The organism is Pseudidiomarina sp. PP-1MA, assembly GCF_041200125.1.
Lineage (GTDB): Bacteria > Pseudomonadota > Gammaproteobacteria > Enterobacterales > Alteromonadaceae > Pseudidiomarina > Pseudidiomarina fusca.
In genome coordinates this window covers 517,167-574,837 of the sequence record NZ_CP165718.1, presented here as the reverse complement: position 1 = coordinate 574,837, position 57,671 = coordinate 517,167, and the positions used below count along the sequence as shown (strand labels likewise).

Sequence of the window (57,671 nt, the reverse complement as noted above, 5' to 3'; positions counted from 1 at the left end):
CCGTTAATGGCCACATCAAGATAAACCACAGCTTTTTGCGCAGCGACATCTTAATGAAGAAAGTTTGAAGCTTGTTCAACACCGCCATGAATGATCTCTTTTCATTGTTTAACCTAAATGAATTTGGTTATCGGCAAGCTCATTAATCGATGCTTGATGTGATATAACAATTACCGTTAATTTGCCACGCAAACTCTGAATCGTCTCTTTTACCAAAGCTTCATTAGCCTGATCTAAAGCATTCGTCGCCTCGTCCAAAATAAGCAATTGGGGGTTACGCAAAAGTGCTCTTGCTATGGCTAATCGCTGGCGTTGACCACCACTTAACTGCCGCCCATGATCGCCCACCCGAGTATGCAAGCCTTTAGGTAGACTTTGTACAAAATCCCAAGCTGCCGCATCCCGCAACGCTCGTTCTATGTCAATGTCCGAGATATCATCGCGAACCCAAATTAAATTGTTGTAAATTGTGTCGTCAAATAGTAAGGGCTCTTGCACCACATAGGCGACGGAATGACGCCAAGCTAACGTTTGCATCGCATTTAACACAATATTGTCCACCACGAGTTCACCGGCGGTAGCTTGCTGCAGACCCGCAATTAGATCAGCAACCGTGCTCTTGCCTGAACCCGATGGCCCTGTTAATGCTGTTATTTTATTAGCTGGAATGACACACGAAAACTGTTGTAAAACTGGTTCATTAGCACCATTGTATTGGAACGTGACATGACGTAACTCACATTGCTGAGTGATTTGCACAACATATTTAGTGGCATCAACCGCTGCTAGTTCCGGCTCCTGCGCTTGCTGCAATTGTTTTACTACAGCGCGGCCATTAGCACTTGCCGGAATAGCATGCAACGCTTGCTGCACCGTTTTCTGCACACTCGATAACAGCGGTAGCATACGCGCAAGAATAACCACCAACACGATTAACTCAGCGATTTCACTACCGATAACCGTTAATGAAATATAGAAAAACGCGGCCACTAATAGCGCTGCGATAATCGTTAACAGCCACGTTGTCACGGCATTAATAAGGGTCAATCGAATCTGCTGCTGTTCCAGACGTTCACTGGTATGAGACAGGGCCTGCGCAAAGCGATCTTCAGCACCAAATAGCTTAATCATTCGTAAACTATGTAAGTGCTCACTTACCGCCTTAAATAAGCGCTGATTCTCACGCAACTGCGTACGACCGCTTCCCAGTGTTCGTTTATACAAGGGTAACAACAACACCGATGACAACACCGCAAACAGCAGCGCCATGAAGCTCATTTGCCACGACACCACTAGCGCCACTACAAAAAAGCCAATCGTAAGCAAAAACTGCGACAAAAACTGAAAAGTAAGTTGGCTTAAACGCCCTATTTGGCTCACTTGTCCATTTAAAAGGTAACCCAAGTCAGCCAGAGAATAACGGTTCAAAACGCTCCACTGAGTACGCATAACCAAACGATACATCGTTTGTCGTAACACATGCGTGTAGCGTTGCTGTACCGATGCACTTAACGTCATATTATACGCACGAAGCGTTGCCACTAAGGTAATCAGAGCGACATAAACCACGAGCATCGACACTAAATTTAAAGGGATATGTAACGTCTCAAAAATCGCTGCAACAACTTGGGTGATTTCATGATTTGAAGCGGTCTCACCAGCAAAACCGAGCACGCTTAATAACGGCAAAATAAAAAGAACGCCTACGCCAGCAGAAAGCGTTTGTGCCACCATGAGTAGGACAATTAACGAAATACGCTTTGGAAATGCACGAAAGAAGTCTAGAAAATAGTTTTTCGCTTCGGTTACTGTTTGTCGTGCCGACAGTACTGGTAATTGATGATATCCTGACATGCCCTGTCTTTATTTTTTGATAAACAAGGATTCCACTATACGATACCTTGCGTTTACACTCCATCTACAATCATGTCTTTTATGTACCACCACAAGGCACTTATGTATAATTAGGTACACAAATTATGACACAAGAAAGGAACGACGTGTTTTCTTCACAGGTATACGGACAATATATTGAAAGCGATTTCATACTACCTGGGCTGGCTCCTGCATATAGTCAGAACAACACGACGTTAAAACGGCAAGTAATAAGCCTAGCCCACACCTCTTTTCAACAGCCAGCGCAGAATAAACGAATTTACGTCAGGCTTAATCATGGTATTTATCGCTCACCTGAGTATCCAAATCACTTATTCGGCACAGTAGACCAACTAGGTAGCTTTAAACTCACGCCGTCCAGTGTAACACTTGCACCTATCGATAACCTTCCGCACCAACACCTTATATCGTTCGCACTGGGTAGTGGGCTAGGGGTGCAGCTTTACTTACGGCAAATGATTCCAATGCACGGTATGGCATTTTTAAATTCTGATAACACCGCAAGTTTAGTTTTTGGTATGAGTGGCGCAGGAAAGAGTACCTTAACGGCGGCCTGCATAAGCGCAGGAATTCCTGTTTTTAGTGATGATATTTTACCTATCGAGCGACGAGACCATGAGTTATTTATTCATCCGGCGCATCGTCGATTAAAGCTATCACAACAATTAGTCACTGAGTTAACGATACCAAGCGAAAACCATCAACCTGTGAATCATTCAATAGAAACGGCCTATCCAAACACCGATAAAATAGGATGGGTGGCACCACAAGAAAGCTTTGCACACGAACCGGCTCGCGTATCACGCCTGTATTTATTACGTAAAGTTCGCCATCAAGAAGCAGGCTCTGTGAGCTCTCCAATGAGCCCTTTTCAAACAATCAACCTGTTACGATGCTTTGTATATCGCCCTAGGCTCATTCCCTTTTTGGGCTTAAACAAACTCTTTTTTGAACAAGCTTCTCTATTTAGCCAAACAGCTCAGTTACGCGACTTACACCTACCAGACATCAAATACTATTCGACTTTTAATGACTATGCTCGCGAGATTAAAGAGTTGCTTCAAGTTTAAACTTCAATCTTGTTGAGATTATGCCATTAAGGCAAATAGCCAAGCTCAGCCATCACCTCATTATGATTCTCAACAATGCGTTGAACTTGCTCTGGCGATAACGTAGTACGCCAATCACCAACAATGCCCTTACGAAAGAAACTCTCTACTCCAGGTGGTTTTTCACGGAAACCTGAATGTCGCTCCTTTTCCTGTAAGCGTTCAAAACGGGTCAGTTCAAGTGCAGCTTCTATCGCCTCTTGGTGGTGCGGTAGCTCCAAAAATCTCGCTATTTCCGTAAACGTATCCAGCGGATTAAGCCTCATATCCTCGTAACGCACAAGTTTCAAAGGAAGACCGGACTGTTGCCAGCTACGCACATGATCACTCCAGCGCCATAGCCATTGGCGTAGCTGATTCGCTTGCCCAATGCTAGTTTTGCAAAAGCCACCATCTTCATAATTCATTCGTGCAATCGCTTCATCAATCGAGCACTTTGAATGATTTGCAAATGAAATACATACATCCAATGGATTACGTACAATATACAAAGCCCCGCGTGTTACCTCATTTGGAAACATGGGCTGTTGAGCGCTTCCCTGACCAACCCAACTGTATGCATCGTGCGCCTTGTGATAGCTCAATTCTTCAGCCATTGTATTGACATAGCGATACGCATCAGGTCGCAAGGCATCAATTTCATCAGGATTAAAACCATCAAGCGAAAACCCTAACGCTTGTTCAACCCACTCACGGCCACTTGCTATTGGACCAGTGCGTAACTCGTTCAAATCAATGTCGATGGAATCATCTGCGCTTTTCTTAGCTTCGTCAGTATCGCCTGCCACTTTCTTTAAAGCGGCAATAAAACTGCGAGTCCAAGTATTACCAGATTTTGGGTACGAGGCTAACCAAAACAATTGCGCCGTCGAGCTACTCATTCACGGCCTCCGCATGGTTACCCAGCAGGTAGTTAAAAAGCCTCTCTGACATTTCATGTAAATTTTTAGAGATTTCTTTACTACGTGGACGTGCCAGTTGTAGGACAGGGACATTTCCACAGTGTTTGGCAACGAGCATAAACTGCAAACGCTCTAACCCTGCAAGGTTTGCAAATTTCTTTCTGAATATTTGGCGCTGCAAAGGCAGTAATTTATTAGCACCGTTTATGCTGTTAACTTTTAAATCCCCGTCACTATCTGAGTTTAGTATGACAATCAGATCGATTGGCTGCGGCTCTGCACTGAACGCACCCGTGAGTTGCCAATCATATTTTTCAACTTGAGGGCGAATTGCAGATAATTCGGATTGATCAAGCTCTAATGCAAGGGCCACATCTTTCCATACTTTCAACCGTGGTGAACCTGGTAACACATTGCCGTGCTCATCAAAAACTGCTAAATCGTCAGCTACTAATCGTGCTTTATGGTGCTTGATTAAATGGGCGGCGAATGAGGATTTACCTGCGGCGGAGTAACCACAAATTAAAGTTCGGAACCTTTGATCATCTATATGAAGGTGCACCACGTTGCCATGCATCACTAGGTGTTTACGCATGTTCAGCAATGGTCCAAGCACGGAACCCAGCAAAAAAAGCTCAATACTTTCGGCATCAGAGTTAGCATACGGTTGCACATCAATGGTGGCTAAATCGGTAGCGAAAAAACGCGCAACATGAGGCACATCAAGCCAAAACTGAGTTCTACCAATAGCCGCAAAAGCTGCACCGATCTCAAGTTCTTTTGGTGGATCTTCTGGCACATCAGCCAAACGAACATAAATATCAGCAACTTTTTCTGATACTGTTAACGGACCACTCAGCTTCAGCTCACTTGCAAGAACAACGCCGTAGATCTGGTATAAATAAGACATGGAACGTCCTTTTCTTAAATTAATCGAGCACTCGAATCAAGCCCCTTTGCTTCATGTCATCTAAAAAAATTACCACGTCTTGTTCGCATTGTTCTCTGCCTACATCAAATTCAGTTTGCAACCTCTCACATAATTCTTGAACGGTTAGCGGATTTTCCAACATCGTCCAGATCTTACTCGCCACGCCATTCAAACCGAGATAATCACTTTGATCGTCACTCATCATCACGACCTCGTCACCCATATGAGCAAACACCAAATCAGGATGACGTTGAACTTTATCTTGTAAATTTACAGCCACTGAAAAACTCCTTTAATTCTTATCGTCTTGCATGTGTTTTCATCGATTTCTTAACCAAATACTATCGATATTTTCACCTGAGTTACACTGAATTATTTGTGTTACGCTTCTCGAACTGAATATGCCCGAGTTGTTCCGACGTGGACAGCTGTAATAACGTGTCAAGTGCACGTAAATTCCCGACAAAAGTTATTTTCGTCAGCTCTTCAAGGCGCTCGCTCTCAATATATTCGCGAAGCAATGGTTCGTGCTTGCGCTGCAGAACTTCATCAATGGTCTTCTTGAAACGTGCCGATAAGTCAAGACGATCGTATTTAGGAAGGTCTACATCGCTTTTCATACGCATACGGATACGCTCAGTCACTAAATCTTTAATGATCTCTCGAAACATCCAACGCTCAATACCAAACTTACACTTCAGATGGTTCGGTACAGAGTAGGCGAACTCTATCAACTCCTTGTCAAACATCGGATAACGATATTCAAAATTGAATGCACGTGCGTGCACTTCAGAGCCAGTCACACGAGACTCTGTCCCCACATAAAAAAGTTCTCGATAATCGCGTTCACGAACCCCTCGGCAGGTATAGCTATCTGCATAATCTCGAGATTTCTTCAAACGCTCTGGTGAGACCAACCCATTGCGTAACGGTGCATTCTCGGCCGCAAAAGTTAACAACCGAACGAGCGCATTTCGACGGCGCTCAATAACGCGAAACAGGGGGGGGCAGAGATACTTTACTGATAGCTTCAAAAATGAAGCTAACGGCCGTGTACCGCGACCACGACTTCGCATGTCATGAAGCTGCTTGTAGAGCTTAACCCAACGCCCACGTTTAAATAGTTCATCTTCATAGAATGAACCATAGGACGTCACACAATGATCCCCTCCCCAACCGCTTAACAAGGTTCGCACGCCTTTTTCTTGCATTAAGTAATAGCGCGTCACCTGCTGGCCCGGGTTAGGTGGTAAGATCCCATAAAATCCAGTCGCAATTTCTTGGTAATTTTCGGGAGGGGGGTGAGTTGACCACTGGGCTTCTAAGTTTGTATGTAACGCTAAAAAATCAAAAATATCTTTGTAGGTTGCAGCATAAATATGACGGTTATCATCGGTTAATTGCTGCGAATCATAGGAATACGTATAAATGGTCTGTTCTGGTAACAACTTTGCCGTTAACCCAGTGATTGCAGTGGAATCGAGTCCTTCACTTAGCTCACACCCAATCGGGTGTTGAGTAACCAGCCGGCGTTGAACAGCACGTTCAAATTGCGCCCGCAATTCACGTAAATAATCTTCATCGGTTGTCAGCCCAGCATAGTGTTTTACTTCAAGCTGCCAATAGCGCTGCTGACGCACGCCCTCAGCATCAATAACCACATAATGTGCGGGCTCAACGCGCTTTATAGCCTCAATAGGTGAGTAATAACCCGATTGAGAGCGAGGCAAAAACTGGTCAACCACAAAATCATGACTGAGTGCTCGAGGCACCAACCCCGAGCTCAGAAGTGCATTGTGTTCGTTGCTGACCAACACGACCGAATCGGTTACGCTATAAAATACCGTTTTGATACCAATGTGGTCACGACCAATATAAATCAACTGGTTCGGCCCATCCCAAATAGTAAACACAAAATCACCCAGCAACTTTGCCGAACAACCTTCGCCCCAGTGTTGGTAGGCCGTAAGAATGAGAGCACCATCGGCTAAGTCATCGGCTGACGAAATAGCTAGCTCGTGCAATAATTCATCCCGGTTGTCTAGCCGAGCATTCGCAACACAAAAATAGTTACCACATGGCGATTTATGCACAGTTTCAAATAGAGATTGCGGTGTATTATTGAACAGCAAATGACTTACCAATAAGTCACTTTGAGAACGTTCTGCTTTTTCCATGGCACATTGCTCAGGGTTCCAATAATCGCTCGCGGCGATCATTTTCTGCATAACCAGCTCAAAGTCAGCCATGGTTGATGGTGCTGAAGCAGCCTTTCTAGGGGCAAATAATACGTTGAATACGCTCATATACATCCACAATTTATAGGGAATTTTTCATTCAACAGAATCATATACTAAATACAATGAGCTTGGGGAAAGAAATAACGATAAAACCAGAGTTCGGCATTACTGGGGAGTGCTTCATCTTTTCGGTTCTCATAAACATACCTTGATTAAAAACTCCCAGAAAATAATAAGAAAAGCATTACAATTTTCGTAATTCTAGTTTACTATCTTGTTGTTTTATCAACCACACTTGAGTAAAAAGGAAATTCCTATGGCACATAAAGTGTTCCCAATCACGCAGCTAGACGCAATTGATGCTGCTTCAAGCAAGGCCTCATGGGAAAAGCCAACCGTAACATCGTTAACGGCCGAAAATACGGAAGGGTCAAAGTCTGTTCCTGCCCCACTAGAAAGCTCAGTCGGTGGCATAAGTTATGGTTCCTAACCCTTTCCCCGGTTAGCTGTTTGGAAATAAAACGAGGGTAGAGGTGTTTCGGAACAACTATACCCCGTTTTATCTTTACGGCTAAAGAGCACATTAATTGAGCTTAATGCATGGAAGCTCCCTGCCGTTATTCCTCTTAGTTACGTCCGCAGCGCCAACGATTCGCCGCCATCCTGATCAATTAGCTATCCAGCTTACGCGCAAAGTATTGCACAACGTCTTTATAAGACGACGGTTTTGCAAAAAAGTAACCTTGAATACGGTCGCATCCTAAAGCCTTAAGTTGATCAAGAGTTGCTTGATCCTCAACACCTTCTGCCGTCACTTGCATGCCAAGATTATGAGCTAACTCAATGGTTGACTTTATAATGATCAGGCTGCGTTCATCGCTAGTAAGAGAGCCTACGAACAATCTATCTAGTTTCACTTCAGCAATCGGAAACAAACTTAAATAACTGAGTGAGGAGTAACCGGTTCCGAAGTCGTCCACGCTGCAACAAATGCCTCTTTGGGATAAAATTCGCAGCACATCTTGCGCAACTCCAGAATCAGTAATCAAACCCGTCTCAGTAATTTCAAAACATAGCCGAACACCCTTTAAACCAATAACCGCTGCCAGGACAAAATCAACAAAGCTCGGCTCCATGAGATCATCCGCCGTAATATTTACACTGATACGATTCACTTTGTAATTCTTAGCTAAGTCCTGAGCATACTCACAGGCTTTAGTGATTACCCAACGCGTCACGATAGGCATCATGCCCGCTTGTTCAATGAGGGGAATAAATGTAGCTGGCGATAAGATACCACGAGTAGGATGATGCCAGCGTATTAACGCTTCAGCACTGTCCATGCTGCCCTCATGCACGTTATATTGGGGTTGAAGCAATAACTCGAAGTCACGCATTCTAGCCGTTGTGAAATCTTTTAAGAGCATTAAATCAACGGGATCCGGCTCAAAACTCTCATGATACTTTAGCCATTGCATATGATGACGTTGAACATACGATAATGCGGTTAGAGCACGGCGTAAAAGTTCTTCTGTAACGTTGGCTAACCTTTCATTAAGTTCGATTTCGACAACCCCCATGGCGATGACAGGGTCAATATCAATATTAGACATTTCAAGGGGCGTGGAAATAAACTCGTAGATTTGTTCAGCAGTTAAGTCTGAGTGACACGTAAAAGCGAATAAACCAGCACCCAAATGAGCCTTAGAATGAAAAGAAGGATGCTCTAGTCTGCGAGCAAACTGTTGCACTAGTTCAATCGAGGTTTGATGTGAGAACGCCGTTGTCACCGCTTCAAGGTTAACAATCCGAGCTACCACAAACCAGCGCAATGCTCCATCAGTAGAGTTGTTATCCAATTGCTGATTTAAATAGTTAACAAATGCATCTCGGTTTAGCAGTTGAGTTAACGAGTCATGCGTTGCTGTGTATTTAAACTGTGTCGCAAAATTAACTGTTTTTATTCGAAACAACACCAGTACCGCAATAATGCCAATTAATAAGGTAATAAAGACCAACAACAATCCGGTGTAATGCTGTAATTGCTCATACCAAGACAAATTCTTCCACTCTAAGGTGGGCAGCCAACGATCATAAACCTGCTGGTAGCCACCGCTGACGATAATGCTTGATAACGCATCATTAATCTTCGCTAAGGTCTCGGTATTGCCTTTACGAACTCCAAAAGCATAAGGCACTGCCCAAAATGGCGGGCTCGTCTGCACCACATCTAAGTTATATTGCTGGATGAGATGCCGCGACGATTGGACGACTTCAATACATAGCTCAGCTTGGCGTTGGGCCACTAATACCAAACAATCAAGCTCATCTGTTGCCCAAACAATTTGGGCCCTGAGTGCGGGCGGTAACTCAAGCTCTGCGTAGGCCCCTTTCACCACAGCAATTCGTTCATCGGTTACTGCGGCTAATGCCCCTACTGAAGCTACGTCATCGCGCATAAATAGTGCATGGGCCACAAAATAAAAGGGAGTTGAAAAATCAAAGCGCTCAGCGCGCTTTTCGGTAGTGATTAACGCAACAGCATCGGCTTGCTCCGTCAGCACAGCAGCCAAAGCATCTGACCAAACCGCTAAATTTTGCTCAACAGCAAAATGTCCCTCTAACTCAAACTGACGTTCAAGATCAACGAGAAAGCCATGAATTTCATTGTTCTGAGACCACTGAAATGGAGGGTAAAATGTTGACCCAGTAAATCGCACCGAGTATGTCGAACCTAATTCCCTTGGTTCTGTCTGAGCTGGTGTTACAACAACGAACGCAATAATACATAATGTCGCGAAGATAAATGTAACAACCAGTAATTGAATCGATGTCTTCGTGGTTGTTACCATTTAGGTCCCCGAAACTGAGGCTAGCAAAACCATTTAAGGCATCGCTAGCCCATTATTCATCATGACAGCACGGTGCTAATTAGCTACCTACGCTTGTGTAAGTATCAGATTCAAAAGAGTTATTATCTTTAGCAGCACTTTCGGTGGTTGCTGAAGCTAAAACTTTCAATGTAGGCTTTTGCCAAACTTCACGCTGTTCGTTCGCATCGACGATGACTTTATTATGTTTGTTGTCCATGGTTTTTCCCCTATGATTACCAATTAATGACCTATCGTTCAAATAATAGCCGTGTTGTTTTATAACACAAAATTTAATCAACATGCCAATAAAGTTAAAACGAAATACACTACGGGCGCATTGGATATTCACCACCATCAACACAAATATAAAACCCCATTGCCAATACCGGCTGTCTGTTCTCATGCGCTTGCCCAGCACCGGTAATACCGATGGTCGCGGGATGCAGCGGAACAAGATTAGTGCCAGCGGCGGTAAAGGTTTTAAACTCTATAGTATCTTGAATGTTCGCTAAATAGCCAGATGTCGGAATAGCCGAATCTGCAGCTTTGCGAACAGCCCGCCATTCATGAGTATGTGGTGGAAGTTGTGGTGGCAGTAGGTTAACGGAGTTAGCTCCCAAAGACTGACCAAAAGAATAACCAGATAACCCTGCCCCCTGTCCCCACTGAGCTATCACTTTATGACGGAGGTCAGGGAGATTATAAGTGGTAGAGCTTCCACCGAATTTAGTACCAATAATAGAATAAAGTGCCGGATATTGCGACACTTGTAAAGTTTGCCCCATGCATTCCAACCAATACCTTGGTGCAAAGTTATACGGAAAGGCTCTAATTTCTCCAAGATAAGCATCCATAATAGTTGCTCCTAGTATTGCGATGGATAAATGCCGGTGTGGGCAATAATGTAATTTAACGCCATCATGGGCATTCTATTTTCATGTGCCATTGCATGGCCCTCAGGCTTAATACATTCAGCATTCAACACATTAATATCCGCCGGATTAGTTGATGTACTGTAACTTTTATTATCGCCTAAATTGAGCGCATTATTGGCCGGAATATTGGTATCACCGGTTGCGATACTAACCATAACACTATGTTGGTGTGAGGGCATTTCTGCAGCGGTTAAGGTCTCCGTCTCTGTGCCTAACGTTTGGCCTCGAGTCACATTACTACCGGTTGCAGGATTAGTACCAACTCCAATAGGAATTCTGCTACGCATATCAGGCAACTTAAAATGAGTTTGGCCATCACCGCCATAGGTTGTTCCCAGTAATGAGAATAGCGCTTCGTTTTCTACAATTTTAAGCGACTGCCCAGCACAGATATACCAGCCTTGCGGAGCGTAATCTCCCGCAAAAATTCTAATTTCACCAAGATAGAAATCACTCATATCAATGTCCTCTATGGTCTTCTACGGCCGGCTAGGAAAGATGCCAGTTGTCGCAATACAATAGACCAAGCCAATACTGGGCTGCATGTTGTTATGGGCTTGGCTCCCTCCGACGCTACTCAAGCTATTACTGGTAAGCATTTGATCAGGGACCACTGAACCATAAATATCAGCTGCATCGCCAGATACTTCTCCCAACATGGTATTAGGTCTTGGTTGAGGAACGTCGGCAGCAAGGCTTGTTGCCATTACTTGGTGACGATGCGCAGGCATTGCTTCAACAGTTAAGGCGACTCGCTCACTCCCTACTTTAGTCCCCACAGTCAGCCCAATGTTGTAATCTTGCCCCACCACAGCCCGGTATCGCAAATCAGGAAGCTGAAACGTAGTTCCCGCATTACCTCCGAATCTGTTAGCAAGTAATGCATACAATGCTTGATATTGATTTATCGGTAGCGTTTGTCCGTCGCAAATCATCCAACCATTAGGGATAAATCCATAAGTAAATAATCTTATTTCACCAAGAAAATTATCCATGGCGAACTCCTCTTGCGTTTCTTGTTCATTCGATTGGAATTGGTTAAGAATTTAACATCTAGAACATTGATATAGAACAAACTTTGAACAAACGCAAGTGTTTATAACAACTTTTTCAAATACCAATGCAGATCGGTTTCGCCGCAAATACAAAAACCTAAGCGCTGGTAAAGTCGTAATGCAGGATTATCTTTTTGCACGTGAAGGTCAGCATCTAAAGATTTAGCCCTCGCAAGATCAATGAAGTGTTCAAGCACTTGAGTACCAACACCTCGGCATCGATAGCGTTGATCGATAATGATATCAACTAATCTTAAACATCCAGTAATCTGAGCTTGCCCAATACGAAGTATTCCAATCGGTTGACTATTCAAGGTGGCGGTGAGCTTTTGATAATCATGGTAAGAAACAGAGTAAGACTGCTCACGAATATCATATTGTGAACGTAGTAATTGCTCTAAAATGGCGGGAGGTAAAAGTAAGCGTGAAAACTCCTGCTGTTTTTGGTCAGCAAAGAGTGTGTAGGCCAAGTCGCCATCTCGGGCATCTGAAAACGGTTCTAACCTGGTTGTTATCACACACTCTCCTCAGGGCTAACTATAGGCTAAAGTTACTGCATTAATAAACAAATCTAATTGCTCCATCGGCAACGCGTTCACACCAGCAGCTCCAGCTCGACCTCCGCCGGTAGCGAAGCCTGAACAAATATCGCCCGCACCTTGCAAATTCGATTTAGGTGCCCGCAAACTGATAGTTAATGTGCAGCCATCGGCATTAGGAGTAGCAATTACAATCGCTTTATCAGGATTTGCATGAGCTAAATCATTACCTAACGTACCACTGATTCGACGCGCCCAAGCCGCATCATCAAGTAACAAGGCTTTCACTGATTTATTCTCAGCCACAACAACAGCATTACGAGCTTTCTGCATATCTTCGGCATAACCGTCACGAAGCGCTGCAAACGGAGAGGTGCTATCAGCAACAATATCAAAGGGCGAATCATAGGCAAGTAACGCTTGGTATAAGTCTTGCGGCTTAAAATGCAAGTCCGTCAGATTAGCACCATAACCGTTGTAATTAACCAACACACCGAATTCGCGCAGCTGCTCTGATTGCTCGTTAGAAAGACCCAGTTTGCTGCATTCGGCATAAGCTACACTATTTAAACTATCACCAAAAGCTGCGGCGATAGCCCAAACATGATACTGCTGATTTAAGTACTCACTGACTAGCAATCCCGTACAAACTGACGGAGAGAAATCTATGACTGTAGTTAGCCGCGGATGCTCAAATAGAGTCTTGGCCTGATGGTGATCACAATAGAACACCGACTCCACACTTGGTAAGATGCTCCGTAGTGCCTCCGTATTTTTATCAAAAGAAAGATCTAACGAAGTCACCCTAGCACCAGACGCTTGCTCAGGATTGATGTGCTGAATAAGCGCATTATCTCGTTTCACTCCGCTAATCACTTGGCTTTTATTGACAGGAAAGGCTTTACGCCACTGAATCAGCGAAAAAATACCATCGGCGTCGCCGTTAAAAACGTCAATGTGTTTCACGAGATGATGTCCTTTTCTATCAGCGCTTGAATCACCTGTTCAGCCGCTTCTTCGACGTTTAACGAAGCTGTGCGCAAATGCACCTCTGGCATAACCGGCGGTTCATATGGTGAGCTAATACCGGTAAAATGCGGAATATCACCCGCTCGGGCTTTTTTATACAAGCCTTTGGGGTCACGCTGTTCGCAAATTCCCAAAGGCGTATCCACAAACACTTCTACAAATTTAGCAACGGCAAGCTGACGGGCTTGCTCACGGTCAACCAAAAACGGCGATATAAAAGCAGTACCAACAATTAACCCGGCATCGGTCATCAAATTCGCGACTTCGGTAATGCGACGGATATTTTCCACTCGCGAAACATCGTCGAAACCTAAATCTTTGTTCAAGCCGTGGCGCACATTATCACCGTCCAGCACGTAACTGTGACAACCACGCTCATATAGTTTTCTATCTACTGCGTTGGCAATCGTGCTTTTACCTGAGCCAGACAAGCCGGTATACCAAAGTACACAAGATGCGTGACCTTTTTGCGCTGTGCGTTCAGCAGTCGAAACCGAAGCTTGGTGCCAGACAATATTTGTACTCATTCAATAATCCCTATCAATAAACCTTCGCGCAGTGTAGCCATCAAACAAAAGCCAGTAAAGAAAGCTTTATTGTAAGACGATATTGCGCGATTTCGTATAAAATATGCATTTTGCTTTGTTGCGAGTTTAGGATTAAACTCTCAGGTGAACGTAATGCTAAGGAGAAAGCACAATGTCAAAAAAAATGTATCGCAAAGTCATTATAAATAAGGATGGATCCTTAGCGCTTGACCTGTCTGACGATCAAACTCGTAAAAGCATCACTGAGTCAATGTCAGAAACAAATGACGACCGCATTGCTTCATTAGAAGCGAAATTGCAGCGCCTCCGAAACGAGAAGGCAAGTAGAGACACTTTCGTTTATTAGACGCTCAACTAATCTCTCGGATTGCACCCTTTCTCTCACTTCCACCAGCCCTAAAACTAAGCTACAATGCAACAACTTTTCAACGCCAAGTTGAACCCCAGATCTTTTTAAACAGATTAGCAGTCAAGGACGTCCCAAACCATGGCCTCAAAGCTTACTCATTTAAAGCAATTAGAAGCGGAATCCATTCATATATTTCGTGAAGTAGCTGCTGAATTTCAAAATCCTGTGATGCTTTACTCGGTAGGTAAAGATAGCTCAGTTCTTTTGCATTTAGCTCGTAAGGCTTTTGCTCCGGGCAAAATACCTTTTCCACTGATGCATGTAGATACGACTTGGAAATTCAAAGAAATGATTGAGTTTCGTGACCGTATGGCGAAACAACATGGTTTTGAATTAATAACTCACAGCAATCCCGAAGGGCTTGCTCAAGGAATTGGGCCGTTTACTCATGGTAGCGCAGTTCACACTGATGTAATGAAAACCCAAGCACTCAAACAGGCGCTGGATAAACACCAGTTTGACGCAGCATTTGGTGGCGCGCGTCGCGATGAAGAAAAATCTCGCGCCAAAGAACGTGTCTACAGTTTCCGCGATAAAAAACATCGTTGGGACCCCAAAAACCAACGTCCTGAGTTGTGGAGTATCTACAACGGTAAAGTTCACAAAGGCGAAAGTATTCGTGTCTTCCCATTGAGTAACTGGACTGAGCTTGATATTTGGCAATACATTTATCTTGAAGGCATAGAAATTCCGGAATTGTATTTCGCCAAAGAACGCCCGGTAGTTGAAAGAGATGGCACTTTAATCATGGTCGATGATGACCGTATGCCACTAGAAGAAAACGAAACTCCAGAAATGCGCATGGTGCGTTTCCGTACCCTCGGCTGCTACCCTCTTACTGGCGCCGTTGAATCAAGCGCAGCAACACTGCCAGAGATCATTCAAGAAATGTTGCTGACCACTACATCGGAACGCCAAGGCCGCGTGATTGATCACGACAGTGCTGGGTCTATGGAAAAGAAAAAAATGGAAGGGTATTTCTAATGAGTCACGCATCGCCACTAATTGAACAAGACATTCTGAAGTATCTTGAGCAGCACGAAAATAAAGAACTGCTGCGATTCATTACTTGCGGAAGCGTTGATGACGGTAAAAGTACATTAATCGGTCGTTTGCTACACGACAGCAAAATGATTTTTGAAGACCAACTTGCAGCCATTACCAAAGACTCAAAAACAGTAGGCACTACCGGTGACCGCATCGACTTGGCTCTGCTCGTTGACGGTTTGCAATCTGAACGTGAACAAGGCATCACCATCGACGTTGCCTATCGGTATTTCAGTACCGACAAGCGCAAGTTCATTATTGCCGACACCCCTGGTCATGAACAATACACTCGAAACATGGCCACTGGCGCCAGCACCAGCGACCTTGCCATCATCTTGATTGATGCGCGACATGGTGTACAAACGCAAACTCGCCGCCACAGTTTTATCGTGAGCTTGCTAGGCATTAAGCACGTGATTGTTGCGGTAAACAAAATGGATTTAGTTGAGTTCAGCCAAGAGCGCTACAAAGAAATTCAAGATGAATACCTCAAACTTGCTGGCCAGCTGGACATTCCAGATATTCACTTTGTGCCTATTTCAGCATTAGAAGGTGACAACGTCGTCAACCGCAGCGAACATACGCCTTGGTTTCGTGGCCGCACGCTCATGGAATACCTTGAAACGTTAGAAATCAGCCGCGCTGGCGATCACACAGATTTCCGCTTTCCGGTTCAGTACGTTAATCGGCCGAACCTAAATTTCCGTGGTTTTGCTGGTACCATTGCCTCGGGAGCGGTTAAAGTTGGTGATACTATTCGTGCCCTACCGTCCGGTAAAGTATCCACTATTAAAAGCATCTACACCTTTGATGGCGAGCTCCAAGAAGCAAGTGCTCCTTTAGCTGTTACCCTAACCTTAAATGATGAGATTGATATTAGCCGCGGCGATATGATCGTCGAAAAGGACGCATTACCCCATACCTCAAATCGCCTGCGTGCCAAAGTAGTATGGATGCACGAAGATGCTCTAGTTCCTCACCGGGATTATTACATCAAGTTTGGTACTAAGTTTACCAGCGGTAGTGCGGAAAAAATCCATCATCGAATTGATGTTAATAGCTTTGAAGAAAAAGATGCTGAAACCCTAGCGCTAAATGAAATTGGTTTACTTGATTTTAGTCTGCAAGAACCGGTAGTGTTTGATAAATACCGCATTAATAAGAAGACCGGTGCCTTTATTATTATCGATCGCATTACTAATGTGACGGTCGGTGCGGGTATGATCGAACAACCGCTAGCAGAAAAAGAAGAGCAGCAAAATGAAGTCAGTGACTTTGAAAAAGACCTAAACGCGTTTGTGCGTAAACACTTCCCACATTGGGGAGCCAAAGAGATTATATGATGCAGGCCTATGTTGGGCTTGTCATTATTGGACTGTTTGCGGGGCTCATTTCGAACCAAATGCGCCCCGCAACGCTCTTTGTCATCGCTGCCCTTGCACTCTACCTTCCCGGGTTGCTGTCAGCTCAAGATCTACTGAATCATTACGTTAACCAAAGCCTAGTAACACTGATGTTATTGTTAATTGGCTCGATGGCATTAGAACGCACTCGTGCTTTGCAGTGGGTGAGTCGAAACTTATTTCATAAAAGCCAGTTTGTAACTTTGCTACGCATGATGGGCTTGGTAAGCTTTACCTCCGCATTTTTAAATAATACCGCTGTGGTTGCGGCACTGATGTCTACAGTGCGGAAAAATCGCGACCATCCTGCCCAACGTTTACTTATTCCCCTGAGTTACTTTGCTATTCTAGGCGGTGTATTAACCCTTATCGGTACGTCAACCAATTTAGTCGTCAACAGCTTTTTAGTTGAAACGGGACACCCCGGCTTCAACTTCTTCGACTTTTTGCCTGTTGGCCTAGGAGTGCTCGCAATTGCAGGATTAACTACCTGCTTAGCTGCCTACCTACTGCCTAACAATCAAGTAGCAAGTGATATCAGTCAAGATTACTTTCTTGATGCGAAGGTAACTAATGATTCACCACTCATTGGTAAAACAGTTCAACAAGCTGGATTACGAGCCTTAGATGGCTTGTTCTTAGCTGAAATAATTAGATCCGGTAACTTAATTAGCCCGGTGAAACCAGAAACAACCGTACAAGCTAACGACCGGTTAGTTTTTTGTGGCGACGTGAAAGCAGCTCAGCAGGTATCAAGCCTGCCGGGGGTCAACATGTTTGCCCATGAAGCCTTTTCTGAAACAAATGGCTTACTACAGGATAACTTAATTGAAGTTATCGTTAGCCCAACCTCAACATTAGTCGGTAGAACACTTAAAGAAGCGAATTTCCGAGCTCTTTTTGATGCTGCGGTTGTGGCCATCGGTCGCGGAGGTCAGCGAATTTCAGGAAAGTTAGGGTTAGTTGAAATTAAGGCGGGAGATAGATTAGTACTAGCAGCTAGCGAAGATTTTTATAGGCATCGTAATCTAGAGCGTAACTTCTTCGTATTAGAGGGTAAACGCCTAAGCCCTACGCTTAATCAGAAGCAAGAAGTTATTACTATGCTCGGTTTTATAGCAGTTGTAACAGGGGCCGCGACACAAACTATCAGTTTATTTAACGGATTATTAGGCTACCTAGGGATTATATTGGCAACACAGGTAATATCAGCGGCAGACATTCGTCGCCGCTTACCGCTAGACATTTGGTTGGTAATTGGTTCGGCACTTTGTATCGCTGACGTGTTTATTCATTCAGGTCTTGCAACGAGCGTATCACAAGCATTATTTTCAATGCTCGGAGAGGGCGAACAAAGTGTGTGGTTAGCATTTATTGCAGTCTATCTTTTGACTTGGATAATTACTGAAATTGTAACCAACAACGCTGCCGCCGCTATTGTATTCCCTATCGCGGTGGGAATTGCAACAAGCCTAAATGTGAACATCATGCCCTTTGTTATGGCTGTTGCTTTTGGTGCCTCAGCTAGTTTTATTAGCCCGTTTGGCTATCAAACTAACTTGATGGTAATGAACGCAGGAAACTATAAGTTTGCGGATTTTACAAAAATAGGGATATTGGTGTGGGGGGCGTACAGCGCTTCTGCGCTGTACTTAATTCCGAAGGTTTTTGGCTGGTAAAAATTTTTGTTCATACCCTATAGAAATTTTTATACCAAGCCACCGTCCGCTTCATCCCCTCGACAACCGGTGTAGACGGACGATAGTCCATATCCCCAGCCAGGTCGCTTACGTCAGCATAAGTCGCTACAACGTCGCCTGGTTGTATTGGTAGAAACCTCTTTAGCAATTTCAACACCAGCCGCGGACTCAACAGCCTTGATAAAATCAAGTAATTGGACTGTTTCGCTGTTACCAATGTAACCGTAACAAATAGCACTGTTGGGGCAGGAATGATAAATCAGCCACTATCGGAGCCCGATGAAAAAAACAAGGGGCAAGTGACTTTGAAAAGCGCCTGAATAGCTACTTACGCAAGCACTTTCTGCATTGGAGGGCTAAGGCGGTTGATTAATCGTATATGACTTTTAAGTCGTTGATAGAAGTAATGCAAACTAGTAAATATCTTCCACGTTAATAATCCAATCATATTCGCAACGAACAGCTAAAAACTTCACTTCTACTTGGTGCATTAACTTATTCAAATCGCTATATGTACAACTCTGAAGTTTAATGCCCCATAGCCGCAACCATAATCTTCTAATTATGAATCGGAATGACCAATTATCTTTAACTGGGAGTGAGAAAATCAACTTCCCAGAAAATTCTTGGACTAACAAGTCGTTCAAATCATTAATCCAGTTTTGAGAGTAATCTAGCACGCCAATCATCAGAACTAAACTTGGATTTTTCCACTTATAATGAAAACCATTCGTACAAATGTAAGTAGGATTTAAAACCTGTAGGCTCTCGTTTTCTCTTGCTATTTGTAAAAATCTCTCAGAGCTATCAATTAAAGTAACGGTTGATGGAGTTCCTTGAATTATATCAACTAAAAGAGAACCATCTCCGCATCCGATATCAATGACATGCTTTCCTGACATATTCCCGGTTATCTTCTTTATCAATTGCGCTCTACTATTGTATCCCTTCCGAATACCTAATAACCTACTTAAATTTCCATTCTTAGGGTAAAAACAATTAAAATATTTCATGCCGAGAACTTACACCGATTAGCTTTCTGTATAAATCAATCGTGCTAGAGCCAACGTTTTCGATATCAAACTGTTTACTCATCAATAAAGATTGTGCGCCCATAAGTTTTCGTATACTTTCATCATTAACAAGTCGACTGAGCGCAAAGGATAAAGATTTGACATCTTTAGGTTTGCATAAAAGTCCATTTACACCGTCAATTATTACCTCTCGAATCCCGGGGATATCGCATCCAACAAGGGGTAAACCAGCAGAAGCAGCTTCTACCAAACATTGGGGTAAACCTTCAGTGTAACTTGGCAAACAAACAATATCGACCGTAGATAGAAGCCCTCTTACATCTCGCACTGCGCCTAACCAAGTTACACTACGAGGCGCCAAGTGATGCTGAAGTTCATGGGGTTCAATTCTATCCAGACTGCTTGAATCAAGCTCACCGGCTAGCAGAAATTCAACATTACTATTATTACTGCTTATGTCAGATGCAGCTTTCAAGTATTCGACAATACCCTTAGATTTTATTATTCTTCCTAGATAGAGTATTCTGACAATAGAATCATGCTTATTTTTTTGGGGAGGGTTACTCAAAAAACCACAAGTATTAACACCAGCCCCTCGAATCAATGATACTTTATGCCTATTCCGCTTTGAAATAAGTCTAGTTAACTCGTATCTATTTTGAAGAATCGAATGAAAATTATCACCAGCTAATAGATAATTAAAAACAGAGTAAATAAAGATTCTAATAATTCTATATCTAATACCTTCCATTCTAAATGGAGTAGCCAAGCCACCTGGTGCTAATACACATGGGATTCGTAGAAACCTTGCAGCTAAGCCACCGAAAATACAACCTTTATGGGATGAGCAATGAATGATATCCGGCTTTATTTTTTTAACCAGGTTCTTAAGCCTAAGAATAACTGAAATTTCTTTTAGGATTGCCTGTGGGTTTCTAGTTAAATCAACGTCAAAAGTTTTTAATGGAAAACATAAATTAGAAAATAATGCCCTCTCATTGCCTGCCATCTTGGAAAGCAAAATAACCTCAAACCCGTGCCTATGTACATAGTTTGCCAGCTCAATCCTGTGCGACAAAAAATATTTGGCTGGCGTTACGATATAAAGAACTTTCATTGAGTATTAAAAAGCACCACGCGACAACAATACAGCCTTTATAGTTTTCAATATTATAAAGAAATCTAAAGTGACCGTTCTATTCTTTACATAAAAACTATCTAAACGACCCATTTGCTTTAACGTTAAATTACTACGCCCACAAACCTGCCACAATCCTGTTATGCCTGGAGTAACTTTATGCCGAAGCTCTACGTCTGAATTGGCCAAGTTAATTAATTGAGCAGCCGGTAAAGGCCTTGGCCCAACCAATAGCATATTACCGATTATCACATTAACCAACTGAGGAAGCTCATCAATACTATACTTTCTTAAAATTGCTCCCCAGGGTCTAATTACTCTTGGGTCATTTTTTAAGCACCCATAACGCGCATAATGCTCTGCTAAATCACAATCTTTTTCTAGTTGAATTCTAAATTGATCTTGAAGAGATGAATTCATTGTCTTGAATTTAAGCATGAGAAAAGGCTTTTCTTTATGCCCAACTCTCTCTGATAGAAATATTGGACTTCCTTTTATGAAAAAGGATATCAAAGCAAACAAAAGGATTAAGGCTGGAGAAATAATAATTAAGATAACTAACGCCACAAACCTCTGTAAAAAAGACCAAACATTCACGAAATAACGGCCTGTAAAATATCAAAGCGCTCAGCTTTATCAAGATTACTCTCTAATCCTCGACACTCAGCTAACCTCCTCATAGCTTCAATCGAGGTTGGATGCGGGTATGCACGAATCTGGCTTTTATAGCAGTTTAAAGCAGCTATCTTAGCATCGAATTCGTTACTAATATCAATGTATAGTTTACCGGTCGATAATTCTGGGAATGCCAATAGATCTTTTGAAGTGCCTTCGTATGCAAGCACTAATTTTAAGTTTAACTGACGACTTGGTCTCAAAGCCGCTAACATAGCAAAATGAGTTTCTCGATGGTCCTGATTGTGGCTCTCTCGTGGGACCATTACGCAATCATAAGTGCCTTTTTCAAGAATAGTGTCGAGGTCGGAAACCAATCTAGTTTTATCTAGTTGCTCTAACTTCATATCAAAGTTCTGATAAAGTATTCTAAATGAACGAATACCTAATGTTTTGCAACTATCAGTAAGTTCTTGCTGTCTTTGTTGGTATACAACTGGGGTTGCTAAATGATGATGCTTAATTCCACCAGCGGCCATTACCACTAGATCAACATTTATCCCCGCATCTGTTAGTTTCTTAATCGTGCCACCGCAGCCTAATACTTCATCATCCGCATGCGGTGTAACAATCAATACATTCCGAATCAGCTCTAGAAACAATCTCATCTCCTTGAAATAGCCAACAAATTACTGATTTCCTCTAAAGGCAACTTGCACAGGAACTATTAATCGATCAAATTAGTGACTTTGTGCCATCCCCAATACTTCCCTCAACACATCACAGGTCTTCGCAATTTCAGCTTCTGTGAGTGTCGGATGCACTAAGAACATCAAAGATGTTTCGCCGAGTTCTTTAGCAACTGGCAATGATGTTGTAGGGCGCCAGCCAGTATTATCAAATGCTTTTTCTAGGTAAACTTCAGAGCATGAGCCTTGGTAACAAGGCACGCCGCGAGCCACGATTTCTTCAATGATGCGATCACGAGTCCAATCATTGGCTAACTTGTCAGGGTTTACGAACATGTAACATTTGTAGGCCGCATGAGCGCAACCTTGTGTGGTCGGTTCCTTCTCTTGCGTAACTGCCGAAGCTTGACAAGATGAACATGTTTTAGGACAGGTTCCTAGTTTCGAATCAGGTACGCGTACCACATCAAACTCTCGAGCTGTTTGCCAAATAGCTTCAGCGTTAGCTTGTCTGATAGCTGTCCACTCAGTCATGCGTTTAAGCTGTATACGGCCAATCACAGCCTGCATTTCCATCATGCGCCAGTTGGTACCAAAGCTTTCATGCAACCAGCGGAAGCCTGGTGGATGTTCGCGTTCATACACTGCTTCGTAGCTCTTGCCGTGATCTTTAAACGACCACATTTTGCGCCATAAAGCTTCATCATTGGTGGTGACCATACCGCCTTCGCCGCCGGTTGTCATGATCTTATCCTGACAAAACGACCATGCACCAATGTGGCCGATACTACCCACGGACCGCCCCTTATAGCGAGCACCATGAGCTTGGGCACAGTCTTCGATAACGTACAAACCATGCTTATCGGCTAGCTCCATGATGGGGTCCATATCAGCGGCACACCCAGCAAGATGCACAACAATAATTGCCTTCGTGCGTGGGGTGATAACCGGAGCGATAGTATGGGCTTCAATATTTTGTGAGTTGCGATCCACATCAGCAAATACAGGCGTTGCGCCAGCATTGACTACTGTTGAAATAGAAGCAATAAAGGTACGCGGGGTAACAATCACTTCATCCCCTTCGCCAACTCCTAAGGCTTTCAAAGCAACATCTAACGCTAACGTACCATTACTTAATGCGACAGCATGAGACGCATCCGTCCAAGTCGCGAATTCTATTTCAAATTCACGACACTCGGTACCTGTCCAGTAATTCACTTTATTTGATAGAACAACATCATGAACGGCCTTGGCTTCTTCTTCTGTGAACGACGGCCAAGGTGAGAATTTTGTATTAAGCATTATCGTACTCGTAAAAACCTTTGTTTGTTTTTTGCCCCAGAAGGCCTGCTCTCACCATTTTTCTTAATAATGGATGAGCCCTGTATTTACTATCGCCTGTTTCTTTATAAATAACGTCCATTATCGATAACACAACATCATTACCGATCAAATCAGATAATTTCAACGGTCCCATTGGGTGGTGCGCACCAAACATCATTGCTGTATCAATATCCTCTTTAGTGGCAACGCCTTCGGCAAGAATGGTAACAGCTTCATTAAGCATGGGAATCAGCATTCGATTAACAATAAACCCAGGAGCTTCGTCGACTAATACAGGTTTCTTGCCTAAATCTTCAACAAATTTAAAAACGTTAGCTCGCGTTTCCTCGGATGTAACAGCTCCGGCAATAATCTCAACCAACTCCATTACAGGTGCTGGATTAAAAAAGTGAAGACCAATTACATTTTCGGGCCACCTAACATGACCTGCTAATGCCGTAATGGATAGGGAAGAGGTGTTAGAAGCTATGATGGTTTTTTCTGAGATATGTTTGCAAATATCCCCTAAAACCATCTTTTTGATCTCATAATCTTCAGCGACGGCTTCGATCACAAGTGAACAGTTTGATACCTCATGATAATCATCTACGACTGTTACCTTGTCGACCGCAACCTTTAGTCCTTCGGAAGACATCTTTTCTTTTTGAACTAATCGTTCAAGTTTTACGATACAGCGTTGAATTAGAGATTTTGCTTTTTCTCTCGAACGAGACATTACATAGACTTGGTCTACTACCGAGCTACTCATCAGAACTTGCGCAATGCCGGTTCCCATTGTACCAGCACCAATCAGAAATACTTTCATCGAGAGTTCTCTTTAACTTTTCTTTTCAAGAGGTTTAGCCGGATTACCAATTACTACAGCCCCAGGTGGAACATCTTTGGTCACAACGGCCCCCATACCTACAATGGCTCCGCGACCAATTTTTAGTGGTTTTTCTGGAGTACCCTGCTTGATGATCGCACCAGTCCCGATATAGGCGTAGTCATCAATATGGATATTACCATTACAATGCACTCTTGGTGCAAAAGTCACATAGTCACCAATCACGCAGTCATGCGCTACGTAGCTATAGATATTGGAGTGGAAGGATTTCCCTATTTGCACATTTGAAGTTATCGTCGAGAAAGGACACAAAATAGCGCCCTCGCCGATATTAACTGCGTCCATTGTTATAACGTTCGAGCTTCGTAATGAGATTAATTCAATATTCTCATTTATACACTTTTCCGTAAGTACCTTACGAATTTTTGAATCGGCAATTGCTATGCTAATTAACTTCTCTGAGGCATTTGAGCTAACAAACTCTTCAAATGTCATTACCTGATAACCGTTCAGCATGCTTGATGGGGGATTATCGTCGACAAAAACTAGTTGCTCACGTGGGTAAGACTCCTTAACCAATGGCATAACTTCCCGCCCAAAACCACTAGCTCCGAATACACCAATAATTCTATTCATTTTTTGTTCCTTCAAATTTACTCATTGTCGCTTCACCTGCTGCAGAAATTCCCTCACGTACAAGAACTTTCTTTACGGTAAGCCACATAATTTTTATATCAAGCCATAGCGAACGATTATCGACATACCATACATCAAGCTTAAACTTATCCTCCCAGCTAATGGCATTGCGTCCATTCACTTGAGCCCAACCTGTGATGCCAGGGCGTACGTTGTGACGACGTGCTTGCTCTTGTGTGTATAAGTCGACATATTCCATCAATAAAGGGCGAGGGCCAACAAGACTCATGTCGCCTTTTAGTACATTCCACAATTCAGGGAGTTCATCGAGGCTAGAGGCTCTTAAAAATGAACCAAATTTTGTAAGTCGCTCTGCATCGGGGAGTAGATTCCCATTTGCATCTTTTGCGTCTCGCATGGTTCTAAATTTAATCATTTTAAATGGATTGCCATTAATGCCAGGTCGAACTTGCTTAAACAAAATTGGACTTCCCAACTTAAATCGCACGACCAGCATTAAACCAATCAAGAACGGCGTCAAAAGACTAATGGCCAAAAGTGATACCAAAACGTCAAACAGCCTTTTTATAAACACGATACTCTCACTTCAAATTGTGCTAAATTTTTGGTGGCTATAAGTTGTTGGACTATTAACAACGATTAGCTTTTCCATGCAGACAAGTCTGCATTAAGTAGTTGTTCTAATTGCTCAATATCGCTTCTTAGAAAGGGGATTAACTGCTCCCTATCCTCCTTACTGACTCGCTCTTTACGTTCGTTCTTTTTATAATTCCAGCTTAACAACCATCTCCGTAATCGCTTTCGTGATGTTAACGATAATCGATGGACAACCCCTTCTCTAATAACTTTGTTTCGATATACAATATTGAGCATTTTTCTCAACCAAGGGTACTTAAGGGTTGTTGCTTCATTATGCCGCTCACTATTGTCCACTTCTATTTCATTCACACCTAAAAAGTCAAAAATTCGCTTCATTTGGCCAGTCAAATCATGTTCTAGATCATGAGTGAACAGCACCAAAACATTATCGTGACCAAATTTGCTTATATATTCAGAAATCGTTCTAAAATACATACTTGGCCACAAGTACATACGGTTTCTGTAGATGGCTAAATGTTCGCTATTAGAGTGATAGCTTCCTCGGGTAATCTCATCAAGTACAGCCTCATCCACTTCGCCAGCAGCAGCTATAGCGCTTTCAATAGCCTCTTTAAAAGAGAGTGTTTCGAATTGACCTTTGTTTTTCGCCATTAGATACTGAGAGAAAGCCCTCTCCACGGGGTCTCTCAATGTGAAAAGAAATTTCGTTCCCTTTCCTAACGAAGAATAAATGCGTTCCGCTGTTAAATTCGAAAGCCCTGTACCATAGCCTATAGAGTTATCAGCAACAATTGGCTGTTCATTTACAGTTGCGTAATAAGTATCTATAAACCACTTCTCACCATTCTGAAATTTAGATTCAGAATTAAAAAAATTAATTTCTTTCTGACGAGTAGTGAATATCTCGGGATGTCGTTTAAATATTTCAGTTATAGTTGCACTTCCTGTTTTGGGGAATCCAGCATATACGAAATTTGGAAGTTTGCTAATCTTTGAATCTACCATGCTTTTAATCTCTATTTTCTTGGTGCACACCCATTGCTTTAAACATAGCTTCATTTACCTTGTGTACATCATATTTTTCAACAGCTATTTCTCGTGAGCGCTTACCCATTGCTGTAATCAATTCTGGGTTATCAATAAATGCTTGCATAGCAGTTGCCAATGCTTCTACCGATTGAACAGGTACCAAATAGCCATTTTCACCTTCGATCACAGTTTCTCTGCACCCTGGGGCGTCAGTAGTAATAATTGCACGGCCCATTGCCATAGCTTCTAATACTGAGCGCGGGGTTCCTTCTCTATAACTCGGCAATACATAGACGTGACAGGCTTTAATGAACGAACGTACATCTGTTTGGTGACCATGCCAGTGCACGATTCCCTCATTACACCACGCCTCAATTTCACTCTGTTTCAATGCATCAGGGTTGCTATCTAATCCACCAACAATATGGAATGTTACCTCTGGGCATTGTTGTTTAATAAGCCGCGCAGCGTTTACGTACTCTCGTATTCCTTTATCGCCAAGTAGTCTTGCAATAAGTAAAAATGACGCCGGTTGACTGGGTAATGGTGAATCAGGGAACTCATCAATGTTTATGCCACTACCGTTCACAATATATACAGGCACATGGGCGGGTAATAAACCTAAGCGCTTAAAATCTTTTTTATCGTCTTTGTTTTGAAAAAATATCAATTTCGTACGTCGCAATGCAGCAGCATAGAGCTTACGTGCGATATATTGAATGACTCGGCGCTTTCCAGAAGGCTCCCCGGTAAAGGCATACCCTAGGCCCGTAATAAGTGCCACCCGCATTGGCACTTTGGCCTTTGCTGCCGCAAAAGTTCCCCAAATTACTGGTTTGATGGTATATGCAATGAATAGGTCGGGCTTTATCGACTTAATTAACTTTATTAAGTGAAACAAAGCCTTTAAATCATGTAACGGATTGAGTCCAGCTCGATTAAAAGGTGCATCATGACAGTGTACACCCCGCAATTCTAACCATTCACATGCTTCAGTATCGTTAGAAAGTTCTGGCGCACAAACATGAACTTGGTAACCATTTGCGGCCAAATCTAGAATGAGCTGGCCTCTAAAATTTACTAACGAGCGTGACGCTGAGGCCAGAATAAAGGCCTTTTTTAACACTTAAAAAAGTCTCTATACCAAGTAACAAACTTATTAATTCCATCTTGTACCGATGTACTCGGCTTGTAGCCTAAGTCTTCAACCAAATCGGTAACATCTGCAAAGGTCGCAGGAACATCGCCAGCCTGAAGCGGCATTAAGTTCTTCGGTATTTCTTTACCTACCGCATTTTCAATGGCAGTAATGAAATCCATAAGCTTCACTGGGTTGTTGTTACCGATATTGTAGACTTTGTAAGGTGCTGACGAACGACTTGCATCGGCACCCTTTTCAATCCAATCCGTTGCTGGCTGTGCAGGGTTATCAATAACGCGAGTAATGCCTTCGACGATATCGTCGACATAAGTGAAATCTCGCAACATGTTACCGTTGTTAAACACATCGATGGTTCGCCCTTCTAGAGCGGCTTTGGTGAATAAAAACAGCGCCATATCTGGTCGACCCCACGGCCCATAGACGGTAAAGAACCGTAGGCCCGTGGTATGTATACCAAACAAATGCGAATAGGTATGTGCCATCAATTCATTCGATTTTTTACTCGCCGCATAAAGACTTATGGGGTGATCAACATTATGCGATGTTGAGAACGGCAATGTCTCGTTGAGGCCATAAACCGACGAACTCGAGGCATAACTGAGATTCTTGACACCAAAGTGACGACAAGCTTCCAAGATATTCAAGAAACCAACAATATTGGCGTCTATATAAGCTTGTGGATGCTCTAATGAATAACGTACGCCGGCTTGTGCGGCCAAGTTACAAACGGCATCAAACTGCTCACGTTCAAATAGTGCGTCAAGCTCTGCTTTGTCTTCTAATTTGAGCTGCACAAAGCGATAATTTTCGTGTTTTGTCGACTGCACCATCTGACCGTACTGAACCTGATCGCTATTAATACCAGTTTCAGCCAAACGGCCATGTTTTACACGAATATCGTAATAATCATTAATGCTATCAAGGCCAACAACTTCATCGCCCCGAGCAAGTAATTTCTGTGCAAGATGGAAGCCGATAAAGCCGGCTGTGCCTGTTATTAATATTTTCATATTCTATCCGTCTTGATGCCTAGTTGTTCGGTTATGTAAAACACTGCAACATTTGTAAGTCGCAAATTTAAAGAAATTGCAATTTTTTCTAAGAAAAACTTTATGAGTCGCATTCAAAAATCAAAGGCATTGCCTTCAACTAACTTTTTAACAAAATAAACTTCACCAAAATGACTCCAATGATCTCCGTCTCTCCACATCAACTGAGGGCAATCGATTAAATCCTTACTTTCTTTCATTGAAATAAAACGTGGTAGATTAAATAGTTCAACCGATGGGTATGATCCACCTACCTTATGTGCTGCTATTGCTATAGAGTCAAAAAGCTCAAACAAGCCAGGGCGAATGCTGTAAGAAAAATTGCAACCGTTGTCTAATAAGTAGCGATTTGAAATATGTGGTTCAATTCTAGGAGTAATAAATCTGACTGGCACATGGTTACCTAAAGCAGCCAATTCGGACATTGTTTCTTCGATCATTTCTGTGCGTAAAGTATACTTAGTTATATCAACGGAATCTGTTTCACTTAATCGAGTAAACATGGCTCGATGAGACATACCTGAACTGTTATGTCTTATGAAGTAAAATCCAGCCTGATGATAAATAGCACCAGAAAAGAAATCACGATTCTCATTCAAAAATTTTGCCGCAAGGTTCAGCGGGCAATCAGAGGCTGCTTCGATTAATCTGCATCCTCCCCGGATAAAGCTCACTACAAATCTGGGCGAGATAGGCTCTATTTCTTCTTTAGCGCTTAACGCCATCAGACCTCGGTAAATATTAAATGCATGGCTGTCGCCAATAATGACAATACCAGGACCATACTTGCGCTCGCAGCTTGCTAATGCACTTTTTTTAGGAAGCGCTTCAACTTTTTGTATGTTAAAAAAGCAGGTCGCTTCAAAGTTACGCGGAACACCGCTATTTTTTCTTGTAATCGCAAGGAATATGTCTTGCTTGTCTGAATTGGAGACTAACCAATTTGACCGGTTGCCATCGGTCCTGATTAGCAGTATTCCCACTATAAGTATGACACTTAATAATACTATAGTTATACCAACGAAATTTTTGTTCTTAACCCGTCGGCTGTCGCGCATCGGTTGCTCCACCAACTTATAGCTTCCATATGCTAATAAAAATATGATGGAAATTACGAGGAGATAATTAAACACACTAGAGATTGGTCCTATGGCGATCCGATGAAACGCAATCACCGGTTGATGCCATAGGTACAGTGAGTAGCTCATAGCTCCTATCACTGTTAATGCCGGAAGTGAGAGTCCTCGAGTTAAAGCAGACTGGCTCTGACCACCAATCAGTATGCATATTGTTCCCAAAACGGGTAGTAGTGTGTAATACGATGGTGTCGGTGTATCACGATTAAAGCAAAAAACAGCAAAACTAATAAGCGTTAGGCCAAACTCAGGCAACCATTTTATTCTACTGTTTACGCCAGAATAAAGAGCGGCAAGTGCACCGACACCAAGCTCCCAAAAGCGAGTTGGTAAAGAATAGAAATTTGGTAGCGGGTAAATATCATAAGCAAAAATGGATAGAGCGAAACTAAGCGCAATAGTCACTCCGAGTAATTGTTTTCGATAGGAGATTACATACCTAGAAACCAGAAGAAAAGCGACTGGATAAACAACATAGTACTGCTCCTCGATAGCTAAACTCCATGTATGCAATAATGGATTCAGTTCCGATACTGGATTGAAATAATCGCTTGTTCTCCAAAAATAGAAATTCGAACTAAAAAATACCGATGATAACGCTGTTTCTGCAAGCTCCAATAGTTCGAGTGGTGTCATCACGAATATGCCTACACATATCGTGAATATTATGACTACAAAAAGTGCTGGTAACAGCCGTCTTGCCCGTCGTGTGTAAAACGCTGTTATGCTAATCGATTTACTTTGGTCTATTTCTGCGACTAACAATCGAGTAATCAAATACCCGCTTATAACAAAGAAAACGTCAACACCAAGATACCCTGCGTAAAAAGGAGCTACATCTAAGTGGTAAAGTATAACAAAAAGAACCGCAATTGCTCTAAGACCATCAATGTCAGCTCTGTAAGTAAAGGGTGATTTACGAGCCTCATTCACTTAGTTATAACTTCCTTATTTCACGCGGACAATACTTGAATTACTACTCGAAATTACCAGTCATAACGACTAAAACTATCCATATTTTTCCAGTGAGGCGTTAGCTTTGCTGTTCCCGTTATTAATCGCACTACCCGCTCTGAGGTGTTACATATCTTATATTCCTCAGGTACTTCGCGCTCGGTTCCTGAAAATATATCGCGATGTGCAGTCGCAATCTCTACGCCCATAAGTAATGTTTCTGCATCAAGGCCTGTTAGAGCAATGGCCCCCGTGTCTAGTGCTTCTGGGCGTTCAATCGAACGTCTTAAAGTTACGGCAGGGAATTTTAGAATCGAAGCTTCTTCACTGATAGTACCGCTATCGGAGATTGCGCAATAAGACGCCATTTGAAGCTTGTTGTAATCAAAAAAGCCAAATGGTTTTAAGAACTGAATTCCTTCGCTCAGATTGTCTAACCCAAGTTTTTCAAGTCGGTTACGTGTGCGTGGGTGTGTCGACACGACAACTGGGTAGCCATACTGGTTATGTAACTCAGTGAGTGCTTCAACAACTTTCTTCAAGTTTTCCTTACTGTCGACGTTTTCCTCGCGGTGTACGCTGACAATAAAATATTTTTGAGGTTCAAGGTTTAATCGCTGGAGAATATCTGAACCCTTAATGCTCTCTAACGAATGCTCAAGTACTTCGCGCATCGGCGAGCCGGTAAGATAGATAAAGCGATGCGATAAGCCTTCGCTAATTAAGTGCCGACGTGCATGTTCGGTATACACCAAATTAAAATCTGCGAGATGATCAACAAGCTTGCGGTTGATTTCTTCGGGCACGTTAGCATCAAAGCTGCGGTTACCTGCTTCCATATGGTACGTGGGTACTTTCATTCGTTTGGCCATGATGGTCGCGGTGGCACTGTTGGTATCCCCAAGTACCAGAACGGCATCAGGCTTCTCTTCTAAAATAACTTGCTCGGTTTTAATTAAAATCTCGCCAAGGCTACGTCCTAAACTTGAGGTATCTACATTTAAAAAATGGTCGGGTTGGCGAACGCCGAGTTCTTCAAAAAAAACGTCATTGAGTTCGTAATCGTAGTTTTGCCCTGTATGAACAATTTTGTGATCAACCACTTGGTCTAACGCTGCCATAACCCGCGATAAGCGGATGATTTCTGGGCGAGTGCCTAGGATAGTCATTACTTTTAACTTTTTCATGATGCGGCTCTTATTTAAACGTTTATTCTGGTTTTACGACAGGACAAGCAAAGGTATCTGGGTTTTCACGATCAAAGATTTCGTTCGCCCAAAGCATAACGACCATTTCATCGCTACCCACGTTGGTTATGTCGTGGCTCCAGCCTGGTACTGTTTCTACTATTTCTGGGGTTTCGCCATCGGTGAATAACTCATAGAACTCACCAGTCACCATATGTTTGAATTTGAAGCAGGCTTTTCCTTTTATCACCAAAAACTTTTCTGTTTTGGTGTGGTGGTAATGTCCACCTCGGGTAATACCTGGGTGTGCGGTGAAATATGAAAATTGGCCGGCATCAGGCGTTTTTAACATTTCAACAAACACGCCACGCTCGTCACCGTATTTAGGCACCGTATAGGTGAATTTATCGGTGGGTAGATAACTCACATACGTTGAATAAAGCTTGCGAATAAAACCTGTCCCAACGCGCTCAGAAATTAACGTCTGACGGCTTTCTTTGAAGTAGTTCAGTTGCTTTGCAATTTGTCCAACGGTTTTGGTGTATACAGGGCCTGCTAGCGCAAAGCCTGAGGTTGGTGTCATTTCATTTGCTTGCAAAGCTATGAGAGCTTCGTTAAGTCGAGCAAACATCATACTGACAACATCATCAACATAAACAAGCTGTACTTCAGCATCTTCGTTATGTATCTCAATAGGGATGTCACGAATGATGTTATGGCAAAAAGTCGCTACCATGGAGTTATAGTTAGGCTTACACCATTTACCAAAAACGTTTGCTAACCGATAGATATAAACCGGATTTTCTGTGGTATCCGAAAGTTTTAATAGAATGTCTTCTGCAGCTTTTTTGCTTTGCCCGTAAGGATTATCACGCTCTGCTTGAATAGACGAACTATAAACAATAGGTATGAAGCGTTGCTGCGATTGCACCACATTAAATACAGCATTTGCTAATGCTTGGGTTAAATCAGCATTCCCTTGGATAAATTCATCGTTGTGCTGCGGTCGGTTAATTCCAGCTAGGTGAATAATACCATCAACATTACTAACTAACTCCGGTAGCTCGCTCACGTGATTATCACGCGTGAAGGTCACTACTTCAATATCTGGCATCTCACTCAAATGCACGACAAAGTTTTTACCAACAAAGCCGCTAGCACCGGTTACCAATAACTTCATGGTTGGGTCCTTGTAACCTAATTAACCTTCAGGATGAATGTATTCGCCTGCTGCAAAAGCACGCATAAAGTCGAGTTTAAGCAAGAGTTGTTTCATCCCTGCTACATCTAAACGATCAGTGTTATGCGAATTATAATCTTCTACTTCGGCAATTTTGCTGTCGCCTTCTTCAACGAATTTTGCATAGTTCAGATCGCGTAAATCTGGCGGCACGCGATAGTAGTCACCCATATCTTCAGCACAGACCATCTCTTCACGCGATAATAAGGCTTCGTAGAGCTTCTCACCATGGCGGGTCCCCATGATTTGCATAGGGTGCTCTTGCTTGTTAATGAGCTCTAAAATGGCTTTTGCTAACACTTCAATGGTTGCAGCCGGTGCTTTTTGCACAAAGATATCGCCATTTTGGCCATGCTCAAATGCATACAAAACTAAATCGACTGCATCATCAAGCGTCATCATAAATCGGGTCATGCTAGGGTCTGTGATAGTAATGGGTTTACCAGCACGAATTTGGTCTACAAACAATGGTATAACCGACCCTCGCGATGCCATCACGTTACCGTAGCGGGTACCGCAAATCACGGTTTTATTGGCATCCACGTTACGCGACTTAGCCACCATGACTTTTTCCATCATGGCCTTAGAAATACCCATTGCATTAATGGGGTACACGGCTTTATCGGTACTTAAACAAACGACTCGTTTCACTTCGTTTTGAATAGCGGCTTCAAGCACGTTTTCTGTGCCTAACACGTTTGTTTTCACCGCTTCCATCGGGTGAAACTCACATGAGGGCACTTGTTTCAAAGCCGCAGCATGATAAATAAAATCAACACCGCGTGTAGCATTCAAAACACTTTGATAATCACGTACATCACCAATATAAAATTTTAGCTTGGGGTGATTGTACGCTTTACGCATATCATCTTGCTTTTTCTCGTCACGGCTGAAAATACGGATTTCAGCAAGTTCGCTTTTTAAAAAGCGTTTTAAAACAGCATTACCAAATGAACCCGTACCACCAGTAATTAAAAGTGTTTTTCCTGCAAAAACAGACGTCATTTTCCTATCCTTTCGAATTTTTGAATTCTTTTTGTGCCCATTCAACATATTCAGGTAAACCCGCATCTATCGTTTTGCTTGGGTTATAACCAAATGATGACTGGGCAGCACTAATATTTGCTAAGCTGTGTAAAACATCACCCATTCGTGTAGGCCCAAACTCTATATTTACTGGCTTGGGTAAGTACTGATTAATTCGCTGGGCTAAGTCTAGAATCTCAATTTGTGTGCCGCTGGCTATATTGAATGCACCTGAGACGCCACGATTTCTTGCAGCCGCTATATTTGCCTGAACCACATCAGCAACATGTACAAAGTCGCGGGTTTGTTTGCCGTCGCCAAAAATAATAATAGGCTGCTCTTGTAACGCTCTAAATACAAAAATGGGGATAACATTTCCATATGCATCAAAACGTTGGTTCGGCCCGTACACATTAAAGTAACGAAGGCAAATTGCCTCAAAGCCATAGGTATTCGCAAACGCTAATGTTTGCTTTTCCGTATAAAGCTTCGACACACCGTACGGCGTTAAAGGCTCAATGGGGTGACCTTCATCAATAGGTATGGTTTTTAGTTCGCCATAGATACCCGCTGAAGATGAAGATACCACTTTCTCCACGCCAAGATCTCGAGCTGCTTCTAGCACGCGTAAGGTGCCATTTACATTAATATCACTATCTATTTCTGGATGATCAATTGAACGTTTGTTTCCTACTGATGCAGCTAAATGAAAAACAGTGTCGGCACCTTTCATAGCGGCTCGCACCGCGGCCTCATCTCGGATATCCCCCTGAACGAAGCGTATATCCTTTGCTTGAACGAGTTCCGCAATATTTTGTTCATGACCTGAACTAAGGTCGTCTAAAACCGTTACTTCGGCACCTTGCTCAAGTAGGGTTTTTACAATATTTGAGCCGATAAAACCGGCACCACCAGTTACTAACGCTTTCACTTTGTTATCCCTTTCTTCATTTAAATCATCATCTCGCAAAGCACTATTTGCGAATAAAACGTTTGATTAGCTGCCGTTCTTCACTATTTAGCAGCATACTGTAGGTCATGAATACATAAATAATCGTATAAATAATGACTGCAGTGGCGAAGCTAAGCCAAGTCAATGTGAATTTATCAACAACCCACAGCGCGAAACCGACAAGCATCATATTTACCGGCAATGTTGCACCGTAAACACCTGCCAAGTACCGAGCAAAACTTACCCCAACCTTGAGCTGCAACACGCTACCTAAGATGATATATCCAACCAGCAACGCGAATCCGGTACCAATAGCTGCGCCAACAACACCATAATGAGGTAAAAGTACGAGTGTAATAACAATGTTAACGATAGCCATAATGACTATGGTCATTGAGCGGTACCAATAAATTTCCTTTACCTGCAAAACAATATTCCGTGAATTACCAATCAACTCGAGCGAGAAAGGCAAGAGCACGAGCAGCAACACGTAGTAGGATTGTGCAAAATCATCATTTAGCCAAAGCGTTAAAAACTGTTGTCCAAATACGACAACGCCGCCAATCACCAAATAAATGAACAATGCCTGAATGCGAGAAATACGCACCATGAGTTGCAAAATTTTGTCGGCCGAGATACCGCTGTCAATACGCCGGATAATATCAGGAGTTAAAACGCGTGTGATTACTATGGTTAGCGACATAATGTATTTGTTAAACATCACACCAATGGCATAGATCGAAACAGCAGCCGCACCTACCATAGAACCAATTAATACATGATCAATTCGATGAAATAACTGCTCGAACATAGCGACGACAAAAATGGGTGCCCCGTATAATAGTATGCGTTTTAGTTCAGGCCATTCAGGTAAACGAAGGTGCACCCGATACTTTAGTACCAGAGCTACATAACCAAGCCTAACCAGTGCCGTCATGACTTTAAACGCACACATGCTCCAAGCTATTTCAACTAGCCCATAATCACTAATTAATAGCAGCCAAATGACAACTAATGAAAGTAACGACGTAAATATTTCTAGTGTACGGAGAAAAACAAATCGCTCTTCTGCATAGATTAAGGAGGACAGTGGGTTGCTTGCAATCATAATGGCAGCACCAATACCCACTATCTTGAACATTTTTTCTAAAACTTCGATATTAGCAGGCGACAACCCTTCAGCGAAAATAGCTGTGAACGACTCAGTAAGCAGCCAAATAATACAAATAACGAATAAACCAATAGTCAGATATGACAACAGCATACGCGCTAAAAATTTAGCTGTTTCCTCCTTGTTACCACGGTTTTTTACAAAAAAACGTAGCAAACTATCGTTCATACCGAGGTCTAACAGGTTTATAAATGCCACAAATGCAGTTGCAAGAGTAAGAATACCATAGCTATCAGTCCCAAGTTCCTTTACGAGGATCGGCGTAAAAACAAGGGCGGTAACAATACCCACAACAATGGCAACATAACCAAGTACTGCACCTTTAGCTTTTTGTGACATATATTTTTAGGCTACCAAACTTCAATAAATTTGAGTTTACGACAGGCGTTGAATAAACTGTTTGAGTGGTTTTGCATATTGCGCCACATCAAAGTATTTAATCGCAACTTGGTATGCTTGCTCTTTTTGCGCGTAATATTGGCTTTCACTTAACGACATGGCGTGCATTAGGCTTGCTTCAATATCTGCAACCTCAGTGCTCGGTATCACAATGCCAGTTTTTGCATGATGAAATTGCCCGAGATCGGTGGTTATATTTGTAATGACAGGGCAACCAAAGGCAACACTTTCGACGTATTTGGTTGGGAATCCAAAGGTGCTGACACGGTTTATTTCTCGAATAAAAATTGTGTAGTGCGCTTGTTCTAATAACTTAGTTACATCGGCATGAGGTATCTGCCCATGGCACACTAAGCCAGCAGTGGTCAATGTTTGTTGATCCCAAACGCCCGACTCTGGCGACTGCCTCATGTAATTAATGAGATCGACTTCATTCATACCAACAACATGCAACTCAAGCGCAGGTTGTCTTCTATCTAATCCATCAGAAATCTGCTGAGAATTAAGTTGCTTAACTGCCGTTGCTATTTTATCGAGCCTATCTTTTTTACCGGGTGTGCCTGCATAGACGAGTCGGATTGGACCATCACCTTTCACTAAGGCCACATTGTCTGAATCAAAAGGGCCCAGTGTTTCAGTTGTTGACTTGGGTAAAATGCTCAAAGTAGGCGGCACACGAACGGTCGGTACTTTCCTGCCATCGTAATAGTCTTGTAGTGCACGACTAATACAGATAACCCCGTCTGTTTTCGGAATTAAATACCGCATGGCGAACTCGGTATTCATCAGATATGGCGATGTAATAAAGCCTAACCAAGACTCCGCAGCATACCATTCGACAGCATCAAAAATTATCTTAATGCCGCGCTTTTTAGCCCAGCGAGTAAACGAAAGTAAGTACGGGCTATATCCACTATAGATAATGATTGCTTTTGGCCACTCGGACTGTTGCTCAAACCAACTTCGCGATCGTCGTCCCATCGTAAAATACCGAGCAAACCGTAGCCATTTTGGTAAATGCTCAGCCGATCGTTCATTCACCTGAACCGATTCAATACCTGGCTCTACTGCAACAGACTCGCCTTCTGCTCGATTCGCCGAAAGGTAACCTGAAACGACCGTAACTCTATACCCTACATCGCACAAGCTTTGTGAGATACCTAAGACGCGTCGTGTTGCCGCGCCGCCTTCAGGAAAATCAATCGGCCCAACGTAAGCCACCCAATCATTTGCAATAGGTTTGGTATGATTCATGTCGTGTTCCAGACCTACTTGCTGACATCAAATAAATTGCAAAGCCGCTGCATCTTTGCAGCATCGTCAACAATGACTTGTGAGTAATCACTTTCGGCTAGGGCTTTCCTCAGCTTTGAGTCGATTATAAGTCGTTCAATGGCTGCGCCTATTGCACCTTCTTCGTTCTCACAGATCAATCCCGTTTGTTCATGAATTAATTGCTCATGAATACCCGACACTTCTGCTGCAACTACCGCTTTGCCGAGTACTTTCGCTTCATTTACGATACCGCACAAACCTTCATAATACGATACGACAGCGACAATATCGGCTGCTTTGTAGGCAGGAAAAGGGTTTTCCATACGCCCTAGCAGTACCAAGTGCGAGTCTACATCTAACTCTAGTATCAGTTCTTTTAGCTTATCTCTATCAGGACCGTCACCGATAACAAACCATACAAAATCGTGGCCTTTATCCTTAAGTTGCTTACAAATTCGTGCCATCCGAAATATAGCTTTCGCTTTATCACTTAAACGGCAAACCGTTAGTATCTTCGTTTTTCCACATTCTAGATGAGAATCCATCATTTGATAAGGTGCCGGCCTCTCGTCAGCTAGGGCTTTCATTTCATCTGGACACAACAAATTATAGACTACATGGGCCTTACCGAGAGTGTTTGGTACTGCATCCACAAGTGACTGCTTGGCGGTTTCAGACACGCAGATATACCAATCAATTTCGGAATCAGCAGCTCGAATACTTTGGGCGATTTCCCCAGACTTATCTATACCTTTTAGGTCATTGCGTATCCATAAGGCTCGAATTTTCGCATTGACGCCTTTCCGAATAAAGTTTGTCGACATGCCTGTTAACAGTGCTGCGGCAACGTCGAAATGCTGATTCTTGAATAGGTGCTCTCGGTATTTTTGAACTATACGTTGCCAAATATAATTAATTAAATCGGGTATGGCTTTTAGTCTACCAACTCCTTTTGCAGCAAAAAATATTTGGCCCGCAACTTTGCTTCTTAAGTGCACAACCGTTACTTCAGGCGGAATAAGGTGTTCCATATTACCGCCAGGAACAGTCAGTACAAAGGTTACTGTCCACCCTTCAGCGACAAACGCCTTTAACATGCGTAGTGATGACTTTTCGGCACCACCAGTATTGAAAACAGGGTAATGAAAAAGAATACTCTTGCTCTTGTCCGTGCTCGTACTCATTAACGTCTTAAAATCTCTGTTTTAATAAAGCGTGCAACTCGTTTTAGTGGGGTGCCTGAGTATTTATTCGCGAAGCTGCGAATAATCGAAGGACTAAGTTGAGGTAGATCTAATTGAAAGTTTTTGATTTCATCGGCCATGCATTCATTCACAACGTCAGAAGCCTTGGTGTGTATACCTGAGCCATCCATACCAATGTTTTGCACTCGGTTGTGACGAGGGTAAATAGTTACTTTATTATTTAGAACTTGCCAACAACCAAAGCGGATTGACCAAGAGTCAATCCGACCATCAAGCTGCCGTTTAACTCGCGCCACCCTGTCATCGCCTCCTTGGCGTAGCTTTGCTCTTAGCGCTCTGTTCGTCCAGACTTGCAGCAGTGGCTCGTTACTCCAATCAATCGAAGCCCATCGATCGCTCCACGTTGCCCAACCATGGCTACAATTGCGTGGCGCTATATACACATCGTGTTGGTAATTTTTCGGTAACTGAACTATCGGTGAAAAGCCGGAAATAGAACCTATCTCTGCTATCGGTGAATAAAACTCTAGGCAAGCATTCATAAAGGTTAAAAAGTCGGGCGCGACAAGTAAGTCGTCTTCAACCACTATTACTTTGCCGTGTTGCGTGATGACATCGCTTACTCCAGCAATAATAGAATTTGCTAACCCTTTATTTTGCTCTGCTTTGATGACTTTGACCGCCGCGAACTTCCTATTATTCCTAGTCGCGTCAGCCAGCTCTCTAACTTTCTTTATGTTTGCTTTTTGCTCTGGTGTGGCCTGAGCTTTGGGCCCATCGCAATAGATGTACACAGAAGTTTGGGATGCTTCCGTACAACATGCTAAGCGCTCAATGGTTTGTTGCAAATGATCGGGACGATTATAAGCAAATAAAACTACAGGAGCCAAAGTCATCTAGTTATCATTACCTTGTTCAAGGGATTGGCTTGTTATGTTTAGATAGGTATTCACCAAAGCTTCTACATTACGCTCCGGATTGTGAGTAACCATAGCGCGCTCCCTCGCGTGTTTTGAGAGGTGTTGGGCTAATTCATCCGAATCGAAAATACGTTTAATTTTTAGTGCCAACATCGCTGAGTCATCAGCACGATAGAACAAGGCTTCGTGCTCATCGCTTGCCATGGATGGCGTACCGCCTGCAAACGCCGTTACACAAGGCACGCCCATTATCATGGCTTCACCCAGGGTATTCGGGCTATTTTCGATTATCGAGCTCATAACATACGCATGAGATGTAGCCAATTGCTGCGCCATTTCTGCTTCTTGCAGCACCCCCAAAAACTCGACATGTTCGCTTAAATTAAGCTGCTTAATTAATGCGTTTAAATAGGCACCATAGCCAACCATTCGTTTCAGCTTGCTGCCTTTGGTTTGCGGATTCTCACCTGCTATACGCACGACAATATTAGGGTAATGCTGCTTTAACTGAGCCACGGCATGCAACAGCACATGCACCCCTTTTCTGGGTGAACCTGCATTACCCACAAACAAGGTATAGCGTTTGGTATTGTCAAGCTGCCAACGGGTGTTGTAAAAGGTATCGCGCAAAATGCGGCTACTGGCGTGGTAGCTTGCTTGGGGGTTTATGGCATAAGCTTGTGCTTTATCCCAATCGGTTCGGCCCATGAGGTGAGTTGCTGTTTGCATAGCCGCAACTTCATGGTTAAGACGGCTATTAAAACGCCAGAACTTATTAACCATTAATGCTAACGCCGTTAACGCGACATTAGGCCGAAGCGGGCTTAGCATAGCAGCTAAAGGCAAACGCCCTAATTCGTAGTTTTTGTAGCCATTAATTACGCCCTGCATGGATAACAAACGCGCGCCTTGCCATGTTTCTAAAAAGCGCCGTGTATAACGCATTTCGGCGCCTTCGCAATGTAAAATATCGGGGTTAAATTCATTCAATACGGTATCACACGTTTGTTGCTCGACATCGTATTGATCTCTCTTGCTTTGCGGCATCGCGTAGTAAGTTATATTACCCTTTTCTATAACCTGCAATTTTGCTATTGGGCACCGCATGGCTACCGCAATTTTAAACCGCGAGTTTTTTGCTAACTCGCGCGTCATTAGTGTCAGCCACCCGCCAAAGGGGCTTTGTGGTAACCCAAGCTCAGGGGCCACCGCTGGCAAAGGGATATTGGCTGTCCATAATATTTTAATCGGCTTACTCATGCTCGAACCACTAAATTATCCATAAATTGTTGAGTAACATCGCGCCATTTTTCGTAACAAAAAGGTTGTAGCTTACGACAGCGCTCGTGCATTTCCTTGCGCTCATTCGGAGTAAGTATCATGGCTTTCTCTAAGGCTTGATACATAGCTTGGTCAGTAAATTCAGGTGCCAGAAAACCGTTTACCCCATCATCTAAATAATCTGGAATATCACTGGTCGCATTACTAATAATGGGAATACCTAGCGAAGCTGCTTCTACAAACTTTGTCGAGAACCCGACATTGGCAACACGGTTGGGCTTACGGAAAAACACCGCAAAGTCACTCGCTTTTAATAATGCGATCGATTCGGTATGAGGTACACGCCCATGAAACTCTACAGCCGTTGAAATTCGCTCAATCAGGTTTTGCTGATTTGGCACTTCAGCTAAGTATTGCTGCTGGGTTAGCCCCACAATATTGAGTTTAAATTTGTGCCCTTTCGTATACAACTCACCAAAGGCTTTTAACATACTGGGCAGCCGATCTTTATGCATTCCTAGACCCGGGCTGCCGGAGTATGTGAAGGTCGTATATTTATTTTGCGGAATAGCCCCAAGCTGCCAGCGCTGCTCCGCAGGGTCGACAACAAAGGGCAATTTCAACACGTGTTGGCCGGGCAAAAAGCGCTCAAGAAAATACGATGCAACGATAACGTTACCCGCTTGCTTGGTTAAAAAACGCATTTTTATTTGTACGCCAAGCAACCTATATAAGTTTCGGAACATGCTGGTACCTTCCCATCCATACCATTCGGTGCAATCGAGAATCGATGCAGCACCTAACTCACGACACAGCTGGTTGACCTTGTGCGTACCCCGTGCCGGATAATTATAGGTCATAATCGCCTTAATAGACTCCCTACCAACACGCTCAACAAAGGCGCGTATTGGCGCATCTGATGCCACATACGAAGGGCCGCTATAGTTGGGGGTGGGTTGGGCGATGTTAATGCATTCAATCGGCTCTAAGTCGCCCGACTGCCAAGTAAGGCTAGATAGTTCTGGGTTTGGCAATTTACCCAGAACATAAACTTTGTAACCCAGCTGTTGCAGGAGTCTGGCGTTGCCAAGGGCGCGAACCGCTGAGGCATTTCTATCTGGTAACTGGAAGCCACCGCATATAAGAATCTTTTTCTTCATTCAATATTTTTTATTCTAGGCATCGTATTATAAGTGAGAAGCGCTATAGATACTGGTAGGAAAAGAAATAGAGCCATTCCTTGGGAGGCCACGAAATTATTCATAAAGGTCACCGCAGCCATACACACTAAAGAAGCTAAAACTAAACCGTTTGTTCTCATTGATGTTCCTAAATACCGAATCGGGATATAGATCACCAAATAAACAAAGATAACACCAAAGAAGATGCCCAATCGAGCAAAAGTGTCCAAAATTTCCGAATGCTTGCCAATATCACGGTTACTCCAAACCCCTAAAATAGGGTGTTCTAAGAAGATTTTCGCGCTTCTTTCCCATCGTACAATTCGATCGCTTGCTGTACCTTGCGCTTCCCCCTGTTCTAGAGTTTCAAGTACATCTCGAATCTTAATAAAGTAATTAGTCCCTTGGGTCAATGGCTGAATGGCTGTCAGACTTGTCTGTAATACGGGTTTATAGCCAATCAGCAGAAGTGCTGCCAAGAAAGTAGCTAAAAGCGCTCTAGCAAGAGTTACCTTTGCAAGAATCACCAACGTTCCCAGCGTTGCAATCAGTGTTAACACGGCAATGGTAAAGCCTGAACTAAGAACCAAAGTAACGGCCAGCACAAGGTTCGCAGCTATCAATAGCTTTTGCCACCATTTTATGGTCATCTGATTACTGTACTTAAATAACATCAATAACGCAGGCACCATGATGACTGTGCTGTAAGCTAACCCGTAACCACCCACTCCTTCTTGTGCAATTTGCATTGCTGTATCACCGGAGCGAACGGCAAGTCGCATGGCATGGCCATTAACAAACCAGAGCGTATAAATGGTTTTTATGTAGGTGATGGGTAAGGTGAGCAACACCCACCAAAACACAGGGCGTAGTGATTCTACGTTATTTCGCCGACTTTCTATGACATATAAAAAATAAAAGGCAATAAATAACTGAAAGTTCTGAATCAGGCCCGCCCCACCGTACTGCAAGTAATCAATAACAGCGATGTAAACAATATATACTGTCGCAATCAGTGCGGGTACAGAAGGCCTTAACAACAGGTTATTGGGGCGTAATAACTCTAAAAAAAACCAACCTGCAACCGCCAGTACGGCCAAAGCCCTGAACAGCGTTCCGTAGGCCATAGCCGGTGAGGTTACCCACAACGCAACGTAGGCTATGGCGAGATTTTGTAGCGAGCTAATGGATATTCGCATTACGTACGGTTATAACCCATTGACTGCGTTGGCCGTTGGCACAATATTCTTCAGGTCGTACACGATACCATTTTCGCCGACTAAACGGTTAAAACCAAGCCGAGCGGCGTGAACAAATTCACGATGAGCTACTGCTACAACTGCAGCATCGTAATCGGCGCTATCTGGCAGGCTTGGAAGCAGTTGCACACCTAGCTCATGCTGTGCTTCTTCGTTATCTGCCCAAGGGTCGTAAATATCAACCAGTGCGCCGTAAGATTGGAGCTCGTGAACTAAATCAATCACTTTGGTGTTGCGAATATCTGGGCAATTTTCTTTAAAGGTCACGCCAAGCATTAGTATGCGCCCATTTCTTACCGGCTTTTCGGCTAACAGCATTCTCTTCACAATATCGGCCGCAACGTACTTGCTCATATTGTCGTTTATGCGACGGCCCGCAAGAATCATCTCTGGATGAAACCCAATGGATTGCGCCTTATGGGTTAAATAATAGGGATCCACGCCGATACAATGGCCACCTACAAGGCCTGGCTTGAAGGGTAAGAAGTTCCATTTAGTCGCCGCTGCCGCTAATACTTCATGGGTGTTGATGCCCATCTGATTAAACAGCATGGCTAATTCATTGATCAGCGCGATATTCACGTCACGCTGGGTATTCTCAATCACTTTTGCCGCTTCTGCAACGCGGATGCTGCTCGCTTTATGAGTGCCTGCGGTAATGATGGAGGCATACAAACTATCCACAAAGTCAGCAACCGCTGGTGTTGAACCCGATGTTACTTTTAAAATAGTTGTTACTCGGTGTTCTTTATCGCCTGGGTTGATGCGCTCAGGGCTATAGCCGGCATAAAAATCTTGATTGAACGTTAACCCCGATACCCGCTCAAGTACGGGCACGCAATCTTCTTCGGTTGCACCAGGGTAAACTGTCGATTCATAAATAACGATATCGCCTTTCTTTAAGTACTTACCAATAGTTTCACTGGCTTTATACAGCGGGGTTAAGTCGGGCTGCTTGTGCTTATTAATTGGCGTTGGCACCGTGACAATGTAGACATTGGCCTCGGCTAAATCATCAAAGTTTGCGCTAAAGGTTATTTGTGTCGCCTCGGCAAGTTCTACGGCGTCCACTTCTTGGGTTCGATCATAACCTTGCTTAAGTTCGTTAATCCTAGCCTGATTTATATCAAAACCAAGAGTTGGGTATTTCTTCGCAAACTCAACCGCTAGCGGTAAACCCACATAGCCAAGACCAATAATCGCCAACTTTACATTAGACAACTGCACTTAAGACTTCTCCGACTTATAACTATATCCATATTGGTAGCCGTAGCTATACCCATAACCGTAATAGGCGCTTGCCTTACGTTCAACGCTATTTAGGATAATGCCTTTTACATCCACCCCGTTCTGCGCTAACCGCTGTACGGTTGTGGTTACTTCTTTTACTGGTGTTTCACCAAAACGAGCCACTAGTAAGGTGGTTCCTACGTATCGCCCTACAATAGCAGCATCAGTTACAGCCAACACCGGTGGCGTATCTACAATCACATAATCATATTCATGTTGGCAAAGCTCAAGCAACGCTTGCATCCGATCATGCATTAATAATTCAGAAGGGTTCGGAGCTGCCTCGCCTCGCGGTAAAAAGAACAAATTATCTACGTGTAATTGTTTAATGACGTTCTTAAATTCGCCTATTTGCTTACCCTTATCTGCGAGGAAGTTAGACAAACCATAATCATTACTTGTATTAAAAATGCTATGCATATAACCACGACGAATGTCGGCGTCGATAACTAGTACTTTTTTACCACTTTGCGCTAATACTGCAGCAAGGTTGGCTGTCACGAAGGTTTTACCTACCGCGGGGCTTGGCCCCGTGATCATCAAGATATTATTCTTTGCCTCTAACATCGCAAAATGCAGACTGGTTCGTAGACCTCGTAACGCTTCAATAGCCAAGTCGGTAGGGTCTTCCTTGGCCAGCAAAGGCATATGTTGTGTCTGACGATCTTTACTACGTGCAAATCGTTCAAGCTTTAGATTAAAACTTCTTTGTGCATCGGAGAGAGGGACGGATGCATACACATTCAACCCTTCTTCTTCTAACTGCTCAGGTCGCTCTATCCCTTTATTAAGAAGCGCCCGCACCAACACCCAAGTAATACTACCGAAGGCACCAAGTAAGAATGCAACAACAATAATAATAGATTTTTGCGGTGCTACTGGACCAAAGGTTGCTTGTGCCGCATCGAGTATACGTACGTTTCCAACAGTACTGGCTTTGGCGATATTAAGTTCCTGCATGCGATTAAGCAGTTGTAAATAGATTTGCTGAGATACTTCTACATCTCGCATCAGCCGTAAAATCTTCTGCTGTGTTTCTGGCAGACCTTGCACGCGCTCAGATAAGCTTCCTCGTTCTTCTAAGACACGAGTTTTCTGTTCAAGTAAGGCTTGGTAACTAGGATGTTCTTTAGTGAATAACCGCGAAATTTCACTCTCCTGAGCTTCTAGCTCATTCACCACTTTATCTAGCTCGACAATGCGTTCAAGCAAACTTTGGGTTTCCGTTTGAAGATCTATCGATTCGGCACTTATACGGTAGCTATTAAGAGCCGCTTCAGCACTGTCTAAAGTAGCCTTAACTTCTGGCATTTGCTCTTGCAAAAATTTCAAGCTGTTTTGTGCTTCGGCTGCGCTTCGACGAATATTCTGTAATTGATACTCTTCTATCACTGCGTTCAACGTACGTTCCGCGCTCTGCCGATCTGGATTCTGTAGTGACACTTCAAGAATGCCTGTCCGAGTACCCATTTCAATGACTCGTAAACTATTTGCTAGGCGATTAATCGCAGTAGCTGCTCGCGTTTTCACTACTTTAAATTCTTCGGTATTATTGGCTTCTAAGCTAGTGACATACACTTTGAAGCCATTTTGTTCGAGCAATTGGTTTGTTTTACCAGACACTAATAACTCATCAAATTGATAAATCTCAAAGCTATTTGCGCCGGTCACGACTAAATCGTAGGTTCCTGGTGATGGCGGATTAAACGTTTCAAACACGATGCTATCTGGTTTACCACTGCGACGCGCTAGCCATTCACCAATAAAAGGCATGTATTGAGGTTGAACGTTAATATTCAAACCTAATCTTTCAACTACTGGGCCTGCAACCATTCTCGATCTTAAAATAAAAGCTTCCGCCTCGGTTTCATTGGTTCCCCGAAACATCGCAGCCATATCTAAGCCAGGGATAGATGATTGCTTTTTCTCAATCTGAATTAATGCATCGGCACGATAAATTGGAGTAGATAAAGTCGCAACCAAATAACCAACGAGTGTGGAAATAACAATAGCAGCAATTAGTAGCTTCTTATTATCAATGATGATCCCAATAAAACGCCCAATATCAATGGCGTCATCTGTTACTTTGTTGATCGGTTGCGAGCTGGTTTTCGTCGTTGTCATTATTTGCCCTAGAACATCTTATTAATTAAGTTTATTTACCCAACTATCTACAGCTGCTTCCAGTAACTCGTAGACAAATATAAAGGCCTCATCGCTTTTACGGTAAGGATCGGGAATGTCTTTTGCTTCATGTTTGGCACCCAGCCAGTTACCTAGCAGTAGAGTTTTACCTCGTGCTTCTGGATACATGCGCGCTAGCTGCTCCCTGTGCCCTTGTTCCATGACTAACACTAAGTCTGCCCATTTAACCAAATCATTTGAAATCTGTGTTGCCACATGGTCTTCAATCATCAGGCCGTGCTGGGCAGCTATTGATTTAGCTTGCGCATCTATTCCGTTGCCAGCTAAGCCACTTTTTTCAGTAGCTAAGCCAGCTGAACGAACGTGTTTGTGTGGTAACCTAGCTCGTAGCATATGCTCTGCAGTGGGGCTACGGCAAATATTTCCTACACATACGACTAGAATTTTATCAAACATTTACCTTACCTATTAGCGAGTTAACTCACTATTAGCTCGACCAACCGAGTACAAGCCACTAACTGTAGGTAACAGTTGACTCAACACACGGTTCCACCGTGCGACAGGAGCCGCTGTGACATAGACAATATCACGTTCTTGGAGTGTAAACTGTTCTGCCATGATTAAAGCAACTGCGTTTTTTGCGTTAAGTTGGTACACATCGGCAATCAAACCGCTATCGGCATCTGCTTGTCGGAGTACAAAGATACCTGAAGCATTAGCGCTTTGTTCATCAAAACCACCTGCTTCAGTGAGAGCTTCAGCGAGTGTCATGCCACGACGCCCCATCACAAAGCTTTGTGGGCGAACCACTTCACCAAGAACAAAGACTTTACTGTTTTCATTCCGCTCAACGTGCAACACATCATCCGTACGCAGTACTAGATTCTGAGAGGTATCGCCATAGCGATAGAGATCACGCAAGCTGAACACCATATCTCGACCATCTCGAGTTACGGTTACCCCTGCCCAATCAGCGCTGGCACTTAAGCCACCAACTCTGTTAATAGCCTCAAGCAGGGTTAAAGGTACATTGGTGATGGGCAGAGTTCCAGGATTACTCACTTCACCGGTGACATAAACTCGTTGCGAACGAAACGCAGCAATAGTGACATCTACTTGAGGATTTTCAATATATTTTGCTAATCGAGCCGAGATAATCTTTCGAATTTCTGGAATAGTCTTGCCGGCTACTTCAACACGACCAATGTAAGGGTAAAAAATAGTTCCATCATTATGAACCCAGTTTCCGGCTTCTTCTGCACTTCGGTTTGAGCCAGCTGGAATAGTAAGTTCTGGATGATTCCAAACAGTTATACTAAGTACATCACCCTTTCCGATCCTGTAGTCATAATTTTCTAGTTCAGCAGTCAATGAAGTATTAACTTCCACTGCTGGTTTCGTGGCATTCATCTCAGCTATTAACATTGGGGTGATAGCATACCGCCGAACAAGTTTATCTAAATCAGCTTCCTCAAAGGCCTCACTCACATACTCAGTGTTCGCATTTTCATAAAGTCCGTTAGGCACATCCGTTGGAATATGAGAACCAGGTACCATGGTACAGCCTGTAAGGGCAAGAGCTAAACCTGCCGTAAGCGTAAGAGTTGATTTGTTTATTATCATTGTGTACCCACCATGAGTTTTTAGTTCTAAATACTAGTACGTGTGCTTTGATGCACGAACGCCCGTGTTCTAATGCAGTCACTAACTCCGGCTAGGACGCTAAGGACAACCATTTATCTTACTCTCACTACCTGTATAAATGGGGGCGACGTAACATTTGGCCGCCGTCGCGTAGTATCGGCATCCAGCCTAGGCTACCGCGCGCTTTGGTGTTACGCACAAAGAATAAATCGAAGGGGATACTTAAGTAAAACCCTTTGGTAAAACTGCCTTCGCCATACTCTTCGTCACTAACGTTCGTAAACGCGGCAAAGGCACCGGCTATTACGCCGCTATCAAATTCGTGTTGTAGCTCTAAGTGCACGCCTTCGTCTTTGGCTAAGAAGCGTCCGGCCCTGGCAATCAAAGTGGTATTAGGTATATAAGGCGTATCCCAATACACCGAGGCATGGCCGGTGAGTACGTCGTAATCATCAAAGCCAAGATCTTTATATGGGTCGCGCTGCTTCACGTAGTTAACGTCAAAGCCAAAGGCCCAGTTGCTATTCGGTGCTTGTTTTAATACTTCAGCCCCTACCCCACCAAACATCCGCTCTAGGTAGCCGCCGTAGACTTGTCCATAGAGGTTACGGCCTAACTGCTCGGTGTAGCGGGCGCTTAAATGTTCTAGCCACACTTCTTGGTTAATGGCGTATTCCCGGATACGAGTACGTACGCGCGGTAAAGTCGCGCCTTGGCTATCAAGTAAGTAATTAAACTTGTCGTAGCTATTGGCTAAGTTAATGCCCATTTTGCCACTAAGCTGCAGGGCATCGTTAAACTGATAGTTAGCACTGGCTTTTAAGCTAAGCTGATACAGGTAAAAAGATTCAGCGCCGCCAAAACTTTGGTCTAGGTCTGGCTCTATCGACCAACTGAATTTATCTTGCTTAAAGCTCACTTGCTGCTGCGATGGCGTGGCGCTGGTGGTTCTGATGGCATTATCTGTATCAGCTAACATGCGCTCGCCACGATAAGCAGCTTTGTAGGCCTCAGCATTAATTACATGCGTGGCCTTGCCAAGGTTGCCATCGTATTCGGTGATGCGATACTCAGTCAGGCTCTCGGGCATGCTATCGGCTAGGATACGTGCGGCACGGTCGACGGCTTCATCGGTATCACGAAAACGTGTTTGCGTGGCGATGAGTTCGATGCTGTTGGTTTTGTTTGTGGCGTTTGCGTTGGCGTTGACGTTAGCGCTTTCGTTATCGTGAGCACCTGTGCCTTCAGCTAGTTTCCAGCCTGACTCGGTAAGTAGATCGTTGGCAAGCTTCTGATAATCCACCTCATTGATACTCGCAGGAGTGGTGTTATCGCTCTTTGCGATGCGCTTGGCTGGCTCAATTTTTGGCTGATAGGCTTTATTAAAATTGTAATTAAAAGTCACACCAAAGGTGACTGTGTTACCGCGCTCGTAGCCTAATTTAAAGCTAACGTTATCGTTGTAAGCATAATGGGCGCCAAGGTTCCAAGGGGAATCAACGTCAATATCACGCCCAGCGTTATCCAGTTGATAGTCGTTCGGATCGTACTCGGCCATCAGGCTCAGGCCATCTATAGGCGTATAGTATTGCACGCCACCAAAAAGTGCAGCAGGGCCTCGGAACCATTTATCGACTTCAAATTTACCGCCAGAACCGCTCGTTCCTCTGGGGCGCTCACACATGCGGTCAGCTATCTCACAAAACGGGTTACTGATATTATCGCGCCGACCTAAATAGCCCCAACCCATGCCTAGGCTAACATCAAAGCTGCCGAGCTCACTGGTGCTAAAGCGCTTGTTGGCAACTAGATATTCACCAGCGAAGATCCCAGTACCGCCCACGTCTTGCAAGCCTAGCGCTAGTTGCGGCAGGTACTTGCCTTCTTGCAATAGCAAGACTTTGGCATCAAAGCCTTTGTCTTTGAGGGTTTGGTCGCCACTAAAATTGGAATCGCCGCTGTACAGTTGATATCTGATATCAGTGTAACGAGCGGTCGCAGTTAGCCAAGGGAACAGCTGCAAGCTGACGGCGGTACGGCGATATTCATCGGCATCGCTGTAGTTAATGCTTAGCTCGCCATACGGGTTCATCCGTGCGGTTGGCGTTTGTAGTAAACCTACGCCACCAAAGTCACTTTGCGCTAACGGGCCGTCGATGATATCTGCTTGAGCTTGGCTAGCAGTAACTAACGAGGCTAACGCCAAAGTGATGGCAAGTGCGAGCTTGGCAGGCTTAGCGGGCTTAGTGCTTGGCATGAGCTAATTCTGTTGTATCAGGCTGCGTGGTGGTTTTGGTGCTAGCTGTAGCACTGCTAGTAGCACTGTTGGCCGACCAATCCCAATGTTGTAAGAACATGGCCAGTTGATAATTCACGTCTCTGAAGCCTTTCGGTAAATCTTTATCGGCGATGCTATGTAACACCAATGCGCCTGGCTGGTGGGCCAATGCCCGTTGCTCCGCTGTGCTGTTGTAGCTTTGTAGCGGCACCAAACTGATTTGGCCATGAGCATCTGTCACATACACCTGTTCATGGTCGCTTAACTGGGTGGCCAAACCAACCTGTAGGCTGCTAGTTTGCGGGGCGGCGTTCAAGCTTAGCTCGTAACTTGGGATCACGCTGTTACTGACAGCGGCATCGGCTAAGTTCAGCGCTTTGTTTGTTGCTTGGTTAATACGGGCATCACCTAGAGACCAGCCGTGAATGTAGGTAGCACGTAACGGCCAGCTCTGAAATGCTTGGGTTAGCTCAGCGGCTTGCGCAGCAAGTTCCGTTTCGCCATCGGCTTTGTAAGTTTGTTCTAACATACGTAAGCGAACCAACATACCAGCTTTACGACCAGAAAACCATTGGTCTAGCTTAGGGCTGTGTAAACGTGTTAGGGGTGCGTAAGGCACTTGCTCTAACCCTAACCGATGAAACTCAGTCACCACATCGTTGAGGCGCAAGCTACGCGGGTTAGGTTGGCCTGGTTGATTCGGTATCTTGCCAAAGAACAAGCCGTTGAATAGCTGGCTGGTTGGGCTGGCTTCTTGCTGCTGCGTTGTTTCCTGCTGCGTTGTTTCCTGCTGCGTAGTTGCCTGCTGCGTAACATTGATGCGTAACTGACGGTATTGAGTGGGGTCGCTGCCGTCTTGGGTTTTGAGATCTTGAAAGCCTGATTGCGCAGGTAAGGCACTGTAACCCCAATTTTGCGTGGGTCCGCCCACGCCATTAAACGGCTGCACTTCGGTCATTTCAAAATAGCCCAGCTCTGGGCCTAACCATTGTTTGCTTTGTACGACACGACCACTCGCTAGATCACGGTAGAACTCGTTGGTGGCAATGGCCTGCGTGCTTGAGTTGTCGTTCTGGTCTGCTATTGGGTAGAGCTGTTCTTCGGTAACTAGTACGTTCAAGGTAGTGCCATTTGGCATTGCTAAAGATTGCTCACGCTGACTTTTCACCACGCGATAACTCTGGCGCACGGTGACAAAATGAGGCTTATGCTCGGTATGAAACGCCGAGGTTTTACGGAAATCGTAGCTGAGTTGGTTACTTGCTTGCTTACTTATTTGCTTAGCATGGCTAGCTCGCATGCCGGAGCTTGGCGCCTGCGCAAGCCATATGGATTTCACCTTAGCATGCTTTAAATTCTCAAGGCTTTGGACCCGGCCTTGCACGGTTTCAATAATTTCGTTGCTGGTGGTAAACCACTGCAGGCGCTGGGCATATACCGCATCGGGGTTGTGCCCTTGCACTAAATTATCGGCCTCGCCTAGCACCACCAACGAGCGGGGAAAATCACCAAGCTTCATGTAATTGGCAGCGTACGGCAAGGCTTGCGCCTGTGCTGGGGTGAGCGTGATGTCTTCTTTAGCACCGAAAGCGATATCGAGGCTCTCGCGTAAATTTTTACCGAACAGGCTATCTAATAGCGATTCTTGTTCTTGGTTTTGTTGCTGCTGTTGCGATGCGTTGGTGGTTTGGTTAGTTTGGGCCGCTTGGGCTGTTTGCGCACCACTGAGCTGGCTTACACCTTGTAGAGATACAAGTGTAACGCAAGCAATAAAAAAGCCACTGAAACTCAGCGGCTTTTTGTTGTGCTTGTTACTTGGCTTATAAAGCTTAATTTTGAATAACATGCGCGGTGGCTATGTAATTACTGGTTAAGCATTAATATAATCAGCCAAGTTTACTACTAACAACAACTTAGTTAGTTGCAGTAGTGGTAGTAGTTGGAGCTGGAGCTGGATCGTCGTCTGAAGTTGCCACTGCAACAGCAGTGCCAACGACTACTACGACACCACCTATTAATGGGAACGTTAAGCCGCCGAAACTAAAACCACCCGCTGCACTAGCGCCTGCTGCACCAGCACCGGCACCGCCTTGTGCAGCAGCAGCAGCAACGCCTTCTGCAGCAGCAGCACCAGTAGCTGCTGGTCCACCACCAGCGCTGCCAATGCCACCTTTGCCGCCAGACTGGGCGAACGCAGCTGGAGACAGTGCTAATACTGCGGCAGCGATTAAAGCTGTTAATGTTTTCATAATAACTCCTTGGAAATATCCGATTTCGTATTTCTGCTTACAAATACTTAGTTGAAAGCATAGCAATACGTGATTATTTTGCAACCAGTTTTACATGGCTTTGTCGTTAAACTTTTATTGCTCAAGCATTTTTGAGACTTGCAAACACGCTACCGCCCTTAGGTTGCGGTTCCTAAATACCGATAGCGAACTGTTTATTTTTTCTCGGTAGGGTTGCTTGCACTTGGTCTTAAGGTCGGTTTTAAGACTTAATGTTGAAGCTGTTTTAGGAAAGTTAGACCATCACTAGTAGGTAGGTGATTGGTACTTTCCATATACCGGTTCTTATTATTTATTATCTAGTTAGCGTTTTTATCTGGCATCAATGTATGTTTGTTGATGATGGATTTTACGCTGGTAAGGTTGATCGGTTAAATGTTAAACAAAATCGAATAACCCCACAGACCGCACTATTAAAGCACATTAGGAGATCTCCTACAACGTGCATTTAACAATTTTTACACTCGATGAATGTTATATTACAGCGCCAATATGACGCTTTTATGATCGACGAATTTGACTAAATTCGTACTCGGCTTGCACTTCTTTTTGCAACCAATTTAACAGCACAATACAGCGGCTTTCGCCGTCCAAACCAACGATTTGCGCCATAAAGCCTTTGAACGGGCCTTCGGTGATTTCTACCTGCTCACCAATTTGCGGCATGGCAGCGATGGTGGCTTTCTGAATAGTGGAGGATTGGGCGTTAAGCTGCTTCATTTCTTCGATTAATGCGTCAGGAACTGTCGCAGGACGTTCACCAAAGGTTAACAGCTTACTCACCCCAAAGGTGCTGCGCACTTTATGGAACTTGCCCGCGTAATCGTCAAGATCGGCAAACACATAACCGGGAAACAACGGCTCAGTAACCGGGGTGCGCTTGCCACGCCGGATCTTCTGCAAAGTGATCTCAGGTAAAAACGCAACGATGCCCTGATTTTCAAGATTCAGCTTAGCGCGCCCTTCTTGGCGAGGCTTAGTGCGTACAACGTACCAAGTCATGCAAACTCCTTTCGTTCTTGAGGGACTTGCAGACCCAGCTCTGGACCCAGGTCCGGAGCAGGGTCCGAAGGTGGGGCTGCAAGTTCCTCACATGCGGCGGATGATGCTGTCGGTGCTGGCGTCGAAGGTGGTGTCGGCTTGCCCGTCAATCACCTTCAAGATGTCAGTGGCGCAGGTCTTGCCTTTTTCAACGCCGGGCTGATCGAAGCTGTTGAGGCCCCAAATCACGCCTTGGGTAAACACCTTATGCTCGTAAGCGGCAATGATAGCACCAAAGCTATGAGGGGTTAACTCATCCACGTACAGTAAATTGGTTGGATGATTGCCGATGTACGTGTTGCGGGCATCGTCGCTGGTGTGACCTTCCCACATGAGTTTACGATGGGCGAGGCAGTTGCTCACAGCTAACCGTTGTTGCTCCCTCAGTGCTGCTTGTACGGCTGGGCTAAAGCCTGGCGCATGGCGATGTAAGACAGCCAAGAAGTCGGCGGTAAAGGTATCCCAGCCTTGGTGTAGATGCTGGAAGAATGCGTGCTGCCCGTTCGGGCCGTAACCGCCCCAGATGATAGGACCGGTCGGGGTAGTTAGCGGCTGGTTGTCATGGGTGGCTTGCTTGCCGTTACTTTCCATATCCAGCTGTTGCATGTAGCTGGGCAGGTAACGCAGGCGACCGTCGTAAGGCAAAATGGCGACATTGTTGATGTTGCGCTGCTCGCGGTTGTACACGCCAAGTAGCGCCAGCAACACCGGTATATTCTGGGTTGGGTCATCCACTTGGGCAAAATGTTCGTCCATGGCTTTGGCGCCGTCCAGCATTTTGCTGAATTGGTTGGTGCCGATGGTCAGTGCAATCGGCAGGCCAATCGCCGACCACATGCTAAAACGTCCACCTACTGAATCAGCAAAGCTCAGCTGTTGGCTAGGCGGAATGCCAAACTCTGTCATGGCTTGGTTGTTGGCGCTAACGCCAATCACGTGCCGGCTCAGCCATTGGTCTTCGGTTAGGTGCGGCTGCAGCCACTGTTTTACGGTGTTGACGTTGGCCAAGGTGTCGATGGTACCGAAGCTTTTGCTGGCGATAATAAACAATGTGGTTTCAGGGTCGATGATGGGCAGTACTGCGTACAGCTGCCCGCCGTCCATTGAGCTCACAAAATGAGTGTGCAGCGTGTGCAGACTATTGTCGTCGGCGAATTCTTTGAGCGCAAACGAGCCCATCATAGGCCCTAAGTCGGAGCCACCTACGCCGATATTGACCACGTCCGTAATGGGTTTGCCGGTGGCACCCAGCCACTGGCCGCTACGCAGGCTACGGACGATCTCAGTGAAGCGATTCTTACCATTACCGGCTTTCACCACGTTGTGAATGCTGCGGTTGAGCACGTGGCTGACGTTACGGTTCTCGGTTTTGTTCCGGAATTCGCCTTTCATCAGCTGCTGTTTCAGCTTGCTGAAATTGGCCGGCAGTTTGGTCTGGGCGTAGTCGCTGATTTGCTCAGGGGTGAGCCCCTGATAGCTGTAATCGAGGTTCAGAAATTCCGTTTCGACGGTGTAGGTCGTGGTAGTTGGGGTGTTGTTGACCATGGGTGCTCCTTTGTTGAGGAACTTGCGGCCCCACCTCTGGACCCGGCTCCGGAGCCGGGTCCAGAGGTGGGGCCGCAAGTCTCTCTTTTCTCTTATCTAGCTTGGGTTAGTCTGAGCCGAATAGATCACGGGTATAGACGCGATCAGCGACGTCTTGTAGATCGTCGGTGAGTCGGTTCGACACAATCAAGCAGCATGAGTTCTTAAACTCGTTCAAATCATTGATAACTTTTGAATTGTAGAAAGTCGGCTCTTGTAGCACTGGCTCGTACACGATTACTTCAACGCCTTTGGCTTTGAGGCGTTTCATGATGCCCTGCACGGCTGAGGCACGGAAATTATCGGAGCCGGCCTTCATCACTAGACGGTAGATGCCGACGCATTTAGGTTGGCGCTTGAGAATGCTCTCTGCGACAAAGTCTTTACGGGTGCGGTTGGCATCCACAATGGCTTGAATTAAGGTTTGCGGCACGTCTTCGTAGTTGGCCAACAACTGTTTGGTGTCTTTGGGTAGGCAGTAGCCACCGTAACCGAAGCTTGGGTTGTTGTAATGATTGCCAATGCGTGGGTCAAGGCACACGCCGTCAATGATTTGCTTGGCATTTAGTCCGTGCGTTTCGGCGTACGAATCGAGTTCATTAAAGTAGGCAACGCGCATCGCCAAGAAGGTGTTTGCAAATAGTTTGATGGCCTCGGCTTCGGTAGAGTCCGTAAACAGCACCTCGACGTCTTGCTTGATGGCGCCTTGCTTTAATAACGCAGCGAACTGGTTGGCCGCAGCGGTTTGTGCGCCAACGATGATGCGGCTCGGGTGCAAGTTGTCATACAACGCGCGGCCTTCGCGCAGAAACTCGGGCGAGAAGATGATGTTGCTGTCGTTACGCTGCTGCTGTAGTTGCTTGGTGTAGCCCACCGGCACAGTCGATTTGATAACGATGGTGCAGTTTGGATTTACTTGGCGCACGGCATCAATGGCCTTTTCAACGGTGCTGGTGTTGAAATAGTTGGTTTTAGGATCGTAGTCCGTGGGCGTGGCAATAATCACAAAATCGGCATCTTGGTAAGCCTGCACGGTATCTGTGGTGGCGCTCAGCTGCAATGGCTTGGTGGCCAAATACTCTTCGATTTCTTTATCGACAATCGGCGATTGTTTGTTATTAATCAGCGCTACTTTGCTTTCAATGATATCAACGGCAACTACCTGGTTATGTTGCGCCAACAACACGGCGTTCGACAAACCGACATAGCCGGTTCCCGCTACTGCAATTTTCATTGTAACCTCGTCCTTGTTGCGCTGCTTCGACGTTGAGGGGGTGTCTGAGGGGGTGTCGGCCCCAGCTACGGAGCTGGGGCCGATAGTTCCTCTATTCCTCTCGTTCGTTCAGCGAGCAAATAGTAAACTTTGTAAATTTGTTAACACATGGTGGCTATTGTATGGCGCAGGCGCAGCTAGCGCAAGAGGCTTGTGTGGGAGTTTGGCGGACCCGTGAGGGAC

Annotated in this window: 53 protein-coding genes (1 of these 53 only partly in view); 6 read left to right on the top strand and 47 right to left on the bottom strand. The window is 44.2% G+C overall.

Annotated features, from left to right (window positions below; translation table 11 throughout):
- Together AB8S08_RS02675 and AB8S08_RS02670 are read right to left on the bottom strand one after the other, a co-directional pair.
- Window positions 1–88, bottom strand: partial view of a lasso peptide biosynthesis B2 protein gene (locus AB8S08_RS02675; protein ID WP_369743443.1) — the 5' portion only. The gene continues 386 nt to the left of window position 1, outside the view; only the first 88 of its 474 coding nucleotides appear in the window; the start codon lies at window positions 86–88; its stop codon lies off the left edge, out of view.
- Between the two features lie 20 nt (window positions 89–108).
- A complete protein-coding gene (locus AB8S08_RS02670; RefSeq protein WP_369743441.1) occupies window positions 109–1,854 on the bottom strand; it encodes an ABC transporter ATP-binding protein in 1,746 nt (581 codons plus the stop codon).
- A 125-nt stretch (window positions 1,855–1,979) separates the two neighbouring features.
- On the opposite strand from AB8S08_RS02670, the gene AB8S08_RS02665 reads away from it, so the two are divergent.
- Window positions 1,980–2,966 carry a hypothetical protein gene (locus AB8S08_RS02665; RefSeq protein WP_369743439.1) on the top strand — a complete coding sequence of 329 codons (987 nt, stop codon included), beginning with the start codon at window positions 1,980–1,982 and terminating at the stop codon, window positions 2,964–2,966.
- Window positions 2,967–2,992: 26 nt separating this feature from the next.
- Here the strand turns inward: AB8S08_RS02665 and AB8S08_RS02660 are convergent, their stop codons facing one another.
- The 4 genes from AB8S08_RS02660 to AB8S08_RS02645 form a co-directional block, all read right to left on the bottom strand.
- Window positions 2,993–3,886, bottom strand: a complete 894-nt coding sequence (locus AB8S08_RS02660) for a sulfotransferase domain-containing protein (RefSeq protein WP_369743437.1) — start codon at window positions 3,884–3,886, stop codon at window positions 2,993–2,995.
- On the bottom strand, window positions 3,879–4,817 hold the full coding sequence (locus AB8S08_RS02655) for a hypothetical protein (protein WP_369743435.1): 939 nt from the start codon (window positions 4,815–4,817) through the stop codon (window positions 3,879–3,881). The genes AB8S08_RS02660 and AB8S08_RS02655 overlap by 8 nt, the downstream gene beginning before the upstream one ends.
- 19 nt (window positions 4,818–4,836) lie before the next feature.
- Entirely contained in the window at window positions 4,837–5,118 is a 282-nt protein-coding gene (locus AB8S08_RS02650; protein ID WP_369743433.1) for a PqqD family protein, read from the bottom strand.
- Window positions 5,119–5,200: 82 nt separating this feature from the next.
- A complete protein-coding gene (locus AB8S08_RS02645; protein WP_369743432.1) occupies window positions 5,201–7,066 on the bottom strand; it encodes an asparagine synthase-related protein in 1,866 nt (621 codons plus the stop codon).
- A 328-nt stretch (window positions 7,067–7,394) separates the two neighbouring features.
- On the opposite strand from AB8S08_RS02645, the gene AB8S08_RS02640 reads away from it, so the two are divergent.
- A complete protein-coding gene (locus AB8S08_RS02640) occupies window positions 7,395–7,568 on the top strand; it encodes a hypothetical protein (RefSeq protein WP_369743431.1) in 174 nt (57 codons plus the stop codon).
- A 181-nt stretch (window positions 7,569–7,749) separates the two neighbouring features.
- On the opposite strand, the gene AB8S08_RS02635 is transcribed toward AB8S08_RS02640, so the two are convergent.
- The 8 genes from AB8S08_RS02635 to cysC all read right to left on the bottom strand — a co-directional run bounded on the left by AB8S08_RS02635 (window position 7,750) and on the right by cysC (window position 14,036).
- Complete coding sequence (locus AB8S08_RS02635; RefSeq protein ID WP_369743429.1) at window positions 7,750–9,798, bottom strand: EAL domain-containing protein; 2,049 nt, start codon at window positions 9,796–9,798, stop codon at window positions 7,750–7,752.
- Between the two features lie 211 nt (window positions 9,799–10,009).
- Window positions 10,010–10,168 carry a hypothetical protein gene (locus tag AB8S08_RS02630; RefSeq protein ID WP_369743428.1) on the bottom strand — a complete coding sequence of 53 codons (159 nt, stop codon included), beginning with the start codon at window positions 10,166–10,168 and terminating at the stop codon, window positions 10,010–10,012.
- A 109-nt stretch (window positions 10,169–10,277) separates the two neighbouring features.
- Window positions 10,278–10,805: a phage tail protein gene (locus tag AB8S08_RS02625; protein WP_369743427.1), complete on the bottom strand. Its 528-nt coding sequence runs from the start codon at window positions 10,803–10,805 to the stop codon at window positions 10,278–10,280.
- An 11-nt stretch (window positions 10,806–10,816) separates the two neighbouring features.
- Entirely contained in the window at window positions 10,817–11,344 is a 528-nt protein-coding gene (locus tag AB8S08_RS02620) for a phage tail protein (protein WP_369743426.1), read from the bottom strand.
- Window positions 11,345–11,365: 21 nt separating this feature from the next.
- Window positions 11,366–11,881 (bottom strand): phage tail protein, encoded by a 516-nt coding sequence (locus tag AB8S08_RS02615; protein WP_153827150.1) that lies wholly within the window; start codon window positions 11,879–11,881, stop codon window positions 11,366–11,368.
- Window positions 11,882–11,982: 101 nt separating this feature from the next.
- Window positions 11,983–12,459 carry a GNAT family N-acetyltransferase gene (locus AB8S08_RS02610; protein ID WP_369743424.1) on the bottom strand — a complete coding sequence of 159 codons (477 nt, stop codon included), beginning with the start codon at window positions 12,457–12,459 and terminating at the stop codon, window positions 11,983–11,985.
- A 15-nt stretch (window positions 12,460–12,474) separates the two neighbouring features.
- The gene (locus AB8S08_RS02605) at window positions 12,475–13,446 is read right to left on the bottom strand and encodes a DHH family phosphoesterase (RefSeq protein ID WP_369743422.1); all 972 of its coding nucleotides are present in this window, start codon (window positions 13,444–13,446) and stop codon (window positions 12,475–12,477) included.
- Window positions 13,443–14,036 carry an adenylyl-sulfate kinase gene (gene cysC / locus AB8S08_RS02600; RefSeq protein WP_369743421.1) on the bottom strand — a complete coding sequence of 198 codons (594 nt, stop codon included), beginning with the start codon at window positions 14,034–14,036 and terminating at the stop codon, window positions 13,443–13,445. The genes AB8S08_RS02605 and cysC overlap by 4 nt, the downstream gene beginning before the upstream one ends.
- 172 nt (window positions 14,037–14,208) lie before the next feature.
- Between cysC and AB8S08_RS02595 the strand changes: the two genes are divergently transcribed.
- From AB8S08_RS02595 to AB8S08_RS02580, 4 genes are all read left to right on the top strand, one after another.
- Window positions 14,209–14,403: a hypothetical protein gene (locus AB8S08_RS02595; RefSeq protein ID WP_369743420.1), complete on the top strand. Its 195-nt coding sequence runs from the start codon at window positions 14,209–14,211 to the stop codon at window positions 14,401–14,403.
- Window positions 14,404–14,544: 141 nt separating this feature from the next.
- Complete coding sequence (cysD, locus tag AB8S08_RS02590) at window positions 14,545–15,450, top strand: sulfate adenylyltransferase subunit CysD (protein ID WP_369743419.1); 906 nt, start codon at window positions 14,545–14,547, stop codon at window positions 15,448–15,450.
- On the top strand, window positions 15,450–16,856 hold the full coding sequence (gene cysN / locus AB8S08_RS02585; RefSeq protein ID WP_369743417.1) for a sulfate adenylyltransferase subunit CysN: 1,407 nt from the start codon (window positions 15,450–15,452) through the stop codon (window positions 16,854–16,856). The genes cysD and cysN overlap by 1 nt, the downstream gene beginning before the upstream one ends.
- Window positions 16,853–18,595: an SLC13 family permease gene (locus AB8S08_RS02580; protein ID WP_369743415.1), complete on the top strand. Its 1,743-nt coding sequence runs from the start codon at window positions 16,853–16,855 to the stop codon at window positions 18,593–18,595. Before cysN ends, AB8S08_RS02580 begins: the two co-directional genes overlap by 4 nt.
- Window positions 18,596–19,029: 434 nt before the next feature.
- On the opposite strand, the gene AB8S08_RS02575 is transcribed toward AB8S08_RS02580, so the two are convergent.
- From AB8S08_RS02575 to AB8S08_RS02415, 33 genes are all read right to left on the bottom strand, one after another.
- Window positions 19,030–19,629 carry a class I SAM-dependent methyltransferase gene (locus tag AB8S08_RS02575; protein ID WP_369743414.1) on the bottom strand — a complete coding sequence of 200 codons (600 nt, stop codon included), beginning with the start codon at window positions 19,627–19,629 and terminating at the stop codon, window positions 19,030–19,032.
- Entirely contained in the window at window positions 19,616–20,767 is a 1,152-nt protein-coding gene (locus AB8S08_RS02570) for a glycosyltransferase family 4 protein (protein ID WP_369743412.1), read from the bottom strand. Before AB8S08_RS02570 ends, AB8S08_RS02575 begins: the two co-directional genes overlap by 14 nt.
- 6 nt (window positions 20,768–20,773) lie before the next feature.
- Complete coding sequence (locus AB8S08_RS02565) at window positions 20,774–21,355, bottom strand: sugar transferase (RefSeq protein WP_369743409.1); 582 nt, start codon at window positions 21,353–21,355, stop codon at window positions 20,774–20,776.
- 26 nt (window positions 21,356–21,381) lie between these two features.
- Window positions 21,382–22,065, bottom strand: a complete 684-nt coding sequence (locus AB8S08_RS02560) for a PIG-L deacetylase family protein (protein ID WP_369743407.1) — start codon at window positions 22,063–22,065, stop codon at window positions 21,382–21,384.
- Window positions 22,066–22,143: 78 nt separating this feature from the next.
- On the bottom strand, window positions 22,144–23,394 hold the full coding sequence (locus AB8S08_RS02555) for a DegT/DnrJ/EryC1/StrS family aminotransferase (protein ID WP_369743405.1): 1,251 nt from the start codon (window positions 23,392–23,394) through the stop codon (window positions 22,144–22,146).
- Window positions 23,387–24,241, bottom strand: coding sequence for a 3-hydroxyacyl-CoA dehydrogenase family protein (locus AB8S08_RS02550; protein ID WP_369743403.1), 855 nt, complete (start codon window positions 24,239–24,241; stop codon window positions 23,387–23,389). Before AB8S08_RS02550 ends, AB8S08_RS02555 begins: the two co-directional genes overlap by 8 nt.
- A gap of 12 nt (window positions 24,242–24,253) precedes the next feature.
- Window positions 24,254–24,898, bottom strand: coding sequence for an acetyltransferase (locus AB8S08_RS02545; RefSeq protein WP_369743401.1), 645 nt, complete (start codon window positions 24,896–24,898; stop codon window positions 24,254–24,256).
- Entirely contained in the window at window positions 24,891–25,487 is a 597-nt protein-coding gene (locus AB8S08_RS02540; RefSeq protein ID WP_369744176.1) for a sugar transferase, read from the bottom strand. Before AB8S08_RS02540 ends, AB8S08_RS02545 begins: the two co-directional genes overlap by 8 nt.
- A 71-nt stretch (window positions 25,488–25,558) precedes the next feature.
- The gene (locus AB8S08_RS02535) at window positions 25,559–26,524 is read right to left on the bottom strand and encodes a sulfotransferase domain-containing protein (protein ID WP_369743399.1); all 966 of its coding nucleotides are present in this window, start codon (window positions 26,522–26,524) and stop codon (window positions 25,559–25,561) included.
- Between the two features lie 4 nt (window positions 26,525–26,528).
- Window positions 26,529–27,674 (bottom strand): glycosyltransferase family 4 protein, encoded by a 1,146-nt coding sequence (locus tag AB8S08_RS02530; RefSeq protein WP_369743397.1) that lies wholly within the window; start codon window positions 27,672–27,674, stop codon window positions 26,529–26,531.
- Window positions 27,668–28,720, bottom strand: a complete 1,053-nt coding sequence (locus AB8S08_RS02525) for an NAD-dependent epimerase (protein ID WP_369743395.1) — start codon at window positions 28,718–28,720, stop codon at window positions 27,668–27,670. Before AB8S08_RS02525 ends, AB8S08_RS02530 begins: the two co-directional genes overlap by 7 nt.
- A 113-nt stretch (window positions 28,721–28,833) precedes the next feature.
- Window positions 28,834–30,828 (bottom strand): acyltransferase family protein, encoded by a 1,995-nt coding sequence (locus AB8S08_RS02520; RefSeq protein ID WP_369743394.1) that lies wholly within the window; start codon window positions 30,826–30,828, stop codon window positions 28,834–28,836.
- 53 nt (window positions 30,829–30,881) lie between these two features.
- Window positions 30,882–32,036, bottom strand: a complete 1,155-nt coding sequence (wecB, locus tag AB8S08_RS02515; protein ID WP_369743392.1) for a non-hydrolyzing UDP-N-acetylglucosamine 2-epimerase — start codon at window positions 32,034–32,036, stop codon at window positions 30,882–30,884.
- Between the two features lie 22 nt (window positions 32,037–32,058).
- Window positions 32,059–33,216 (bottom strand): NAD-dependent epimerase/dehydratase family protein, encoded by a 1,158-nt coding sequence (locus AB8S08_RS02510; protein ID WP_369743391.1) that lies wholly within the window; start codon window positions 33,214–33,216, stop codon window positions 32,059–32,061.
- 21 nt (window positions 33,217–33,237) lie between these two features.
- Window positions 33,238–34,281 (bottom strand): polysaccharide biosynthesis protein, encoded by a 1,044-nt coding sequence (locus tag AB8S08_RS02505; RefSeq protein WP_313933106.1) that lies wholly within the window; start codon window positions 34,279–34,281, stop codon window positions 33,238–33,240.
- 4 nt (window positions 34,282–34,285) lie between these two features.
- Complete coding sequence (locus tag AB8S08_RS02500; RefSeq protein WP_369743389.1) at window positions 34,286–35,233, bottom strand: SDR family NAD(P)-dependent oxidoreductase; 948 nt, start codon at window positions 35,231–35,233, stop codon at window positions 34,286–34,288.
- A 43-nt stretch (window positions 35,234–35,276) separates the two neighbouring features.
- Window positions 35,277–36,764: an oligosaccharide flippase family protein gene (locus tag AB8S08_RS02495; RefSeq protein ID WP_369743387.1), complete on the bottom strand. Its 1,488-nt coding sequence runs from the start codon at window positions 36,762–36,764 to the stop codon at window positions 35,277–35,279.
- A 36-nt stretch (window positions 36,765–36,800) separates the two neighbouring features.
- Complete coding sequence (locus AB8S08_RS02490; protein WP_369743385.1) at window positions 36,801–38,078, bottom strand: glycosyltransferase; 1,278 nt, start codon at window positions 38,076–38,078, stop codon at window positions 36,801–36,803.
- A gap of 14 nt (window positions 38,079–38,092) precedes the next feature.
- The gene (locus AB8S08_RS02485; RefSeq protein ID WP_369743384.1) at window positions 38,093–39,283 is read right to left on the bottom strand and encodes a glycosyltransferase; all 1,191 of its coding nucleotides are present in this window, start codon (window positions 39,281–39,283) and stop codon (window positions 38,093–38,095) included.
- The gene (locus tag AB8S08_RS02480) at window positions 39,283–40,200 is read right to left on the bottom strand and encodes a hypothetical protein (protein ID WP_369743383.1); all 918 of its coding nucleotides are present in this window, start codon (window positions 40,198–40,200) and stop codon (window positions 39,283–39,285) included. Before AB8S08_RS02480 ends, AB8S08_RS02485 begins: the two co-directional genes overlap by 1 nt.
- Entirely contained in the window at window positions 40,201–41,484 is a 1,284-nt protein-coding gene (locus AB8S08_RS02475; RefSeq protein WP_369743381.1) for a glycosyltransferase family 4 protein, read from the bottom strand.
- Window positions 41,481–42,665: a glycosyltransferase gene (locus AB8S08_RS02470; RefSeq protein WP_369743380.1), complete on the bottom strand. Its 1,185-nt coding sequence runs from the start codon at window positions 42,663–42,665 to the stop codon at window positions 41,481–41,483. Before AB8S08_RS02470 ends, AB8S08_RS02475 begins: the two co-directional genes overlap by 4 nt.
- Window positions 42,662–43,813 (bottom strand): hypothetical protein, encoded by a 1,152-nt coding sequence (locus AB8S08_RS02465; RefSeq protein WP_369743378.1) that lies wholly within the window; start codon window positions 43,811–43,813, stop codon window positions 42,662–42,664. Before AB8S08_RS02465 ends, AB8S08_RS02470 begins: the two co-directional genes overlap by 4 nt.
- An 81-nt stretch (window positions 43,814–43,894) precedes the next feature.
- Entirely contained in the window at window positions 43,895–45,172 is a 1,278-nt protein-coding gene (locus AB8S08_RS02460) for a nucleotide sugar dehydrogenase (RefSeq protein ID WP_369743377.1), read from the bottom strand.
- Complete coding sequence (locus AB8S08_RS02455; protein WP_369743375.1) at window positions 45,173–47,359, bottom strand: polysaccharide biosynthesis tyrosine autokinase; 2,187 nt, start codon at window positions 47,357–47,359, stop codon at window positions 45,173–45,175.
- 21 nt (window positions 47,360–47,380) lie between these two features.
- Complete coding sequence (locus tag AB8S08_RS02450; RefSeq protein ID WP_153826831.1) at window positions 47,381–47,836, bottom strand: low molecular weight protein-tyrosine-phosphatase; 456 nt, start codon at window positions 47,834–47,836, stop codon at window positions 47,381–47,383.
- Between the two features lie 12 nt (window positions 47,837–47,848).
- Window positions 47,849–49,003, bottom strand: a complete 1,155-nt coding sequence (locus AB8S08_RS02445; protein WP_153826832.1) for a polysaccharide export protein — start codon at window positions 49,001–49,003, stop codon at window positions 47,849–47,851.
- Window positions 49,004–49,130: 127 nt separating this feature from the next.
- Window positions 49,131–51,281, bottom strand: a complete 2,151-nt coding sequence (locus AB8S08_RS02440; RefSeq protein WP_369743373.1) for a YjbH domain-containing protein — start codon at window positions 51,279–51,281, stop codon at window positions 49,131–49,133.
- Complete coding sequence (locus AB8S08_RS02435; RefSeq protein ID WP_369743371.1) at window positions 51,268–53,148, bottom strand: YjbF family lipoprotein; 1,881 nt, start codon at window positions 53,146–53,148, stop codon at window positions 51,268–51,270. The genes AB8S08_RS02440 and AB8S08_RS02435 overlap by 14 nt, the downstream gene beginning before the upstream one ends.
- A 67-nt stretch (window positions 53,149–53,215) precedes the next feature.
- The gene (locus AB8S08_RS02430) at window positions 53,216–53,551 is read right to left on the bottom strand and encodes a hypothetical protein (protein WP_369743370.1); all 336 of its coding nucleotides are present in this window, start codon (window positions 53,549–53,551) and stop codon (window positions 53,216–53,218) included.
- Window positions 53,552–54,091: 540 nt separating this feature from the next.
- Window positions 54,092–54,592: a transcription/translation regulatory transformer protein RfaH gene (gene rfaH, locus AB8S08_RS02425; protein WP_313933453.1), complete on the bottom strand. Its 501-nt coding sequence runs from the start codon at window positions 54,590–54,592 to the stop codon at window positions 54,092–54,094.
- Window positions 54,593–54,679: 87 nt separating this feature from the next.
- The gene (gene pgi / locus AB8S08_RS02420) at window positions 54,680–56,176 is read right to left on the bottom strand and encodes a glucose-6-phosphate isomerase (protein ID WP_369743369.1); all 1,497 of its coding nucleotides are present in this window, start codon (window positions 56,174–56,176) and stop codon (window positions 54,680–54,682) included.
- A 106-nt stretch (window positions 56,177–56,282) separates the two neighbouring features.
- Window positions 56,283–57,449 (bottom strand): nucleotide sugar dehydrogenase, encoded by a 1,167-nt coding sequence (locus AB8S08_RS02415; RefSeq protein ID WP_369743367.1) that lies wholly within the window; start codon window positions 57,447–57,449, stop codon window positions 56,283–56,285.
- Between the last annotated feature and the right edge of the window lie 222 nt (window positions 57,450–57,671).

What these genes read in the sequence shown, in the direction of transcription:
- AB8S08_RS02670 (WP_369743441.1), bottom strand. Translation starts at nt 1,854, where the DNA reads ATGTCAGGATATCATCAATTACCAGTACTGTCGGCACGACAAACAGTA.
- AB8S08_RS02665 (WP_369743439.1), top strand. Translation starts at nt 1,980, where the DNA reads ATGACACAAGAAAGGAACGACGTGTTTTCTTCACAGGTATACGGACAA.
- AB8S08_RS02660 (WP_369743437.1), bottom strand. Translation starts at nt 3,886, where the DNA reads ATGAGTAGCTCGACGGCGCAATTGTTTTGGTTAGCCTCGTACCCAAAA.
- AB8S08_RS02655 (WP_369743435.1), bottom strand. Translation starts at nt 4,817, where the DNA reads ATGTCTTATTTATACCAGATCTACGGCGTTGTTCTTGCAAGTGAGCTG.
- AB8S08_RS02645 (WP_369743432.1), bottom strand. Translation starts at nt 7,066, where the DNA reads ATGCAGAAAATGATCGCCGCGAGCGATTATTGGAACCCTGAGCAATGT.
- AB8S08_RS02640 (WP_369743431.1), top strand. Translation starts at nt 7,395, where the DNA reads ATGGCACATAAAGTGTTCCCAATCACGCAGCTAGACGCAATTGATGCT.
- AB8S08_RS02630 (WP_369743428.1), bottom strand. Translation starts at nt 10,168, where the DNA reads ATGGACAACAAACATAATAAAGTCATCGTCGATGCGAACGAACAGCGT.
- AB8S08_RS02625 (WP_369743427.1), bottom strand. Translation starts at nt 10,805, where the DNA reads ATGGATGCTTATCTTGGAGAAATTAGAGCCTTTCCGTATAACTTTGCA.
- AB8S08_RS02620 (WP_369743426.1), bottom strand. Translation starts at nt 11,344, where the DNA reads ATGAGTGATTTCTATCTTGGTGAAATTAGAATTTTTGCGGGAGATTAC.
- AB8S08_RS02615 (WP_153827150.1), bottom strand. Translation starts at nt 11,881, where the DNA reads ATGGATAATTTTCTTGGTGAAATAAGATTATTTACTTATGGATTTATC.
- cysC (WP_369743421.1), bottom strand. Translation starts at nt 14,036, where the DNA reads ATGAGTACAAATATTGTCTGGCACCAAGCTTCGGTTTCGACTGCTGAA.
- AB8S08_RS02595 (WP_369743420.1), top strand. Translation starts at nt 14,209, where the DNA reads ATGTCAAAAAAAATGTATCGCAAAGTCATTATAAATAAGGATGGATCC.
- cysD (WP_369743419.1), top strand. Translation starts at nt 14,545, where the DNA reads ATGGCCTCAAAGCTTACTCATTTAAAGCAATTAGAAGCGGAATCCATT.
- cysN (WP_369743417.1), top strand. Translation starts at nt 15,450, where the DNA reads ATGAGTCACGCATCGCCACTAATTGAACAAGACATTCTGAAGTATCTT.
- AB8S08_RS02580 (WP_369743415.1), top strand. Translation starts at nt 16,853, where the DNA reads ATGATGCAGGCCTATGTTGGGCTTGTCATTATTGGACTGTTTGCGGGG.
- AB8S08_RS02575 (WP_369743414.1), bottom strand. Translation starts at nt 19,629, where the DNA reads ATGAAATATTTTAATTGTTTTTACCCTAAGAATGGAAATTTAAGTAGG.
- AB8S08_RS02570 (WP_369743412.1), bottom strand. Translation starts at nt 20,767, where the DNA reads ATGAAAGTTCTTTATATCGTAACGCCAGCCAAATATTTTTTGTCGCAC.
- AB8S08_RS02555 (WP_369743405.1), bottom strand. Translation starts at nt 23,394, where the DNA reads ATGCTTAATACAAAATTCTCACCTTGGCCGTCGTTCACAGAAGAAGAA.
- AB8S08_RS02550 (WP_369743403.1), bottom strand. Translation starts at nt 24,241, where the DNA reads ATGAAAGTATTTCTGATTGGTGCTGGTACAATGGGAACCGGCATTGCG.
- AB8S08_RS02545 (WP_369743401.1), bottom strand. Translation starts at nt 24,898, where the DNA reads ATGAATAGAATTATTGGTGTATTCGGAGCTAGTGGTTTTGGGCGGGAA.
- AB8S08_RS02535 (WP_369743399.1), bottom strand. Translation starts at nt 26,524, where the DNA reads ATGGTAGATTCAAAGATTAGCAAACTTCCAAATTTCGTATATGCTGGA.
- AB8S08_RS02525 (WP_369743395.1), bottom strand. Translation starts at nt 28,720, where the DNA reads ATGAAAATATTAATAACAGGCACAGCCGGCTTTATCGGCTTCCATCTT.
- wecB (WP_369743392.1), bottom strand. Translation starts at nt 32,036, where the DNA reads ATGAAAAAGTTAAAAGTAATGACTATCCTAGGCACTCGCCCAGAAATC.
- AB8S08_RS02510 (WP_369743391.1), bottom strand. Translation starts at nt 33,216, where the DNA reads ATGAAGTTATTGGTAACCGGTGCTAGCGGCTTTGTTGGTAAAAACTTT.
- AB8S08_RS02505 (WP_313933106.1), bottom strand. Translation starts at nt 34,281, where the DNA reads ATGACGTCTGTTTTTGCAGGAAAAACACTTTTAATTACTGGTGGTACG.
- AB8S08_RS02495 (WP_369743387.1), bottom strand. Translation starts at nt 36,764, where the DNA reads ATGTCACAAAAAGCTAAAGGTGCAGTACTTGGTTATGTTGCCATTGTT.
- AB8S08_RS02490 (WP_369743385.1), bottom strand. Translation starts at nt 38,078, where the DNA reads ATGAATCATACCAAACCTATTGCAAATGATTGGGTGGCTTACGTTGGG.
- AB8S08_RS02485 (WP_369743384.1), bottom strand. Translation starts at nt 39,283, where the DNA reads ATGAGTACGAGCACGGACAAGAGCAAGAGTATTCTTTTTCATTACCCT.
- AB8S08_RS02480 (WP_369743383.1), bottom strand. Translation starts at nt 40,200, where the DNA reads ATGACTTTGGCTCCTGTAGTTTTATTTGCTTATAATCGTCCCGATCAT.
- AB8S08_RS02475 (WP_369743381.1), bottom strand. Translation starts at nt 41,484, where the DNA reads ATGAGTAAGCCGATTAAAATATTATGGACAGCCAATATCCCTTTGCCA.
- AB8S08_RS02470 (WP_369743380.1), bottom strand. Translation starts at nt 42,665, where the DNA reads ATGAAGAAAAAGATTCTTATATGCGGTGGCTTCCAGTTACCAGATAGA.
- AB8S08_RS02465 (WP_369743378.1), bottom strand. Translation starts at nt 43,813, where the DNA reads ATGGCCTACGGAACGCTGTTCAGGGCTTTGGCCGTACTGGCGGTTGCA.
- AB8S08_RS02455 (WP_369743375.1), bottom strand. Translation starts at nt 47,359, where the DNA reads ATGACAACGACGAAAACCAGCTCGCAACCGATCAACAAAGTAACAGAT.
- AB8S08_RS02450 (WP_153826831.1), bottom strand. Translation starts at nt 47,836, where the DNA reads ATGTTTGATAAAATTCTAGTCGTATGTGTAGGAAATATTTGCCGTAGC.
- AB8S08_RS02445 (WP_153826832.1), bottom strand. Translation starts at nt 49,003, where the DNA reads ATGATAATAAACAAATCAACTCTTACGCTTACGGCAGGTTTAGCTCTT.
- AB8S08_RS02440 (WP_369743373.1), bottom strand. Translation starts at nt 51,281, where the DNA reads ATGCCAAGCACTAAGCCCGCTAAGCCTGCCAAGCTCGCACTTGCCATC.
- AB8S08_RS02435 (WP_369743371.1), bottom strand. Translation starts at nt 53,148, where the DNA reads ATGTTATTCAAAATTAAGCTTTATAAGCCAAGTAACAAGCACAACAAA.
- AB8S08_RS02430 (WP_369743370.1), bottom strand. Translation starts at nt 53,551, where the DNA reads ATGAAAACATTAACAGCTTTAATCGCTGCCGCAGTATTAGCACTGTCT.
- rfaH (WP_313933453.1), bottom strand. Translation starts at nt 54,592, where the DNA reads ATGACTTGGTACGTTGTACGCACTAAGCCTCGCCAAGAAGGGCGCGCT.
- pgi (WP_369743369.1), bottom strand. Translation starts at nt 56,176, where the DNA reads ATGGTCAACAACACCCCAACTACCACGACCTACACCGTCGAAACGGAA.
- AB8S08_RS02415 (WP_369743367.1), bottom strand. Translation starts at nt 57,449, where the DNA reads ATGAAAATTGCAGTAGCGGGAACCGGCTATGTCGGTTTGTCGAACGCC.